Below are 57,252 nucleotides of genomic sequence, written 5' to 3' on the forward strand. Positions count from 1 at the left end.
GACACCGCCTGGATCAACCGACCCGCCCAAGACACCACCGAGGAGGCCGACACGACAGCCGCTTAACACCCGATGGACTCATCCACCTTGAAAAATTCCGTTCGCCTCTGCATCTGAGCTCTCGGTTCGTTCCTTCCTCACAAGACGTAGCCGCTCCTCGATCAGGACGCTTCCGGCCCAGTCAGCGGGCTCCGCGTCCCGTAACCACAGCACCCACCGAGGCTTCCCTTTCAGGAGTGTGGTGTTCGACAGCAGCGACCGAATGAACTTGGACGCGACGGGATCTGTCTCGAAGGCGTCCAGGTCATCCGGTTTGATGACAAGGTTGTTGAAGTCCCACAACTTGTTCCCCTCGGTAAGAGGCGGCAGGTGCGCGGGCACCGGCTTTCGCGACGCCCGTACAGCGATGTTCGGAGCGTTCAGCAGGTACGGGTTGATGTTCGCGACTTGGCGCGCCTCAGGCTTACCGAGGCCGTTAGCGGCGTAGTAGAACAGTGTTCGCTCGGTGCACTTGGAGCCCCGTGCTAACCCAACGATCACGACATGAACGCCAGCAGGGTTAGCCGACTCGGAGTCCCAGTCAAAAGGGCGGTGCGCGAAGACAATCGACCACCCTGATCGCAGGATCGGAATCCAGAGCGGTGCAACTGACTGTCCTTGACAGATCGAGCTCGTGGCGACGAACGCGAACCGCGAGTTGGGCGTGGTGAGGTATTCCGACGCCTTGCGGAACCAGGCCGAGACGAAGTCGAGATTGCCGTTGTAGTCGTCTCCCAAGGCGGACCGAAGGTTGGCGGTCTGTTCCGCCGTCCGCTCCTTTTGTCCGGCGTAGGGAGGATTTCCGAAGACGATCACATGCTCGCTGGAAGGAAGTACGGCGTTCCAGTCGATCTCTAGCGCGTTCCCCTGCCTGATTTTGGACGCGATCGTGATGGGCAGGCGGTCGGGGGCCACCCCGAACTCCAGTTCCATCTGCTGATTGGCGAGATGGTCGACGAGCAGCATCGCGGTCTCGGCGATACGCGCTGGCCATTCATCGATCTCGATTCCGAAGAAGTGGTCGAGCGTGACTTTTACGTTGGCGGTGACGTCCAGCGAAAGCTGGGCACGCTCAACCTTTTTGCCCGCGGCTATCGCTTCCATGTCGAGGTCTCGGCGGCGTTTGAGTATCTCGAGTTCGACAGCACGGAGCTCGCGGTAGGCAACGACGAGGAAGTTGCCGCAGCCGCAGGCCGGGTCGAGGAAGCGTAGCTCTGCAAGTTCGTTATGCAGCTTGGTGAGTTGACCCTTGTCGTTCGAGGCTCGTTCGAGCCGGTCGCGGTACTCGTCGAGGAACAAGGGTTGGATCGTCTTGAGGATGTTCGCTTCAGTGGTGTAGTGCTCACCGCCGTGACGCCGGGCTTCCTTGCTCTTGACCGTCTGGAACATGGAACCGAAGACCGCCGGGGAGATAACGGACCAGTTGAAGCTACATGCTTCGAGAAGTGCACCGCGGAACTCGACCGGCAGTGGGGGTAACCGCAGAGGGTCCTCGAACAGTCCACCGTTGATGTAACGGAAGAACGTGAGCGGATCACCTGCTTCGATGGTTCGGCGATCCGTCGGGGTGGCGAGCACATCGAAGAGCTCGATCAGGTCGGTGTGAAGAGTGTCGGCAGTGGTCTGGTTGCGAAGGTGATTCTCGAATAGCGCTGGGGGCCTCCACATGTCGGCGTCATCGCCGAATAACAGGAAAAGCAGCCGAGCGAGCAGCAGGGTAGCGTCGTGCTCACCGACACCTGCGGATTCGAGATGGTTGTACAGGGTCCCCATAAGCCTCGCCGCGGCGACGGAGGCGGTCTCGGCTTCACGGTCGAACGCATCCCGCATCCGATCCAGCAGGTTGACAAGGGGGAGGTCCTCGTCGAAGTCGAGTTCTATCGCTCGAAGCCGATCGGCCAGATGCGTGGTGCGATCACCGATATGATACTGGTGGACAACAAGTTTGGCGTTGGTGGAACCCAGTTGCGCGCGGCGTGGCCACCGCCATTCCTGCCTGTGCTCATCGGTGAAGACGACCAGCCGTTCCAGGTTGTCCTTCCCGACGAGAACATCGATCTGGCGTTGAACGGGCCGGGGCGGTAGCAGAGGGCAGTGCCAGACGCGAAGCCCCTTGTACCCGGCCACCTGGTTAAGGGTGTAGTCGCTGCCGTCTATTTCGAGAGTCAGTGGTGGGCGGTCGGGGTTGTCCCAGCCGAGCTCGTCGATGAACAGGGTCCGGAAGTTGCGGGCGTCGACGAGGTCGAGAAGACGGTTGTCGGTCATTCGGCGATTCCCATGCTGGAGACGATGCGGATCGGGTCCTTGCCGCCACGGGCGGTGATGGTGAGATCGCCGTCGCGGTGCAGTGCGGCGATGAGCGTGGCGAGTTCGTCATCACTTGCCCCGTTGCGGATGGAGCGCTTGAGCCGGTGCTCGGCGTCCTTGGCCAGCGGGTGCTGATACAGGTCGTCGAGAGCCACTGAGGTGTCGGCGTTATGACTGTGCAGGGTGGCGCCCAGGCGGTTCCACAGCGTGCGGCGGACACCCCGCAGCCGCCCTGCCGCGAGGGTCGGGGTGGCCAGCGGGCCTCGGACCAGTGTCTCGATCAGCTTGTCGTGGTGGTCGGCCGGTTCCAGCCCAGGCTCTTCGGGGGCAGCTTCAAAGGTCTTAAGCACCTCATGCCCAGTGAGGAGCGCGCTGGTGCCGTCGTCACTGGCGCGGCCGAAACCGTCGATGCCGGAGTCCGTACGGACGTAGCACACCACTCCAGTGTCGTTGTCGGTCATGCGCTTTCGTCGGGTAGCGGAGATCATGTCGGGTAGGCCCGCGATCTTCGCCGCGAGCTCGGCATCCTCACCGGCCGCCCGGGTCCAGTGCTGGTAGGCGAGGCTTGACGCGTCGACGTCTTCACCGGAGTCGTTGTCGTCGAGTGTCCCGTTGTACAGGTCGGCGATGGTCTGGGTCTCGCCGTCGGAACCGAAGAACAGCTCGTCGGAGCCGAAAGCCTCGGCGTTGGCGTGCAGTCGAGCGCTGATCCGGCGGCGCAGGTCGATCACGTTGTCCACCGACTCGTGGAAGAACGAGTACAGCAGAACGTTGTCCGCCTTCTGCCCAACGCGGTCGACGCGGCCAGCGCGTTGGATGAGGCGAATGATCGCCCACGGCAGGTCGTAGTTGACGACGATGTGCCCGTCCTGAAGGTTCTGTCCCTCGCTGAGAACATCGGTCGCGATGAGGACCCGCAGCTCGTCGCCGGGGGTGACGTCGGGTTCGTGGCCGGGCAAGGTGTTCGACAATGGGGAGAATCGCTGCGCGAGGCGGGTTGGGTTTTCGCTGTCACCGGTCGCGACACCGACCTTGTCGATGCCGGTCGCCCGCAGCGCGGCCCCGATGTACTCGGCGGTGTCCTTGTACTCGGTGAACACCAGAACCTTCTCGTCCGGATGGTCCGTTTGCAGCAAGTGGACTAAGGCGTCGAGCTTGGAGTCGGTTTCTGGCTTCCAGTCGCCATACAAGGTGAGTAGCGACCGCAGCGCCGTGGTGTCTTCGACCAGTGCCTCCCGGAGCGCCGGGGTGAATAATTCCGGGCGTAGCCACGTCAGGCCCGTGGGGTTGCTTTCCTGCAGCGTCGCGTGGCGGGCCTCCGCGCTGGCCGTCGTGTCCTCGTCGTTCTCGTCGTTAGGGTCATCGTCCTCGCCGAACTGGTTCTCAGTGATGGTCCCGGCGGGGATCGCCAGCCCGTTGTCGATGGCGTAGAGGAACAGTTCGTTGCGGGCGACATGCCGCTTCAACGACAGGGTGAACGAGTGCCCGCAAGACGAGAGCCTCTTGTAGAAGGTGGTGCGGACGAATCCGGCGACGTGGCCGCGACCGCGGGCTAGGTTGTCGATGAACTCCTGTTCCGCCTCGGTCGGTGCTGCGGTCGAGGAGCGGTAGTTGCCGAGTTCGTAGCGGGGCAGCCGCAGCGAGGTGATCGTGTCCAGGGTAATGTCCCCAGCCATCAATGCAGCGGGGTCGTTCTCGCCGAAGGAGTGATCGACCGGCTTTGGGATGCGTTGCGGGAAACGGAATCTGCTGCCGTTGGCGAACTCCAAGTACGGTCCGTTGGCGTCGGTCTGGGCGAAATTGTTCTTGATGAACGTGCGCGTTCGGCGCACCAGATGCTCACTCATCAGACGCTTCCAGTCGTCCGGGTCCTCGGACCTCCGGAACGCCGCCATCGTGGTGGTTTTCCCGTCCACCTTGTCGACGAGCTTCGGGTCGGCCAACATCGCGTTGACCGGTGCGATGCCAAGGTCGTCATCGTCGTCGATGTACAGGCCCAGCTGGTTGGCCACGTCCTGGAAACGGATGTTGTACGGGGTGGCTGTCAGCAGCAGGGCCTTGCTGTCGTTGGCGTGGATGTAGTCCTGGATCGCCTTGTAATCGCGGCGGGTGTCGTTGCGCAGCGTGTGGGACTCATCGACGATGACCAGCTGATAGCGCCGGAGCGTGGGCAGGACCGCGTGGGCCATCGAGTAGGGCACAACCCGGCCGTGCAGCTCGTACGCCTCAAAGTGCTCCTCCCACATCGACACCAAGTTTTTCGGGCACACCACCAGCGGCATGTAGCCGTGTTCATCGCGCAGCATCAACGCAACCGCGATCGCCGTCAGGGTCTTTCCGAGACCGACGACGTCGCCGAGCATCGTTCCGTTGCGGGTCATGATTCGCCGCGCCAGCGTCTGCACCGCTGTGGCCTGGTATTCGAGCAGTTGTTCACTGATCACGCCGGGAATCGAGTACTCGGCCAGCCCCTCGCGAACGTCGCGGGATAGGTCGTAGCAGACCTTGAGGAACACCTCGTACGGCCGGCGGGGTTCGCGGCGCGCCCATGACTCGTCGAGGAGGTCGAGCAGATCGGCGCTGATCAGTCGGCTGAACTTGTCGTCCCAGCGATCAACGAACCACTGCGCGAGGGTCGCCGCCGCCGTGGTGTCGAGGACGTCGACGTTGAGCTCGTAGTTCACTGTCATGCCGGGCCTTGTGAGGTTCGACGACCCGACGAAGCCCGTGATCGGGTTGTTGAGGTCCTCTCGGTGGCAGACGTACGCCTTGCCGTGTAGTGGGCGGCGAGTGTGCACCTTGATCTCCACGGCGCCGGTAGCCAGCAGGTCGCGCAGGGACTGCAGCACCGCCCGGTCCGCGACGGTGGGAAGCCCCCGCATCAGTTGCAGGCGGAGCTGCTCGATCAGGATCGCCTTACGTTCCCGCGCGGCGTTCGCGTCGGCATCGGACTCGCCGCCGCCTTCTAGATCCGCTTGCAGCGCGTCGAGCGTTTCCTGCTGTACGCCCGCTGTCATCATGCCGATCAGGATCCGCACGATCGGCAGATCGCCTGCGTTCCAGTTCTCAGCCTTTTCTCTGACCAGCTGGTCGAAAACGGCCCAGCCGCGCAGGTTGAAGTAGCCGACCGCCACGTCCATGGTGTTCGACACCTGCAATGTTTTCTCCAGGTGTGAGCCCAGATCCTGCTTGATGTTGTCAAAGATCCGTGTCAACGCTTGCGCCCGCTTCCCGGTGATGCTGAAGGTCCGAGCTGTTCATACAGCACGGCGCCGACGGTCCCGCCAGTAACGTCAGTTTTCAAGACTGTCGCAACGTGCCGACCACCGCGAAATTCCGAGGCTATGCCCCGCGGTCGCGTGGGTTGACTGGGTGACACAGCCCCCTCCAGAACGCGGAGGTCCGGTCGTGCTGATGCACCAGGTCCGGTAGCACGGGGTCAGCGGCTTTCCCACGGACGACGATGTCGTCGAGCGACGCGAGGACGTCGAGCACAGACCGTGGCTCGAACTGGCCCGCGAGTTTCTTAGCCTTGACGCGTACGTTGTTCGGCGTCGGGCCGGCGTCGATGACGGAGTGGTTCCACAACCGGCTGTGATGCGCGCAGCGGTTGCGGAGGTATACCAGCGCTCGCACGCGGTACGGGAAGCCGGCCTTGGCGACGCCGAGACTCGTCGCGACGGCATCTGCCAGCGTTCCCCGCCCGCCGCGCTCGATGCACTTGGACAGTGTTCCGAACGAGAACGCCTCGACGGCCGACCACACGGGTAGGACGGTGAAATCGGGTGTGCTGCCGCTGTCGGTCGTGTAGCGCAAGATGTGTCGTTCTCTGCTGCGCTCGATGTCCCTCAAGCACGACTCGACGGTCGGCTCCGAGTTGGTGGCATCGGTGTAGAAGTCCTCTTCGAGGTACCGGCCGCACGGCCCGTGATCGTTGGCGACGACGTGCGCGGTGTGGGTGCGGAGAAGGATTTCGGCTCGGCCGAGACGTTGGGACAGTACCGACCTCAACGCTTCGTCGGCGTCGTACGTCGCGCGGATGTCGTCGAACGCTGTGCCAGGTTCGAAGCTGTTGTCGCCGCGGTGCGGCGCTTTCTGGAAGTAGCGCATGTATCCGGAGAACCGGTAGTAGTTGTGCGCTGCGAGGAACGCCGCGCACGCGTCCCGATCATTGACAACGAGTCCCCGCTCGACCAGCAGATCGACTTGTGCGTACCACGACAGGCTCGGCTTCAATAGGCACCCCAGGACAAAAAAGGCCCCTCCCATTTGAGCATCGTGGAGAGGCTTGGGAGGGGGTCGATTGATTCCAATGTAGCCGAAGCCGCCGACAACGCGCAACCGTCGCCTCACGATGCGAGCTACCAGGTATGGGTCTCTGGCAACGCGTTCCTCGATGGTCGACTGTATCATCCAGCCCTCAGAGAGCCCGCAGTGTGACCGACCTCAATCGTTCACGTGGTGTCGTGGCCTGGCGGTAGCGTCTGGTGCGATCGAGAGGCCGGTCAATGGCCTCCACCAGTCGATGGCCTCCATTAATCGGAGAAGATATGGGCAACGAGATCGAACTGGTCGCCGATGGCGACGGCTTGGCTGTCATCGGTGGCTCTGCCGATGTTGAGCGATTCCTGCTCGACCAAGGCCTCGGCAAGACGCCATCGAAGGTTCTAGACGTACAGCGTCTTTCGTCATTCACCGGCACCAGCGGGGCAGCCCTGCGAGTCGGTTCGGAGGTCGCCGCCAACTCGGGACGTTGGGTCAAGCTGACCGCCGAGTCGGCGCAAGCTGTCAAGCAGTACGGGCTGATGGCGACCAAGACGCCTGGAGTCAGTCACGCGATGATCGGGAAGCCCGGAGAGGTGAAGCAGTGGCTTCAGATCGCGCAGGCCCCGACGGCGCTGCTTAGCGGCCCCTTCGCGCTCTCAGCGTTGTCGACGATGATGCAGCAACAGGCGATGCAGCAGCAGATGGACCAGATCGTTGAGTATTTCCAGGAGATCAACGAGAAGGTTGACGACATCCTCCGCGCACAGAAGGACGCGGTTCTCGCGCAGATGATCGGTGTCAACCTCGTCATCGAGGAAGCGCTCGCCGTGCGTGACGAGGTCGGGCGGGTCTCGGAGATCACCTGGTCGAAGATTCAGTCGGCATCCTTGATCCTTGGGCAGACCCAGGCCTACGCCATACGCCAACTTGAGGCCATCTCCGAGAACCTCGAGAAAAAGGCCGACCTCGGCAAGATCGCAAAGGCGACCAAGGATGCCGAGCCCAAGGTGCGCGAGTGGTTGGCAGTGGTTGCACTTTGCTTCCAGCTCCAGGACGGGGTGGCTGTGCTGGAGCTGGATCGCGTGCTCGATTCCGCCCCCGACGACCTCGACAATCACCGGCTGGGCCTAACTAACGCCCGCCAGAGGCGGCTGGACCTCATCTCTCGCAGTACCGCCCAACTGCTGACACAAATGAATGAGTCGGTCCGCAAAGCGAATTCGCGAGTACTGCTCAATCCGCGCGACGCGCCAACAGCTGTGCGGTCCAGCAATGAGATCGCGACGGGTGTGGTGGCTTTTCGCGACCGCCTCGGCATCGAGTCCAGCGACGCGCCCAGCGATGCGAAGCGATGGCGCCAGGCTGCCGGCGAGGCGGTGGGCAAAGCGCTGGCGACCGGATCAGAGGGGGCCACCGTAGCCAAAGATAAAGCCACAGATCTTGCCGATGCAGCCAAGGCCGGAGCAATTGGTTTGACCGATGTAGCTAAGGGAAAGACCGCCGACCTCAGAGAGTCCTTCCGAACACTGTCGCGGCGCAAGCAGAGGTGAGTTCCAGCGCCGCGTGCGCAGACTGCCTAAAGATTAAAATTAACCAAAACCGCAGAGGCCACGATTAGAGAGCTGTAACTCTCTTCTGTGAGTCCTGTGTCGCGCGGGCAAGCTGGGCGGCGAACGCTGGACCGTCATTCACCAGCGCATATCCGCCGGCCAATCCACCTTGATCGCAAAGCGTTCGTCGTCGCCGTACGCGCCGATACTTCACGACCCCTGTGGCGCGGTCAACGCGTGGGACCACGCGGATTGCTGTCCGCGGGACGACGGCTGTGGGGAAGCGGCTGGCCGGATCGCCGTATACCGCCTGACTGCGTGACCACCGCCGCACAACCCTGCGCGCAGCCAGGTACGCGTCCTGGGTGACCTCGACGACGGCGATGGCCTTCTTGAGCCCATAGACACCCCAGAATCGGCCAGGCCCGCGTCCCGGCTGTTGCCAGAGTTCAGGCACGATGTGCTGGTATTCCTTGTCGCCGTGCAGGTTTGGTGATGAGTGTTTGGTGAAGTAGATCGCCAGCCGTTTGGGGTCGCAGGCTTTCAATCCGTTGCGCACGTCGACGGCAGTTCCGGCGAGCCGGTGCCGTGCCCTCTGCTCGGGGTCGGGATGGTCCACAACCTGAGCCCACGTCTCGGACAACCACTGAGCGAAGCCGCAACCTGAGCGACCATGTGAGATTGGTGGCGCCATCCACAGGTGAATGTGCGGAGCGCCCCGACGTTGAAACTCCAGTTTCCAAATGTAGCTGGCTGGTTCGCCATATTCACGTTGAAAGCGTTTGCGCCATAACACCATGTGCCGTTTCACGCTGGCCCCGTCGGGGGCGACGATCTCCCAGTCTCCGGGATAGGTCAGGGTGACCATCGCCGGAACGCGACCGGATTCCACCAGCGGGCTGTAGTCGAGCTCGGCGAAGGTGCGGCACATCGCCGACCGTGATTTGCGGGACCACTCGGTGATGACACCGCCAGTACAGCACCGGTCGTTTTCCGTAGGACTCCGTCGTGTCAAAGACACGACGGCCTGATCACGGTGCCCAGCATCGAGTTCGAGGTCATTCCTGACATGGAACTTCGCGTCGTCAACGTCACGTTGGTGATGTGCGACGGCCCGTTCCGCTGTTTTCTCGGCCCGGACTGGATTGGTCCACCCGAGCCGTACGACACCAGGACCGATGGAGATGCGAAACCGTCCGGATTCCGGCTCGACCCCGCGACGGGCAGGACCAGATGCCCACGGCGCCGCCGGTTCGAACAGTGCCGCAGCGGCGGTGACCGTCTCGGGCGTCGGGAACCGCAGCCCCAGTGCGTCGATCGCCCGCAGCTCGCCGGTCGCGATGCTGTCGCCAACCGACTCGCGGACATTTTCGGCACATATAACAAGCCCGCCGGCCGCGGCCGGGTTGAGGCCTGGTGCCTCGGTCGACGTCCGGCCGACCGCTGGCGCTCTCCCGCCCTGCGGCCTGGCGGCCTCGGGCGCTCGCGACCTCCCGCCAACCGAGGCCCCCGGAGAACCGTGCCTGAATGGCGGTCCATCAGGCGCCGATGAGCCGCCCGCCGACGACGTCGACCCGGTGGCTGGTGATGCGATGCTGGGCATCGGGGTACCTGCTCCCCGGAGCCGCTGAGTCCGCCCACAACGCAAGCGTCGGCACGGCAGCTCCTGGTCAGGAGCGCAAGCACCATGTCCGGTTTATGTCCGTTCGTCGGACAGACCTGATGCGTCAGCGCAGCTCAATGCCGCGCATACGACGCACAGAATCAAATAAACCGCAGGTCAGTGGCTATCTCGTCCGCCTGAAAAGCGGAAGGTCGCCGGTTCGATCCCGGCCCTGGCCACTCAATCTCGTAGCAGGATGTCGCGCCAGGCCGCTACGAGGTGTCGGCGCTCAGCCGGGCACCCGGACGGCCAGGAAGCCCGGAGTGCGGGCGAGTCTGAACCCCAATGATCGGTAGAGGCGGATCGCTCTCTCGTTGGACGCCGTCGCGTGTAGGAACGGTGTCTCACCGCGCGCCCGGATCTGATGGGCGACAGCGTGTACCAGTCGGGTGGACAGGCCTTGGCCGCGGAAGTCCGCCGCGGTACACACCGCGCTGATCTCCGTGAAGCCGGGCGGGTGCAGGCGCTCTCCTGCCATCGCCACCAGGCGACCGCCGCGACGTACACCGAGGTAGGTGCCGAGCTCGACGGTGCGGGAGAAGAACGGCCCCGGTTGGGTATCGGCAACCAGTGCGAGCATGTCGGCCACATCCGCGGCGCCCAGCCGGATCGCCTCGTCATCGGGTGCCGCGGCCACGCCGTCGTCGACGAGCTGCACGCCGGGGATGCTATCTACCACGTCCCAATCTGGGGGCGGATCGCCGAATACGCCGGTGAGCAGGACAACCGCAGCCGGACCGGTGTTCTCGGCCAGATCGGCCCAGTCGCGGGAAGTCGGGGGGCCGGCGAAACCGGCGAACGCCGAAACCTCGGCCGGGTAGCGCACGCTACGTCCCACCTGGAGGGCGAAGTGCCGGTGCGGGCCGGTCAGCGACGCGTATACCGGGTTGTCGAGGTCAGACACGGGTTACGAAGATACCGCTCAGGGGCTGAGTGGAACCGTCGTCACCGGCGCCTCCACGGAACCGCCACCACTGTTTGAGCTTCCGCTGCCGGATCCTTCTCTGCCGGAGGACCGACTGCCACTTGACGACTCGCCGCCACCGCTCGACGGCTGTTGCGTCTGCACGGGGGCTTCCGTGACGGGCGCCCGCTCGACCGGAGGTTCCGTGGTCGGCGCCGATGCGGGTGCCGAGGGTGCCTCCGGGGTGACGGGTGTGGGCGGTTCCGTCACGGTCGTCACGGGCGCCTCCGTCGTGGTTGGGGGCGCGGTGGTGGTTGGGGGCGCGGTGGTTGTGGGCGGCGTCGTCGTGGTGCTGGGGGGAGTTGTCGTCGTCGGCGGCGCGGAAGTCGTTGTCGGGGTGGTTGTGGTCGTGGTGGGTGGTGATGTCGTGGTGGGTGGTGTGGTTGTCACCGTCGTCGTAACAGTCGTCGGCGGCCAGGTCGGCGGTGTCCACGGATTCAACGGCGGCAGCACGATGACCGGCGGCAGGGGGATCGGAATGGCTGGGACGTCGATCGGCGCGGGAGCCGGTGCCGGGATGTCGGCAGGCGGTAGCGCTGGCAATGCCGGTGGTGCGACGGGCGCTTCTACCACCGGCGCAGTGTTCGGCCGGACCACCGGCACAGCAGGCGCGGCCGGAACTGGCGTCAAGACCGCGACGGGCAACGCCACCGGATCGGGCTCGTGCGGCACCGGCGGCAGATAACGCCCGGGCACGGTGTCCGACTGCACTGCCGGGACCGGCTGGGCGGCGCTGACGTCGGCGGCCGGTCGCACGTGCACCGCAACCGTGACCGCCAGTGTCGCGAAGCTGATCAACAGGAACGTGGCCGCGCTGCCTATCAGGATCATCCGCGGGGGCGGCGGCGCTATCGCGGTGGTGTATTCGGCCGGATCTTCCCCGTCGAACTGCTCAGGAACGAACTCGCCGAGCGAATCCATCGGCATCTCGCCGTAGTCCACCGAGTCGTCGTCGGGCGCCTGCGAGTACGCCAATTCAGGACCTACCGCGGCGCCTGCCGCCGTCGAGATCTGCGTGGCCTCGGCGCTCACAGGTGCCATCTGGGTGGCGTCGACTGCGGGTGCCATCTGGGTGGCCGCTGCAGCGGGGGCGAAGCCGGCAGGGTCGGCCGTCTGCGCGGCGCCGCGGGCGATCGCATAGCCCGCGTCCGGGGGCACCTGCACCGGCGTGGTCGAACTGAGCTCGGCGGCAACGGAATCGAGGTCCAGACGCTGGCCGATCAGCATCACCCGCAGCGCCCCGGTTGCCGCCGGTACATGGTGCAGCACCGTCGCGCACGCCGCTGCGGCGCCGGTGGTGCCGATCGGTACCGATGCCAGCACGGATGTCGACTCCGGGTCCGCGCCGATCACCGTCAGTGACGCGGTGTCGTCGTCGGCGAGCAACAGGGCGGCGTCTGCTCCGGCACTGCGGGCTATCGCGGCGGCAGCCTCGGCCTCCGCCACCACCTCGACGTTCGGCACGCCGGCGCCGAGCACCTGTTGCCGCAGCATCGCGCCCTGGCCGGCGTCAAGGCAGAGCCGTGTCGCGGCCACCCGGGCGCCGGATTCGGCCACGGAACGGAAGGTGCCGACGATGGTGTCGGCCAGATCGGTCTCTGCCGCCAGATCCTCGGAAGGCAGGTCGAGCGCGTACTCGTCGAGCACCTGGAAACCACCGCCGGGAGCGCCGACCAACGCCAGCCGCGCCACTCGCCCGGTGACCGACACCCCCAGAACTACATCCATTCGTTGGCCATCCGTCCACTTCCTAGTCTTGGCCCCCCGACGTCCCGGCCTGCCATGATCGACGTCCCCAAGCTACTCCAGGGGGCCGACGCGCCCCGGTCGTCGAGGCCGCCTGCTTGTGCGCCACAGCAAAAGTGACCACGCTGAGTCCAGATATCTTGGCGATGTCACCCGCAGAGCGATGTCACCCACAGAAAGGAATCGGTACGTGAGCGACCAGCGTTACGACGCGTCGGCCACCGTCGGTGTGCCGACCACCGCCGCGCCTGTCGCCGCCAGGTCCGCGCGCGTCGGCTTCGTGCCTGTGCGCGCCAACACGGTGCGCGACGGTCTCGCTGTGGTGCTGCTCGTGGTGGCCATGCTGTTGCCCTGGAACCTCGTCTTCGGACTCGGTGTCCCGGGCAGCGACGCCGGGCTGTTCGCGGTACTGGCTGTCGTGACGCTGCTCGCCGTCGCCGCAGCGCTGGCCCCGCACCTCGGCCCGTTGCGGTTGAGCGCTCCCCAGGCCGACATCCGCCGCACCAGCCGCAGCCGGTTGCTGCTCACGCTCGCCTACCTCGTCGTCGTACTCGGCTTCCTCGGTTACCACTTGGTGCACACCATCGGAAACGGTGGTACCGGCGCCGTTCCGCCGGGCGCCGGTCCTGGCATGCTCCTCGGTGTGGCGGGTGCACTGCTCGCCGGGCAGCCGCCCATCACCTCGATCACCATCGAGGACAACGGTTTTCGCCGCTGGTATACCGCCGGGCGGATTGTCGGCGCAGTATCGATCGCGCTCGCGACGCTGTCGGTGGCGTTCAATCTCTACTGGCGGCTGCGGTATCTGTTCGTCACCCCGGCCGGCTTCGGCGGGCATGACATCGCCGTCATCGTCACCACACTGCTCTACGGCGCCGAGGCGATGATCGCGTTGGTCATCGGCTCCCGTTGGCTTATCGAGAAGACCGGCGCGGCCCGTCTGGCCACCACCGCACTGGGCGCATCGGGAGCCGTTGCGAGCGCACTGGTTTGGATCGCCGGAATTGGCAGGGATGTCGACGCATTCCACGGCATCGCCGAGAACACCTCGACCGCCGCCGTCGGCTACGAGGGTTACCTGGCCTGGGCGGCGGCCGCCGCGATCGTCGCTCCGACGACGCTCTATGCCGTCTTCCTGATCAAGCCGCCGACGATAGGTGCCTACCGCGGCGCTGCGCAGAAGTGCTTGACGCTCATCGCCTTCTGGGCTCTCGCCAGTGCCGGACTGCGCGTGGTCGACTACGTGATCGCGCTCTCGCTCGACCTGCCGCGCGCGCTCTACGACAGCGCCGCGATGACGGTGTTCAGCCTGATCACCGGCGTGATCGCACTCGGGTTGCATCGCCAGCTTGCCAAGGGAGTGTCCTCGGCAACGGTGGCCGCCGCGTTCAGCGCGGTGCTGTTCGTCTTCGCCGTCGCGGACGTGGCGATCGGCGTTGCGCTGGCTCCCCGCTACGCCACACCTGCGCCCGACGCGATCTACGGCAACAACCTGGCGCAGCAGATCACCAGCACGTTCGACGTCGTGGTCTGCGCACTGAGTCTCACGGTGCTCGCGGCGTTGCTGTTCACCGGCCCGCTGGCCGGGTATCTGAACCGCCGTGCCGCCAAGCCGGCGCCCGTCCCGCCGGCCCCGGCTCCAACCGCGTCCGCCGTGACTGCGCCGGTGCCGTCGTCCGATCCCGCCCCGCCGACCATCGTCCGCCAGCCTCGCCCCCCTTCGCCGCCGAGAATCGCTCGCCTCAAGGATGATTCGACGACGGTGCTGCCCGCACCGGCGACCACCGAACTCCAGGTACCCACCACCGCGCTGCGGATCCAGCGTCAGCCGCCCAAGACGTAAACCCAGGCGCGGTCAGCCTGCCGGCGGCGGGAGAGTCCGTCGGGTTCTCGTCCGAACGTGCTGAGCTGAACCCACTCGACCACCCGGAACTAGCATGGACACCGTGACCGGTACCGATGTGGACGAGAACACGCGCGTCAGCAGACTCCTCGATGCCCAGGACAAGGCTTCCCAACTCTTCGACGAGGTGGGCCGCCGCGGATTTGTGCGCGCCGGGATCACCGAACGCGCCCTCTCGGATGAGATCCGCGATCTGGCGCGCAGCATGCTCGGGGTGACCAGGCACTGGCACAAGCGCATCGTGCGCGCCGGCGAGAACACCCTGGCAACCTACGATGCGAATCCGCGTGACCGCGTCATCGCCGAGGACGACATCCTGTTCCTGGACTTCGGGCCGATCTTCGAAGACTGGGAAGCCGATTTCGGGCGAACCTTCGTGGTGGGCGACGATCCGCGGAAAGTCGCGCTGTGCCAAGCGCTTCCGGAGGTGTGGGCGGCGGGCCGGGAGTATTTCCTGACCCACCCCGACGTCACCGGCGAGGAGTTGTTCAACCACGTTGTGGCGCTGAGCAAGGACCGCGGGTGGGAGTTCGGCGGCGATATCGCCGGACACCTCGTGGGTGAGTTCCCACACGAGAAGATCGCCGGCGACGAAATCGATTCCTATGTCGCGCCGGGCTCTACGCTGCCGATGCGGCGAAAAGACCGCTCAGGCAGGCAGTGTCACTGGATCCTGGAGGTCCATCTGGTCGACCGGGAGCGCGGGTACGGCGGCTTCCACGAGGAACTGCTCGACCTGCCCTGAGGTCAGCGGTCCTCGAAGTCCGGATCAGACACGGTCAGGAGGGCGTCGACCACATAGGGATTGGTCTCCAGCTCGCGTTCCAGTGTGCGCAGCCGGCGCGCGATGGTGGACTCGGCGTCGTCGCCGACGAGATCGACGCTGGCGACCAGGAAGATCTGTTTGGGCCCGATGTACTCCAGGCGCAGGAATCGCACCGACGCCACGTCGTCCATCTGCTCGAGGCGTTCGACTGCGGCGTCGTGCAGCTTGGGGGAGCCGGGTTCACCGGTGAGGAATCGGCGGTTGCGGTCGATCAGGATCATCGCGACGACGGCCAGTAGCACGCCGACCAGGATCGAGCCGATGGCGTCCCACGCCGCGTTGCCGGTGAGTTGGTGCAACCCGACGCCGGCCAGGGCCAATGCCAGCCCGATCAGCGCCGCGCTGTCCTCGGCGAACACCGCCCGCGTTGTGGGATCGGAGGTGTCCAGTGCGTATTCGAGCAGGTCGCGGCCCTGCTCCTCGGCCTCGCCGCTGAGTTGGCGGGTCGCCTGGAGCAAGGAGCTGCCCTCGAGGACGAATGCGATGCCGAGCACCACATAGGCGACCGAATAGTTCTCGTGCCCGGTCGGCTCGTGCAGTAGATCGGAGATGCCGTGCCAGACCGATACCGCCGCGCCGACGACGAACAAGCCCACCGCCGCCAGCAGGGACCAGACGTAGGCCTCCCGCCCGTAACCCATGGGCCGGTTGGCGTCAGGGGCCCGCGAACTCCGGCGGTTGGCGATCAGCAGGAAGATCTGGTTACCGGTGTCGGCCCAGGAGTGCGACGCCTCGGCGACCATCGAGGCCGAACCCGAGATCATGGCGGCGACCGACTTGGCTATCGCGACGAACAGGTTGGCGGTGAACGCGATGACGACGGTGCGGGTGCTCTCACCGTTGGGCACGTCAGGAGTCGTCGGTGTCGCTCGCGGGTCCTTCGGCGGTGGCGCCGCCCTCGTCCGCCCAGTCGGTGCGGTCGTCGGCTCCTTTGGCGGGGTCACTGTCGACGTCGTCCGGCGCGCTGTCCTTTTTCACCGTGCAGGTCTACCCAGTTAGCGTGTGCACCATGCATCCTTTCCGCGCCGCCGTCGAAGCCGGTGATTTTGCCGCCATCCCTGCCATGTGTACCGAGGACGTCGTCTTCCGCAGCCCTATCGCCCACAAGCCCTACGTCGGCCGGGACATGCTGGGCGTGATCCTGGGCGCGGTGTCGCGGGTGTTCGAGGACCTGCACTACGTCCGGGAGATCGGTGGGGAGACCGACCCCGATCACGCCCTGGTGTTCGTCGCGAAGGTCGGCGACTTGGAGATCAACGGCTGCGACTTCCTGCACACCGGGCCCGACGGGCTCATCGACGAGTTCACCGTCATGCTGCGCCCGCTCAAAGCCGTCAACGCGTTCGCCGAGAAGATGGGCGCCGAGTTCACTCGCGCCATGCAGAATGCCGGAATAGAGGGGTAGCTACCAGCGCACGCTGGGCCGGGAAAGCGAATTATGTGGCGCAGCCGAGCATTTGCCGCGGGTGCGCAGGTGGGCCGCGCGCCGCATCTCGGCCCGGCAGCTTCAGCCCTGCTGCAACTGCTCGTACCAGTCGGCGGGCACGCGCCCCTTCGGGCCGGGCACGGTTTCGTCGACCGGTCGGCAGTCCGGCGGGGCCAGTTCGGGCCCGTCGGCGTAGTCGTTGGTCGCGTAGTTCCAGAACCAGTCTTCCCCCGGTTCGAAGGACTGGATGATCGGATGGCCGCTCGACTTCCAGTGCGCGGTGGCGTGCTTCATCAACGAGTCGTCGCAGCAGCCGATATGCCCGCAGGCGGCGCAGCGCCGTAGATGCACCCACCAGCCGCCGGACGCATCACATTCAACACATCCGGTGCCGCTGGGGACCGCGGTCGGGTCGATTTCTGCGCTCATGACAGCCGAGACTACTTGCGTATCCGAAAGCCGTCCCAGCCTCAGATCGCACTCGATAAGGTTCCGGCCATGGCAACCAGTGATTCGCGCGAAGTGGTCATCGAAGCAACCCCGGCAGAGATCCTCGATGTGATCGCCGATGTCGAGTCGACCCCGTCGTGGTCTCCGCAATATCAGAAGGCCGAGATCCTGGAGAGCTATCCCGACGGCCGGCCCAAACAGGTCAAGATGACGGTGAAGGCCGCTGGGCTGACCGATGAACAGGTCATCGAGTACACCTGGGCCGACGACGGCGTGACGTGGACGTTGGTGTCTTCGGGTCAGCTCAAGGCGCAGGACGCGGGTTACACGCTGATGCCGAACGGGGACAAGACCCGGGTCACATTCGACATGAAGATCGACCTTGCTGTGCCGCTGCCCGGTTTCCTGGTCAAGCGCACTCTCAAGGGCGGTATGGAGACCGCGACCGACGGCCTGCGCAAGCAGGTACTCAAGGTCAAGAAGAGCTGAGTGCTGTTCCGCCCGTGATGAATTCGGGTCCCTTGGCCGGTGTCAGGGTCGTCGAACTCGGTGGTATCGGCCCCGGTCCGCACGCTGCGATGGTGCTGGCCGACCTCGGCGCCGACGTCGTACGGGTGCGCAGGCCCGGTGGCTTGAAGATGCCGGCCGAGGACGTCGATCTCCTGCATCGCGGCAAGCGGATCGTCGACCTGGACGTGAAGAGTCAACCGCAGCGGCTACTGGAATTGGCCGCCAAGGCCGATGTGCTGCTGGACTGTTTCCGGCCCGGGACGTGCGAACGGCTCGGCATCGGGCCCGACGAGTGCGCGGCCGTCAACCCGCGGCTGATCTTCGCGCGGATCACCGGCTGGGGCCAGCACGGACCGCTGGCGGCGGCGGCCGGCCATGACATCAACTACCTGGCGCAGACCGGCGCGCTCAACGCCATCGGCTACCGGGACCGCCCACCGGTGGCCCCGCTGAACCTGGTCGCGGATTTCGGCGGCGGCTCGATGTTCGTGCTGCTCGGTATCGTCGCCGCGCTCTACGAGCGGGAACGCTCGGGCCAAGGCCAGGTCATCGATGCCGCGATGGTCGACGGCGTCAGCATCCTCACCCAGATGATATGGACGATGAAGGCGACCGGATCGCTGCGCGATGACCGCGAATCGTTCCTGCTCGACGGTGGCGCGCCGTTCTACCGGACCTATGCGACCTCCGACGGCGGATATATGGCCGTCGGCTCCATCGAGCCGCAGTTCTTTGCGAAATTACTTGGCGGACTCGGTCTTTCGCCCGACCAGGTGCCCGGACAATTCGAGCGGGACCGGTACGAGGAGATGTATGCGACGTTCGCCCAACGGTTCGGCAGCCAGACCAGGGACCACTGGACCGCGGTCTTCGCCGGTACGGACGCCTGCGTCACGCCGGTGCTGACGTGGTCCGAAGCGGCCGGCGATGATCATCTGCGCCAGCGCGGCACGCTGATCGACGCCGGTGGCGTCACCCAGGCCGCGCCGGCTCCGCGGTTCTCCCGCACCCCATCGGGGCCCGTCGGCGTGCCGCCGACCGGCACCACCTCGCTCGACGAAATCGGTTGGTGATCGATGGGATTCACCACACCTAACCTGCCCGCTGTCGACCCGGCGGTATTCCTGCAGCAGCCGCTGATGGACCGCCTCAAGGTGCTGGTGCTCAAGTGGGTCGACTACGGCTACGGCGTGCCCCGCATGGTGCATCTGATCTATCTGGTGAAACTGGTGGTTTTCTACGCCATCTGCGGAGTCACGATCGCCACCGCCACCTCGGATCTGCCCGCGTTCTGGCACGTGGCGCAGTGGTGGGATCAGCCGATCGTGTACCAGAAAGTGATCTTGTGGACGGTGCTGCTGGAACTTCTCGGCCTCGGCGGATCGTGGGGCCCGCTGGCAGGTAAGACCAAGCCGATGACCGGTGGCTTCCGGTTCTGGGCCAGGCCCAACACCATTCGATTACGACCCTGGCGCCGGATACCGCTGACCGGCGGCGATCGGCGGACGTGGTTCGACATCGCGTTGTATGTACTGCTCGCCGCGACGGTGATCGCGGCCATGGTGTCCCCGCCCGACGACTCCGGCCTGGTCAGCCCCGCGCTGCTGATCGCACCGATGGTGCTGCTGGTCCTGCTCGGGTTGCGGGACAAGACGATCTTCCTGGCCGCCCGCGGGGAGCAGTATCTGCCCGCGCTGTTCATCTTCGCCGTGCTGGCGATGCCCGACATGATCATCGCGTTGAAGATTCTGATCTTCACCGTTTGGTTCTGGGCGGGCATCTCCAAATTCGGTCCCCACTTCACCAGCGTCATCCCGCCGATGGTGAGCAACAGTCCCGCGATGCCACTGAAGTGGCTCAAGCGGGCGCACTACCGTAACTTCCCCGACGACGTCCGGCCTTCACACCTGGCGACGTTCATGGCACACGGGCCTGGCACCGTCGTGGAGATCATTTCCCCACTGGCGCTGCTATTGTCGCCATGGCCGTGGCTGACCTATGTCGCGGTGGCGATCATGGTCGGCTTCCACCTGTTCATCATCTCTACGTTTCCGCTGGCCGTGCCTTCGGAGTGGAATGCGTTGTTCGCCTACGCCGTGGTGTTCCTGTTCGTCGGCTTCCCGAACTGGCAGGGCTTCGCCGTCTGGGACATGTCGCCGCCGTGGCTGGCCGTCGTCTTCATTACGGCGCTGAGCTTCTTTCCGGTGCTGGGTAATCTGCGGCCGGATCTGGTGTCCTTCCTGCCCGCGATGCGCCAGTACGCAGGCAACTGGGCCTCGGCGCTGTGGGCGTTCGCGCCGGGGACGGAAGAGAAACTCAACCGGGTCACCCGCTCCGCGGGCAATGTGGTCGATCAGCTCGTCGACTACGGCTACACCCCCGACGACGCGGAATTGTTCGCCCAACAGATCCTGGGCTGGCGGTCCATGCACAGCCAGGGCCGCGGTCTGTTCTCGGTGCTGCTGAAGAACCTGCCCGATATCGACAGCAGGTCCGTCCGCGAGGGCGAGATCGTGTGTAACACGTTGGTGGGGTTTAACTTCGGCGACGGCCATCTACACAACGAGGAACTCATCAGCGCTGTGCAGGACGAGGCGCACTTCGAACCCGGTGAGCTGATCGTCGTCTGGGTGGAGTCGCAGCCGATCCACCGCAAAGTCCAGCACTACAAGGTGATCGACGCCGCGCTCGGCGTCATCGAGCGCGGCACCTGGCAGGTCGCCGATCTGGTGGCCGAACAGCCGTGGCTGCCCAACGGCCCGATTCCGCTGACCGTCACGTTCCGATCAGGGTGATTTTGACGGAATAGCTTGCCCTGGCGGCCCGGTTGCAGGCGGTATGTCTCATGGAGTTGTCCTCACCCCCGACCGCACCGCAGCCAACATCGTCGACGACGCCATCACGCAGGCCAAGGCGGCCTACGACGCCGGTGTCCGGCAGGTCTGGCTGGCACAACGCGTCGATTACGACGCGATCGCCCTGGCCGGGCTGATCGGTGCGGCCGTCCCCGGATTGGGGGTTGGCACTTCGGTGGTGCCGATCAACCCGCGCCATCCGCTGATCGTCGCATCGGCCGCCCAGACCGCGCAGGCCGCCTCGCACGGAAACTTCAGTCTCGGGCTTGGGCTCGGCGCCCCGTCGATCGAATCTGCTGCCTTCGGCATCTCGGTCGAGAAACCGGTACGCAGGCTGCGTGAATACCTGACGGTCCTGCGGTCGATATTCCACGACGGCACAGCGGACTTCCACGGCGACGAGGTCACCGCTAGCCCGGACTGGCCCGTCGACGTTCCCGGCGGAGCCCCGCTACCGGTCTATGTCGCCGCGATGGGGCCGCAGGCGCTGCGGGTCACCGGCGAACTCGCCGACGGGACGCTGCCCTATCTGGCTGGTCCCCGCACCCTCTCCGAGTTCATCGTGCCGACGATCTCGAAAGCGGCCGCCGAGGCCGGCCGCCCGGCGCCGCGGGTCTTCGCGATGGTGCCCGTCGTGATCGACGACGACGTCGAAGCTGCCCGCGAACACGCGGCGAGTGAGTTGGCGTTCTATGCGACCATCCCGTCCTACCAGGCGGTCATCGCCCGCGAAGGTGTCGACAGTGTCGCCGACCTGGCCGCCGTCGGGACCGCCGATGCGGTGTCGCGCACACTGCAGACCTACCTCGACGCGGGTGCCACCGACGTGGTGCCCACCGTGCTGCGCAGCAACCCGGCTGAACTACAACAACTTTGGCAGGTCGCGGCCGGTCTCTGACTCAGCCCTGCAAAACGGCGAGCCGCCGGATCGCCTCGTCCATGGTGTCGTCGCGTTTACAGAAGGCGAAGCGCACCAGGTGATTCCACGCACCGATATGCGGGGAGTCGGGATCGCAGAACGCCGACATCGGGATGGCTGCCACCCCGGCGCGTTCCGGCAGCTCGGCGCAGAACGCGGTGCTGTCGTCGTAGCCGAGAGGGCGCGGATCGGCACACAGGAAGTAGGTCCCGAACGTGTCGTGTACGGCGAAGCCCAGCCGGGTCAGTGCATCGCCGAGCTTGTCGCGTTTGGCCTGCAGCGAGTCGCGCAGTGCGCTGACCCAGAAATCCTCGGTGTCGAGTGCGTGGGCGACCGCAGGCTGAAACGGCGCACCGCCGACGTAGGTCAGGTACTGCTTGGCTGCGCGCACTCCGGCGATGAGTTCCGGTGCGCCGCAGGCCCAGCCGATCTTCCATCCGGTGCAGTTGAACATCTTGGCAGCGCTGGAAATGGTCACCGTCCGCCGTGCCATGCCAGGTAGGGCAGCCAACGGCAGATGAGTGCGGCCGTCGAAAACCAGGTGCTCGTACACCTCGTCGGTGATCACCAGCAGGTCGTGGCGGACCGCGAGATCGGCGATCGTCGCCAGCTCGGAGGCGGTCAGCACCATCCCGGTCGGATTGTGCGGTGAATTGACGATCAGCGCCTTGGTCCGCGGAGTCACCGCAGCGCGCAGTGCGTCGCCGTCGAGCGCGAAACCGCGTCCCGACGGCACCAGTGGTACCGCGACTCGGTGGCAGCCGGCCATCGCGATCACCGGTGAGTACGAGTCGTAGAACGGCTCGATGACCAGCACCTCCGAGCCGGGTTCGACGAGCCCGATGATCGTCGACGCAATGGCTTCGGTGGCGCCCGCGGTGACGAGCACCTCGGTGTCCGGGTCGTACTCGACGCCGTAGTGGCGCAGCCGTTGCGCGGCGATCGCCTCGCGTAGCGGCGCGATACCCAGCCCCGGCGGGTACTGGTTCACCCCGGACGCGATGGCCTCTTGGGCGACCTTGAGCATCCCCGCCGGACCGTCCTCGTCAGGGAAGCCCTGCCCGAGGTTGACCGCGCCGACTCTGGCGGCCAACGCTGACATCTCGGCGAACACAGTGACTGCATAAGGGCGCAGCCTCGACACTGTCATAGCGGTCGAGCCTAATCAGCCCAGGGAATGAATGGCGGCCGCCCGACGCTGTCAGCGGCGTGGCATTCACACTTGACGAAAAAGCTTCACTGTTGACGCCCGTCCAGGTTGGCGACACCGCGGCCTCGAACCGGCTCTTCATGGCACCGCTGACCCGATCGCGTGCGCAGGCCGATGGCACGCCGTCGGACCTGGCTGCGGAGTACTACTCGCAGCGCGCCGCGGCCGGGATCATCGTCACCGAGGCGACGTCGGTGTCGGCCACGGCGGGTGGCGCCTACCTCAACACCCCGGGCATCTACACCGACCTCCACGAACAGAAGTGGGCCGAGATCGCCGCCGCGGTCCACGCCCAAGGCGGCAAGATCTTCCTGCAGCTGTGGCACGTCGGACGGATGGCGCACCCCGATATCAGCGGTGGCGAATCCGTCGCGCCATCGGCCATCGCCGCCAACCTGACCACGCACACCCCCTCCGGTAAGCAGCCGCTGCCGGTGCCGCGCGCACTGGAGACTGCCGAGATCGCCGGGATCGTCGCCGACTTCCGGGCAGCCGCCCGGCGGGCCGTCGACGCCGGGATGGACGGGGTGGAGATCCACGGCGCCAACGGCTATCTGCTGCACCAGTTCGCCTCCGATGTGGTGAACCAGCGCACCGACACCTATGGCGGATCGCCCGCCAACCGGGCGCGGTTGACCGCCGAGGTGGTCGAGGCCGTGGTCGCCGAGATCGGCGCCGGCCGGGTGGGCCTGCGCATCTCGCCCGGGAACAGTGGCGGCGACGTGCACGAGGTGGACGCCGTCGGTGTGTATGAGGCGATCGTCAACCGGATCGAACCGCTGGACATCGCGTACCTGCACGTGCTGATGAACCCTGCCGACCAGGCGTTCGGCGAGATCCGCGGGCTGTGGTCGGGCACGTTCGTCCTCAATACCGGCCGGGAGATCGCCACCGATTTCTGCCAGCTGGAGAGCTTCGTCGACATGGGTGCGATCAGCGCCGCGGCCGTCGGTCGCGCCTACCTGGCCAATCCCGATCTGATCGATCGGCTGGTGTTGGGCGCCGAGCTCAACGAACCCGATGTCAGTACGTTCTACGCGCCGGGCCCCGCCGGGTATATCGACTACCCGACCCTGGCGGTGGCGGTAGCTCCCCAAACGGCCTGACCGTTCAGGCTGTGCGCCCTCCCAACCAACGAGTTGGGAGGGCGTCTTGCTAGGCTCTGTATTCAGAGGGCTACCGTCGTATGACGGACCCGTAACCCATCTGAACAGGACCTGGAGACCACAGACATGTCCGAAGAAGCCTTCATCTACGAGGCCATTCGCACGCCGCGCGGCAAGCAGCGCGGCGGTGCACTCAACGAGGTCAAGCCGATCAACCTCGTCGTCGGCTTGATCGACGAACTGCGCAGCCGGCATCCCGATCTGGACGAAACCTTGATCAGCGACGTCATCCTCGGCGTCGTCTCACCCGTCGGCGATCAGGGCGGCGATATCGCCCGCACTGCCGTGCTGGCCGCGGGCCTGCCCGATACCACCGGCGGCGTTCAGCTCAACCGGTTCTGCGCATCCGGCCTGGAAGCTGTGAACACCGCCGCGCAGAAGGTGCGCTCCGGCTGGGACGACCTGGTGTTGGCCGGCGGCGTCGAGTCGATGAGCCGCGTCCCGATGGGCTCCGACGGTGGCGCCATGTTCAGCGACGTCGTGGTGACCTATGACAACTACATCGCCCCCCAAGGCATCGGCGCCGACCTGATCGCCACCATCGAGGGCTTCTCACGTGAGGACGTCGACGCCTACGCGGCCCGCTCGCAGGAGCGCGCTGCCGCGGCATGGTCGGGCGGCTACTTTGCCAAATCCGTTGTGCCCGTTCGTGACCAGAACGGCCTGCTGATCCTCGACCATGACGAGCACATGCGGCCGGAGTCCACCGTGGAAAGCCTCGGCAAGCTGCGCACCGCGTTCGACGGCATCGGCTCGATGGGCGGCTTCGACGATGTGGCGCTGCAGAAATACCACTGGATCGAGAAGATCAACCACGTCCACACCGGTGGAAACAGCTCGGGCATCGTCGACGGCGCCGCCCTGGTGCTCGTCGGTAGCGAAAGTGCGGGCACGTCGCAGGGATTGACCCCGCGGGCGCGGATCGTGGCCACGGCCACCAGCGGCGCGGACGCGACGATCATGCTGACCGGCCCCACCCCGGCCACCCGCAAGGTGCTCGACCGCGCGGGGCTGACGATCGACGATATCGACCTGTTCGAATTGAACGAGGCTTTCGCCTCGGTGGTGCTGAAGTTCCAGAAGGACCTCAACATCCCCGACGAGAAGCTCAACGTCAACGGTGGCGCCATCGCGATGGGCCACCCGCTGGGCGCCACCGGCGCCATGATCACCGGAACCATGGTCGACGAGCTCGAGCGCCGCGGCGCCAAGCGTGCCCTGATCACGCTGTGCATCGGCGGCGGCATGGGCGTGGCCACCATCATTGAGAGGGTTTAAGAGCATGGCAGAGAACACTATTCAGTGGGACCAGGATGCCGACGGCATCGTCACGCTGACGCTCGACGATCCGACCGGGTCGGCGAACGTGATGAACGAGCACTACACCGAGTCGATGAACAAGGCCGTCGAACGTCTGGTTGCCGAGAAGGATTCGATCACCGGCGTCGTTATCACCAGCGCGAAGAAGACCTTCTTCGCCGGCGGTGACCTGAAGTCGATGATCCACCTCGGCCCGGAGAACGCGGGCGAAGCCTTCAGCACGGTGGAGACCGTCAAGAAGGCACTGCGGACCCTGGAGACGTTCGGCAAGCCGGTCGTCGCGGCCATCAACGGAGCCGCCCTCGGTGGCGGCCTGGAGATCGCGCTGGCCACCCATCACCGCATCGCGGCCGATGTCAAAGGCAGTGTCCTCGGTCTGCCCGAGGTGTCGCTGGGCCTGCTGCCCGGCGGTGGCGGCGTCACCCGCACCGTGCGCATGCTCGGCATCCAGAACGCGTTCATGACCGTGCTGAGCCAGGGCACCCGGTTCAAGCCCGCCAAGGCCAAGGAGATCGGCCTGGTCGACGAACTCGTCGGCTCGATCGACGAGCTGGTTCCTGCCGCGAAGGCGTGGATCAAGGCCAACCCCGACGCGCATGAGCAGCCCTGGGACAAGAAGGGTTACAAGATGCCGGGCGGCACCCCGTCCACCCCGGCGCTGGCAGCCATCCTGCCGTCCTTCCCGGCGCTGCTGCGCAAGCAGCTCAAGGGCGCGAATATGCCTGCGCCCAAGGCGATCCTGGCCGCAGCGATCGAGGGTGCGCAGGTCGACTTCGACACCGCCAGCCGCATCGAGAGCCGTTACTTCACCGAGCTGGTCACCGGCCAGGTCGCGAAGAACATGATCCAGGCGTTCTTCTTTGACATGCAGTTCATCAGCTCGGGCGGCTCGCGGCCCGAGGGCATCGGCAAGACCCCGATCACCAAGATCGGTGTGCTGGGTGCCGGCATGATGGGCGCCGGCATCGCCTACGTCTCGGCCAAGGCCGGGTTCGACGTCGTGCTCAAGGACGTCACCATCGAGGCCGCCGAGAAGGGCAAGAACTACTCGGAGAAGATCGAGGCCAAGGCGCTCGAGCGCGGCAAGACCACCCAAGAACGCAGCGACGCTCTGCTGGCCCGGATCACCCCGAGTGCCGACCCGGCTGATTTCAAGGGCGTCGACTTCGTCATCGAGGCCGTCTTCGAGAGCCAGGAACTCAAGCACCAGGTGTTCCAGGAGATCGAGGACATCGTCGAGCCGAACGCGCTGCTCGGGTCCAACACCTCCACGCTGCCGATCACCGGGCTGGCCTCGGGCGTCAAGCGCCAGGAAGACTTCATCGGGATCCACTTCTTCTCGCCGGTCGACAAGATGCCATTGGTCGAAATCATCAAGGGCGAGAAGACTTCTGACGAGGCGCTAGCCCGGGTGTTCGACTACACCCTGGCCATCGGCAAGACCCCGATCGTCGTCAACGACAGCCGCGGCTTCTTCACCAGCCGCGTCATCGGCACCTTCGTCAACGAGGCGCTGGCCATGCTCGGCGAGGGTGTCGCGCCGGCCAGCATCGAGCACGCGGGCGGTAAGGCCGGTTACCCGGCGGCGCCGCTGCAGCTCTCCGATGAGCTCAACCTGGAGCTGATGCACAAGATCGCGGTCGCCTCACGCAAGGGCATTGAAGATGCGGGTGGCACCTACGAGGCGCACCCAGCCGAAGCGGTCGTCGAGAAGATGATCGAGATCGGACGGCCTTCGCGGCTCAAAGGCGCCGGGTTCTATGAGTACGTTGATGGCAAGCGCACCCAGCTGTGGCCCGGGCTCAAGGAGACTTTCAACTCAGGAACCTCCGAGATCCCGATCCAGGACATGGTCGACCGCATGCTGTTCGCCGAGGCGCTGGAGACTCAGAAGTGCCTCGACGAGGGTGTGCTGACCACGACGGCGGACGCCAACATCGGCTCGATCCTCGGCATCGGTTTCCCGCCGTGGACCGGTGGCTCGGCGCAGTTCATCGTCGGTTACGAGGGCCCGGCCGGGATCGGCAAGGAAGCTTTCGTGACCCGCGCCAAGGAACTGGCCGCCAAGTACGGCGACCGCTTCCTGCCGCCTGCGTCACTGAACAACTAGTTCTTCGCTTCCCAGCAGGGCTGACCGGCTTCGGCCGGTCAGCCCTGCTGGCGTTTGCGCGGGTGTGCCGCGGTCCAGCCGCCGGCGACTGAGATTCGACCCATCTGTCTCAGCTTTTTCTCAGCTCACCAGGGGCGGAATTCTTCACAGCTAACTCGTAAATCTCGACGGGTTAACCACTCAGCTACCTGTGGGTGGTTTCGCCTCTTCGGGGCGGGCCTAGGTCGACGGGCTTTGCGGCAAGCCCGGCGGCGTTCTCGTTGGAAACATCTCGCAGTGTGGGTGACGCTGGCGATGATTCCCGGTCGCACCAGCGGCTAAACCTCATTTGAGGAGATTTTTTTCGGCACCCCTCGTCGATTCATCCCGCCGTGGCGCACCGCGGTCCTCCGGTCCACGGGGAGCGGCGGGCGTGGGCAAAACCGGCCACATTGCGCCGAGTGTGACTCGTTTCACACTAAAAAAGTTAGCGAATGCGCAGATGGGTCCACCCAAAACGCGGGGTTGGTTGCTAATTGTGGGACACATCGCCGGCAGTGGGGCGTCTGGCGCCCCCGTTGTCGTACCGGGACCCGTGAGCCGATCGGTCCGTGAAACTTATTTTCAAACGCAAAGGACTGTTGACGGGCGACGATGGCCGGGCGCGGGGGCGGTAGCTACTTGTCTACGGTAAGTAACGCTCTGCTGGCCCTGTTGTCGAAACTCGTGGCAATGATTTGCCGACACCGCCGCACGTTGGCCGCCGTCTGGGTAGTGGCTACCTACCTGTGAACGCCGAGAGCAACGATCTGACGGGTCCGCAAAATAAGTTCCAGGAAATTTGTTTCAAGGCCTGGTTTCTTAGGTATCTCTCAGCTGCCTTCGCTCATCTAGCCGTGCACAAACTTTTCAGGAGACGTCGTGGAAGTTGCCATCAAGTCCTATCTGACAGCCGGTGTGGCCCTGGTCGGCGCCTCTGCCATCGCGCTCGCGCCCATTCAGGTCACCCCGCCCGATTTCGCCATTCGGGGCGAGCGGGTCGTCGCAGTCCTCGGTGATGTCTCCCTCTCGACCGCCTCGGACATCATTGCGGCCCTCCACGGCGCATTCGCGGCGTCCCAGACGGGCGCGGCCGCGGTCACCGGGGCCGGCGATGCCGCACTCGCAGAACTCGGCAGCGCGCTACAGACGACGCTGGCGCAGGGAGTCGCCGCCGGCGATACCGCGTTCCAGTCCTTTGTCGACGGTCTGGAGGCCGGGGGTGGCGCGCTGGCCACGGCGGTGAACAAGACCATCGCAAGTTTCGCCACTCCGGCCGAATTCGTGAACGCGCTGGTCACTGCGATCGCTCAGCTCAACCAGAACCTGGCGGTGGCGTTGCAGGTCGCCCTGGCGCCTCTGCTCACCCTGGATGTCGACATCAACATCCACCTGGATGCGTCGGCCATCGCGCAGGCCCTGGCCAACGCCGGTGCACAGCTGGCAGCCGCGTTCAACGCCGCTGTCGCAGCGTTCCCCACCCCGGCTGAGTTCGTCACCGCCGTTACCACCGCGCTCGGTGCGGTCATCCCCGGCCTGGCGGCCGCCGCCACCGCGGCGCAGGCTGTGGTCACCAACCTCTCGGCAGCGCTGGCCAGCACCATCAACGCGGGTATCGCGGCGGGCAGCACGGCGTTCCAAGCGGTCATCAACGGACTGCTCGACGGCACCGGACAGCTCGCCCTGGCGTTCCAGGCTGCGCTCGCGGCCTTCCCGTCGCCGGCCGCGTTCGTCAACGCTCTGGTTGGCGCATTCGCGCAGATCAGCCCCAACCTGGCGCTCGCTTTGCAGGTTGCCCTGCAGGGCATCAGTGTGGGGATCAACGTCAGCGCGACAGTCATCGCGAACGCACTGGCCACCGCCGGCACCGCACTGGCCACCGCGTTCAACACCGTCGTCGCGTCCTTCCCTAACATCGCCGCGTTCGCGGCAGTCCTCAGTGGGGCACTGGCCGGGTTCGTTCCCGGACTGGCCACCGCACTGCAGACCACGCAGGCCCTGATCGGAAACCTGTCGACGGCCTTGGCGAGCACCATCGCCGCAGGCCTCGCCTCGGGCGCCACCGCATTCCAGGCGTTCGTCACCGGACTGCAGACGGCGGGCAGCCAGCTGTCCGCCGCCTTCGCGGCGGCACTCGCCGCGTTCCCGTCGCCTGCTGCCTTCGTCAACGCCTTGGTCACGGCGCTCTCGCAGATCAGCCCGGCACTGTCGGCCTCGTTGCAAGTCGCATTGCAGGCGGCCATCGATCTGGGGGTGAACCTCAACGTTCCCGCCATCGCCGACGCCCTGATCAACGCAGGCGCCAACGTGGCCGCCGCGTTCAACGCGGCCATCGCCGCGTTCCCGACGCCGGCCGCATTCGCTGCCGCCATCACCGGGGCGCTGGGCGCATTGGTCCCGGGACTCACGGCCGCTGCACAGGCGGCCCAGACCGTGATCACCAATCTCACGTCGACGTTGGGCGCCACGATCGCCGCCGGTGTCGTTGCCGGCAGCACTGCGTTCCAGGCGGTGATTAACGGGCTCCTCGACGTCGGAACACCGCTGTACGCCGCGTTCCAAGCCGCTCTCGCCGCCTTCCCGACACCCGCGGCCTTCGTCAACGCCCTGGTCACGGCCGCCGCACAGTTGAGCCCGGCGCTGTCCGCCGCCCTGCAGGTCGCCCTGCAGGCAGTGGTTCAGCTGGGGGTCGACCTGAACGTCACGGCCATCGCCAACGCCCTGGTCAATGCAGGTGCCGACCTGGCCGCCACATTCAACGCGGTGGTCGCGGCCTTCCCGTCGCCGGCCGCCTTCGCCGCAGCCCTCGGCGGTGCCGTGGCCGGCTTCATTCCGGTGGTGGTCGGGACGGTGTCGGCGACCGAAGGCATCCTCGCCAACCTGGCGGCAGCGTTGGCCAGTGCCATCAATGCCGGAATCAGCTTGGGCCGCACGGCATTCCAGGCCTTCACCGACGCGTTGGTGGCTGGCAGCAGCCAGCTCATCGGGGCGCTGCAGGCCGTTCTCGGGGTGCTTCCTTCGCCGGTCGCATTCGTCAATGCCCTGATCGGCGCGGTCACCAATATCAACGCCAGCCTGGGCGCCGCCTTGCAGGTCGCGCTGCAGGGTGCCATCGATCTCGGGGCCGCGCTGAACCTGCCGGCCATCGTCTCGGCGTTGGCCAATGCCGGTTCGACCTTGGCCGCCGCGTTCAACGCGGTGGTCGCGAACTTCCCGACACCTGCCGAATTCGCCGCCGCACTGACCGGGGCCCTGGCCGGGGTGCTGCCGGGAGTCACCGCGATTGTCACCGCGGGCGGGACGGCTATCGCCACCCTGTCCGCTGCCTTGGCCAGCGCCATCGCGGCCGGGGTGGCCACGGGCGCCACGGCGTTCCAGGCGGTCGTCGGCGGCCTGCTCAACGGCACCGGGCAGCTCGTCGACGCGCTCAAGGCGGCCCTGTCGGCGTTCCCGACGCCGGCAGCATTCGTCAATGCACTGGTCTCGGCGGCCGCTCAGATCAGCCCGAGTGTGGCGCTCGCACTGCAGGTTGCCTTGCAGGCGACTGTCAACCTGGGCGCTGCGCTGAACATCCCCGCCATCGCGACCGCACTGGCGAACGCCGGGGGTGCGTTGGCCACCGCCTTCAATGCGGCGGTCGCAGCGTTCCCGACACCCGCGGAGTTCGCCACGGCCCTCACTGGTGCCCTGGCAGGTTTCGTTCCTGGCATCAACGCGGCGGCGCAGGCGGCCGCGACCGTGATCACCAACCTGTCCGCTGCGGTGGCCGGTGGCATCACCGCCGGCAGCGCCGCCGTGCAAGCCGTCATCACCGGATTGCTGAAGGACGGCGGTGCACTGGCAGTGGCTCTGCAGTCGTCGCTGGCCGGCATCCAACCCGCCATCGCTGAGCTGGGCACCGTGCTGGTGCAGGCGGCGGCCAATGCCGGAGTCCAGATCAGTGCGGCTGTGCACGCCACGCTGGCCGGCATTCCCAGCCCTGCCGATGTCGTTGCTGCAGTGCAGATTGCGGTCAATGCACTGGCTACGGCCGGCCACGACCTGGCCGATATCGGCGTCACGGCCGCGACCGAATTCGGTACCGCGTTCCACAACACGGTCGTCACCGCGCTCAAAGACGGCAATGACGCCATCGCGGCGATCACCGCCGGTCTGACGGCCGCTGCCGCGCGCCTGACCGTCGGTGGTTCGGTCACGGTGGGTGGCGGCGTCGCAGTCGACGGTGGTGTCAGCGCCAAGACCGACGGTGGGCTCAAACTCGCCTCGGCCACGGCGCCCACCGCTGCCGGCAAGGCCGCTGCGACCACTGGTAGCTTCACCCCGGCTGCCGTCACGAGCACCAAGCTCCCCGCGGACAGTTCGACGGTGACGGTGGCTACCGACGGCAGCGCTTCGGCTCCGGTTCCTCAGGCCAAGCCGCGGCTCAACGTGGTCAAGGATCTGCCCACTAAGCCGGAAACCACTGCGGCAGCGACCGATTCGGCGACCACGGGCGGCGGTCTCAGTGGAGTCCGCAAGCAGGTCGACGCGGCCACCTCAGGTGTGGCGAGCTCCGTGGACAAGGCCGTGAAGTCGCTGACGCCCAAGCAGTCGGCGGACAAGCCCGCCAAGAAGACGGCCGGCTCGGCACACGCGGCCGGCTAGCCCTCTTCGCGAGCAGACGCAAAAGACCCCCGAAACCTGGTGTTTCGGGGGTCTTTTGCGTCTGCTCGTCAGGTGACAGGGGCTAGAGGGCGCCGAGGTCCGCCGACACCCAGTGCTGCGGCTGCATATAGATGGCGATGTTTTCACCCAATTCCTTCCGGGCGAATTCGAGGTACCTGTCGGCAGCCTCACCGTCGAGGTAGCGCCGCGTCATCTCCTCCAACTGGGCGTCGGTTCCGGGTTCGATGCGGCTGACCGCGCCGTCGACGGCGACGTAGCGCACGGTCGGCTCCACACGCTCGACCATCAGTGAGAAATAGCCCGTCGCCTCGATCAGGCGGGCCTTGCGCGAGCCGGGTCCGGTCAGGATCCACGGTTCGCCGCCGGGTGTGTACTGGTACCAGATCGGCACGGTCAGCGGGCCGCGAGCATCACCGGCGTACACCGACAGGGCGGCGTTCCGGGACTCGGCCAGAAATTGTTCGCGTTCATCTTGGGAAAGGGCCATGTCTCCAAAGTAGCCAGAACAGCCGGGGACGGCATCGCCGCCTGCGCGAGTGGTGGTCACGCATGCCGACATCCAGCCTGAGCCGATCGGCACTGCCCTAGAGTCGTAAACATGCGCTTCGGACTGTTCATCCCGCAAGGCTGGCGACTCGATCTGGTCGGTATCGACCCCGCGGAGCAGTGGGCGGTGATGCGCGATCTCGCGGCCTATGTCGACGACGGCGGCATCTGGGACTCGCTTTGGGTGTACGACCACTTCCATACCGTGCCGATGCCTACCGACGAGGCCACCCATGAGGCGTGGTCGTTGATGTCGGCCTACGCGGCGACGACGTCACGGATCAAGCTCGGCCAGATGTGCACGGCGATGAGCTACCGCAATCCGGTCTACCTGGCCAAGGTGGCTGCCACCGCGGACATCATCTCGGGCGGCCGGGTTCAGATGGGGATCGGTGGCGGCTGGTACGAACACGAATGGCGCGCCTACGGTTACGGATTCCCGTCGGCCGGGGTCCGGCTCGCCCGCCTCGACGAGGGCGTCCAGATCATGCGCGACGCGTGGCGCGACGGCAGGGTCAGCTTCGAGGGCAAGCACTATCAGGTTGACGGCGCCATCGTGCAGCCAAAGCCACTGCAGGACAGCGGTATTCCGCTGTGGATTGCCGGCGGCGGGGAGAAGGTCACACTCAGGATCGCCGCCGAATACGCGCAGTACACCAACTTCACCTCCGAACCCGAGGGCTTCGCCCATAAGTCGCAGATTCTGGCCGAGCATTGCCGCGAGGTGGGCACCGACTTCGACGCGATCGTCCGGTCGGCCAACATCAACCCGGTCCTGGGCGCCTCCGATGCCGACGTCCAGAACCGGCTGGCGGGGATTCGCGGTCGGCTCGTGCCGGTGGTCGGCGACGGAGCAGCCGACGCCATGATCGGTTCGATGAGCGGACCGGACTCGGTCGCGGGCACCCCCGGGCAGGTCATCGCGTCGCTGCGGCGCCTGCGTGATCTCGGCTGCGAGTACGTCATCTGCTATTTCGCCGAGGCGGCGTACGACCGGTCCGGGATCGAACTGTTCGAGAAGGAAGTGATCCCCGCGCTGTCGTGACCTCGTCGGCGGTGAAATGAGAATGTCATTTCCGCTGACGATAACTGTATTGTACGATTCCGGAAGCGCATTATTGGATCGGCTTGCGGAGGTTGTTCGATGCAGAAGGCACTTGCTCCGGAGATCTCAACCTGGCCCGAGGAGAACCCTCAGCTGATCGGAAGTCGGTGTGGCGCTTGCCATGCCACCGTCTTCCCGGTGCAGACGCACTGCCCGAAATGTAGTAAGGCAGAGATGGCCGATCTGGCGCTGCCCCGGCGCGGCACCCTGGTGGCCTGGACCACGCAGGGCTTCCCGCCCGGGGCGCCGTACATCGGCCCGACCGGCAAAGACTTCGTCCCGTTCGGTGTCGGCCTGGTCCAGCTCGGTCTGGGAGAAGAGGCCGTCGTGCGCGTCGAGGGCAGGCTCACCGAGAACGACCCGGCCAAGTTGCAGTTCGGCATGGACGTCGAACTCGCCATGATCCCGTTCGCCACCGACGCCTCGGACCCCGACAACCCGGTCGAGATCATCACATTCGCGTTCACGCCGGTCTAGGAAGGCATTGCCATGAGTAACGACGTTGCGATCATCGGCGTGGGGCTGCACCCGTTCGGCCGTTTCGACAAGACCGCCATGGAGATGGGCGCCGAGGCGATTCACCTGGCGTTGACCGACGCCGGCCTGGAGTGGAAAGACATCCAGTTCGGTTTCGGCGGCAGCTACGAGGTGTCCAACCCCGACGCCGTCACCCGCTTGGTCGGACTGACCGGCATCACGTTCACCAACGTGTTCAACGCCTGCGCCACCGCGGCCAGCGCCATCCAGCAGACGGCCGACACCATCCGGCTCGGCAAGTACGACATCGGTATCGCCATCGGCTTGGACAAGCATCCGCGCGGTGCGTTCACCGACGATCCGGCCAAGTTGGCGCTGCCGCAGTGGTACGCCAACAACGGCCAGTTCGTCACCACCAAGTTCTTCGGGATGAAGGCCAACCACTACCTCCACAAGCACGGCATCTCCGAGGAGACGCTGGCGCGGGTGGCCAACAAGAACTTCCGCAACGGTGTGCTTAACCCGAAGGCGTTCCGGCGTAAGGAAATATCGGTCGACGAGATCATGGCGTCGCCGGTGCTGAACTACCCGCTGCGGCAGTTCATGTTCTGTGCCCCCGACGAGGGGGCGGCCGCGGTGATCATGTGCCGCGCCGATATCGCCCACAAGTACACCGGCAAGCCGGTCTATGTGACGGCCTCCGAGATTCGCACCAGGACCTACGGCGCCTATGAAGTGCACGCCACCTCGGCGCCGCTCGACGAGGATCCGTCGCCGACGGTGTTCGCCGCCAAGGCCGCTTACGAAGCGGCGGGTATCGGCCCCGAGGACGTCGATATCGCGCAGCTGCAGGACACCGACGCCGGCGCCGAGGTCATCCACATGGCCGAGACCGGATTGTGTGCCGACGGTGAGCAGGAGAAGCTGCTCGCCGACGGCGCCACCGAGATCCACGGCTCGATCCCGGTCAACACCGACGGCGGCCTGATCGCCAACGGCGAGCCGATCGGCGCCTCGGGCCTGCGCCAGATGCACGAGCTGGTTCGTCAGCTCCGCGGTGAGGCCGGCGATCGTCAGGTCCCCGGCGACCCGCGGGTCGGCCTGGCTCAGGTCTACGGCGCGCCCGGAACCGCTTCGGCGACAATCCTGTCGCGGTAGTCGGTACCGGGATGGCGACAACCATCACGCCTGGATGACGCCCTCGACCGCCTGCCCGAGAACCAGCAGTTCGATCAATCCCGCTGTGGTGATCAAGCCGACGTCGGCGGCAAGGGGGAGACCGACCGCGTTGACGAGCCCGCCGCCGATATCGCCGGCGAGAACCTGCTCGATCCCGCCGAGGAACAGCGTCAGGTTGTACGCAGGTAACACTGTCACCAGGGAATTGATGATGTCGGCGGTCGGAAGGAGCGCCGCGTAGGCCGCGGACGCCGCATTCGAGATGGTGTACGCGATCGTCATCGGCAATGCCTGCAGGTCCGCGACCACCTGGTCGGGGGTGGGCAGGGAGATTGCCGACAGCTCATGGGCTATCGACCCGCCGGGCCGCAAGTCGCCGAGGAAATCAGTGACGCCCTGCTGGGCCCCCGCGGCGAGAAGACCAGCAACCTCACCCCAGTCGACATCCGGCAGAACCCCGAACGGCGTCACCTCGTTGGCGTACCCCGCAGTGGACCAGCCGTATTTCGGGTCGCCGTAGCCGAGGTTGACGATCACCGTCAATGCGGGCTGCAGAAGGTCTGCGAGCGGTGTGCCGATCAGCGGTACGAGGCGCAGCGGTTCCAGCAGCGGCAGGTTCTCCGTCGGGATGACGTAGTAGTGCTGCGTCGGCGACGACGTCGGCAACTCGATGGCCTGACCACCCTGCGCAACCGGTGTCACCTGGTCCGGCGTGAGGTCCGCGTATTTGGTGTGGACGAACACGATGCCCAGCCCGGCGTTGAGATCCGCCAGAAAGTTGAGTGGGTAGCGCGGGAAGTCCGCGAAACCGTCGTATTCGAGCGTGTAGTTCGTCGTCGGGAAGGCATCCGCCGGGGTCGGCCCATAGAACGGAATGCCGAGGGCCGGCAGGCTCATGCCCGGGAACCGCGACAGCAGACCACCATTGGGGTTCATCTCGTTGCCGACCAGGATGAACGACAGCGGCAGCGATGGATCGAGATCCTGCATCGCCAGCGACGAGATGACGGCGCTCTGGGAGTAGCCGAACACCGTGACGGCATTTCCCGCGTTGAGCTGTTTTTGGATCTCGGTGCCGAGGATCTGCAACCCCTGGTCCACGGACGTGTTGAGCGGCAAGCTCTTCACCCCGGTGATCGGGTACAGGCCTTCCGGAGTGTCGAGGCCCTCCGGGGTGGTGCCCACCGGACTGTTCGGTGCGACGTAGAGAGCGAAAACCCGGGCCAGGTAGTCCGGCGACACGATCGGCACGCCGCTGGGGCTCATGATCACCGCGGTGGTCTGGCTCATCGCTGCCGGCGCAGCGGCCGACGAGAGGGATTCGCGACGGGTGAAGGCGGCCAAGGCCAGTGCCACCGGGGCCTCGGCCGGTGAAACCGGATTGTCCCCGGCGGCGGGTCCTGCCCCGGCGGCGGTCACCTTGGCGGCGGATGCGGGCCGGGCGACGGTCGCCGTGCGGGCCTGCGCCGTGACCGGGCGCAGCCCGGCCGACCGCGCGGTGGCCGACCCCGAGCTTCTCGTGACGGCCGTTTTGCTCGCGGACGGCGCATGCGACGACGCGCTCGACCCCGCCGAGGTGCCCACGGAGCTGTCCGCCCACGCCACACCCGATCCACCGGCGATGGCGGCACCGACCCCCAACGCGATCGCCAATCCGCCTACCCGACCGATGATGGGCGCTGCATTCACGAGCGGAAGATTAGCGCGGTCGGTGGACCCTGACGCGACTTTGCTCAGATAGCGGGGCCCAGGAGGTCGTCGGCGTCTTTGATGATGTAGCCGTAGCCTTGCTCGGCGAGAAAACGCTGCCGGTGTGCGGCGTATTCGGCATCGAGGCTGTCCCGCGACACCACGCTGTAGAACACCGCGCCGCCACCGTCGGCCTTCGGCCGCAACAGCCGGCCCAGCCGTTGTGCCTCTTCCTGGCGTGATCCGAAGGTACCCGAAACCTGTACTGCGACAGAGGCTTCCGGCAGATCGATGGAGAAGTTCGCCACCTTCGACACGACAAGTGTGCGGATCTCCCCGCGACGGAACTGCTCGAACAGCGTCTCGCGTTCCGCGGTCTTGGTCGAGCCCTGGATGATCGGGGCGTTCAGTTCCGCGCCGAGTTCGTCGAGCTGGTCGAGGTAGGCGCCGATCACCAGCGTCGGCTCGTCGGGATGGCGCTCCAGGATGGATTTGACCACCGCGATCTTCGAATGCGCAGTGGAGCACAACTTGTAGCGCTCCTCGGGCTCGGCCGTCGCGTAGATCATCCGCTCGTTCTCGGTGAGCGTGACGCGGACCTCGATGCATTCCGCCGGCGCGATCCAGCCCTGGGCCTCGATGTCCTTCCACGGTGCGTCGTAACGCTTGGGCCCGATCAGGGAGAAGACGTCGCCTTCGCGGCCGTCCTCGCGGATCAGTGTGGCGGTGAGTCCGAGACGCCGCCGCGACTGCAGATCGGCGGTCATTCGAAACACCGGCGCGGGCAGCAGATGGACCTCGTCATAGATGATGAGTCCCCAGTCGCGGCTGTCGAACAGCTCCAGATGCTTGTACTCGCCCTTGGTGCGACGGGTGATCACCTGATAGGTCGCGATGGTGACCGGCCGGATCTCTTTGCGCTCGCCGGAGTACTCGCCGATCTCCTCTTCGGTCAGCGACGTCCTGGCGATCAGCTCGCGCTTCCACTGCCGGCCCGCCACCGTGTTGGTGACCAGGATCAGCGTCGTCGCGCCCGCCTTGGCCATCGCGGCCGCGCCGACCATCGTCTTGCCCGCCCCGCAGGGCAGGACCACGACGCCGGAACCGCCGGCCCAGAACGAATCGGCCGCCATCTCCTGGTAGTCGCGCAGCTGCCAGCCGTCCTGCTCGAGGCTGATCGGGTGGGCCTCGCCGTCGACGTAGCCGGCCAGATCTTCCGCCGGCCAGCCGATCTTGAGCAGCAGCTGCTTGATGTGGCCGCGTTCGCTGGGATGGACGATCACGGTGTCGTCGTCGATGCGCGCGCCCAGCATGGGGGAGATCTTCTTGTGCCGCATCACCTCAGCCAGCACGGCGCGGTCCAGGCTGACCAGGACCAGACCGTGTACCGGGCTCTTGACCAGCTGCAGTCGGCCGTAGCGGGCCATGGTGTCGACGATGTCGACCAGCAGCGGCTGCGGAACGGCGTAGCGGGAGAAGCTGACCAGCGCGTCGACCACCTGTTCGGCGTCGTGACCGGCGGCGCGGGCGTTCCATAGTGCCAGCGGGGTGATGCGGTAGGTGTGGATGTGTTCGGGGGCGCGTTCGAGCTCGGCGAACGGGGCGATGGCGGCTCGTGCCTCTCCGGCCTGTTCGTGGTCGACCTCGAGCAGCACGGTTTTGTCGGACTGGACGATCAGGGGTCCGTCGGTCATCAGTTCATTATCCTTCGTCGGCCGACAGCTTTGGCGCCACTCCATGCTCGTCGTTCGTGCTGGTCGCTCTGCCTCACACTGCATCGTCGTCGGCGCGTACGACCGACGTCACGCGGTGAATGGCGAAATCTCGCACGCGCCCGGACGCCGGGTCGAAGGCCAGTAGTTGACCGCCCCGGACATTCACCGGCGAGACCACCCGCTGGGTGGCTACTCCAGCGGCGTCGATATAACCGATTACCACCGAGGTCTGTTCCAATGCGGCCTGCTGCAACAGGGTGACGGCGCGCGCCGGGTCGACGCGGCCCGCCCCGTTCGCGTTCAGCGGCATGGCCACCACCTTGCGCAACACCGCCACCACAGCGGCCAGGGTGTCCCGGTTGGGTGTGCTGGGCAACGGCCGATACGACCGTCGATGCAGTGGGGTCGGCACTCGGGCGCCGCGAGAGCGGATATCGACGATCGTGCCAGCCGAGTCCTCCGCGGCAGGGGCGAACCCCGAGCTACGCAACGCGGTCAGCACGTCGGCGATCGGCGCCTGCGACACCGCCACCGTCGGCGCCAGCAACCGTAGGTCGAGGCGCTGCGCGGCGGGGGCCGCGATCGCCTGGGTCAGCAGGGCGGGGTCCTCGCACCGGACGAACGAGGTCGCCATCCCGACGCGGAGTTGACCGTGCCTGCGGGCGACGTCGTCGATCAGATACGTCAAGCCTTGCGGTACCGGGGTTCTGGAGTGCTTGGTGAAGAACGCATGCAGGGCCGACGCGGTGCGGCCACTGTCGAGGGCGCGCCGGATGGATGGCTCGCTGACTCGGTAAACCATTGCCGCGCCGGCAGATTCGATTTCGGCGACGTGGCCGAGTTCGTCGGCCAGGTCCCGCTCCAGTGGCCCGGGTACCACTACCGTCAAGTCGGCCTGGACCAGGAAATGGTCGATCGGTGCGGGGAGTGCCTTGGCCATCGCGTTGACCGCGGCGTCGGCGTCCTCGGTCAGTAGTGCGCGGGCCGGATTGCTGATCGCGCCGCGGCCGACCATGCCCAGGGCATGAGCCTCTTCGAGTAGATGGGAAACGGGTTCGGGCTGAAGTCGTACCGACCAGCGCGGGCGGCGCCAGACCATCGCGCGCGACGCCTCCGTCGCGTCTAGGCCGGTGCCACGTGGGAGGTCGGCCAAGATGGTGAGCAGTAGCTGCCGGTCTAGGGGAGCGGCGGTGGAATACAGTGAATCGGACAGTGCCGCATAAGGTTTACCGTCGGGCCCGCGATGCCCGATCAGGCTGGGTCTGGCAGGTAGCTCGAGCCAGGTGCTCGCGAGCAACTGCCAGCGGTCGGCGGCCGAGTTCTCGGCGAACCGGTCAGCGGCGATCGTCGGCGCCCAGTACGGCCCTGGGCCGTCGTCGGGTTGGGGGTCGGGCACGCCACTGGTGATGAGTCCTGCGGCCGAAGCGATTTCGAGTACCAGGCCGAGGCGCTGCTCGTTGATGCCGGTGAGCTTGGTCAGCCGCTTCACTTCGCGGACGCCCATTCCGCCATTGCGAAGCTCCGGAATCGGTGTGACACCGAGTGTTTCGATGACCACGTCGAACTCGCGCAGCAGATCGATGACGGCGCCTGCGGCGGTGGCGTCGACGTCGGCGGCCTTGGTGGATTTCCCGGCCTTGCCCGTCGCGCCGGCCGGCTTGGGGGCGACCAGCTGCCCTGGGCCCGGGTCTTCGCCGCGCAGCACCTGCCCTACCTGCCGCGGCAGGATGACGGTGTCCTCGTCCACCTGACGCAGCAGCCCGGCGGCGAGTAGCCGCTGCACTGGTCGGTCTGCCGGCGTACCGGGTGCGGCGTCGCGGGTGCGACCGACCGGCGAGCCCTGCAGCAGTCGGTCCAGCAGATCGCGCTGCGGCTCGTCGAGGCGCTCTACTTGTGCGGCGATCTCCGCCGGGGTGCGGGTCGGATCTTCCAGGACCACCTGACCGGGGTACCAGGGCAACCCGCCGCTGGCCTCGGCGGCCACCCGGACTGCGACGTCACCCCAGGCCAGCGCCCGCTCGCGCAGATCGTCCAGCGCGGCCAGGGTGGCGTCCTCGGGAGCTCGCGCGCCGATCAGCTCGAGCACTTTGGTGACGGGCACTTCCGAGGTGTCGGCATGCAGCACCAGAAGCGCGTCCAGTACCGCCAGCCGAAGAAAGTCGAGCTCATCGGTGGCAGCTCTGACCGATTGCCGGGCCTGCGCCCGGGCGGCCAGGGCCGCGACGCTGCCCGGTGGTGGCTGTGCCAGGTCCGGTCGCAGCTCGAGAAGGCGGATCAGCCGTTCGTCGGGCAGATCGGCCAGCCAGGCGCCCAGGGGCACGCCTGAGGTGTGTTCGGTCATTGCTGACCAGCGTAAAGCAGGTTCTCCTACGCGCCACCGGGTCATAACCTGTCAGAATGTCTCCCGTGGCTGACAACGCTGACTCCAAACCGCACAAGACCAGGTATGTCGACAACGGCTGGCCCGTCGCCGACGACCCCGACGACCATCCGGTGAGCGAGCTCGCCGCGGATCGCACGGGCGCCCTCTCGCCGTTCGGCGACGTCACCTTCCCGGTGCCCGCCGAGGAACTGCCCTACGTACATCCCGTCACGGTCGTCAACAGGTAGCGATGGTGCCCAACCCGCTGTCGCACCTCGATGAGCGGGGGGCGGCGCACATGGTCGACGTCAGCGACAAGGACGTCACCAAACGCACGGCGGTCGCCGCAGGAACGGTGCACACCAGTGCCGAGGTGGTCGGTCTGATCTCGTCGGGCGGTCTGCCCAAGGGTGACGCGCTGGCGACTGCGCGGGTGGCCGGCATCCTGGCAGCCAAACGCACCAGCGATCTGATCCCGCTGTGCCATCACCTCGCGCTGACCGGGGTCGATATCGACTTCGAGATCGGTCCGGCGCAGATCGGTATCACCGCCACCGCGCGCACCACCGATCGGACCGGGGTGGAGATGGAGGCGCTGACCGCAGTCAGTATCGCGGGACTGACGATCTACGACATGATCAAAGCTGTCGACGCCGGCGCCCGAATCGATGACGTCAGACTGGTGACCAAGTCCGGCGGACGCCGCGGCGCCTGGTCGCGATGACCCGATCGGCTCGGGTTGTGATCGCCTCCACCCGCGCCGCGGGTGGCGTGTATGACGACAGATGTGGGCCGATTGTATCCGATTGGCTTGTGCAGCAGGGCTTTTCGGAGCCGGAGCTGATAGTCGTCCCGGACGGCGATCCGGTAGGACAGGCGCTGCGGACGGCGGTGGCCGACGCGGTCGACCTTGTGATCACCTCCGGCGGTACCGGCATTTCGCCGACGGACGCCACCCCCGAGCAGACCGTCGCGGTGCTCGATTACCAGATACCGGGCCTGGCTGACGCCATCCGCCGATCGGGCCTGCCGAAGGTGCCGACGTCGATTCTGTCGCGCGGGGTCTGCGGGGTGACCGACCGGACGCTGATCGTGAACCTGCCCGGTTCCCCCGGGGGAGTGCGCGACGGACTCGGCGTGCTCGCCGAGGTCGTGCACCATGCGCTGGACCAACTCGCCGGAAAGGATCACCCGCGATGACGGTCGTGTTGCGCAGCGCGCTGACCGAGCTCCCGATTCTGCTGACCGAACACGAAGCGCTGGTGGCGCACGAGGCCGCGGGCGCGGTGGTGGGGTTCGCCGGGGTCGTCCGTGATCACGACGGCGGTCGCTCGGTGCTCCGGTTGGAGTATTCCGCCCATCCGCTCGCCGAACAGACACTCGCCGAGGTACTGGCCGAGGTCGCGGCCGGTGCGCACGGGGTGCGGGCGATCGCCGCGAGCCACCGCATCGGACATCTGCGGATCGGCGATGCGGCCCTGGTCGCCGCTGTGGCGGCCGATCACCGCGGCGCCGCGTTCGAGACGTGCGCGCGCCTCGTTGACGCCGTGAAGGCGCGGCTACCGGTCTGGAAGCATCAGTTCTTCGCAGACGGGACCGATGAGTGGGTTAACTCGGCCTAGTAAGTCCAGGAAGCCCAGAAACGCCGAAATCGACGTCACGGTTGCGTTTGTGTAGCTCTCACAACCATGACGCCGATCTCGGCGTGACGATGGATCAGGGAATCGGTGCGGGTGCCGGTGGCAGCAGCGGGTCCGCCGGCGGCGGGGGAATCAGCGGCGCGTTCGGATCGAGCGGCGTGTTCGGATTCGGCGGACCGGCCTGGCCCGGGTCCGGCGCGTTGAGCGGGCGCTGCGCGAGGGCGAGCAGCGCATCGTTACCGCTGACGTCCTGCGTCTGGACCGCGTGCCACAGTTCCTTGAGGTACGTCAGGTTCGGCCGGTCGATCGGATCGGCCGGTGCCTCGGTGGTTCCCGGCGGGAGGTTGTCCGGGCTGGGCAGATGCGGGACCGCGGCGGGGATGGCAGGCACGCCACCGGTCATCGCCTGGTTTGCGGCGTCCATGACCGGGCCGGGCAGCGGAGCGGCGTTCAGCGGAGCCAGCGGATCCGCGGCGGGCGCAGGTGCCGGAGCGGGTGTCGGGATCAGGGGTTCGTCGCTCGGTGCCGGCAGGGGTGCCTGCGGCAATTTGTGCAGCGCCCACTCTTGGGGCTGCGGCGCGGCGTTGGGATCCACTGTCCAGTCGGCGGCGTCGACCGCCACCGGGCCGTCGGCCGGCGGTGCTTCGACAGGAAGCGGTGGGTCCAGCGGGGCCGGTGCCGGCGCGTCGGCGGGGGCCGGCGCCTCCAGTGAGGCGTCCACGGCGACCGGTGCATCCGGTGCCGCGGGCGGCAGATCTACCGGCGCTGGAGCGTCGATCGGGGCCGGGGCATCGAACGCGGCATCGACGACCGGGGGGGCCTCAGGAGCCGGGATAGGAGCGGGGACGTCAGCCGGAAGGGGTAGCTGTTCCGGGGCCGGCGGCAGGGCGTCGGCGGGCGGGAGCGGCAGATCTTCGGGAGCGGGCGGCAGCGGCGCTTCCGGGGCCGGCGGCGGCGCATCTTCGGGAGCGGGTGGTGGCGGCGCATCGGGGGCCGGCGTATTGAACCCGACGGTCTGGACGTTGATGCCCTGATCGTCGATCGGTGCGTCCAGCGGGGCGGAGTCGACGACGTTGCGGGGAGTGGCGCCGGAGAGTCCGCGACCGCAGACGGGCCAGGCGCCGCGACCCTGGCTCGCCAGGACGCGCTCGGCAACTGCGATCTGCTCTTCCTTGGTGGCCATCTGAGCGGACGGCGCGTACTCGCCGCCGCCGTGTGCCGACCAGGTGCCCTGCGAGAACTGCAGACCACCGTGATAACCGTTTCCGGTGTTGATGGCCCAGTTGCCGCCCGATTCGCAGCTGGCGACCTGGTCCCATTCACCGTCAGTGGCGGCGCCGGCCTGGCCGGCGAGCGCAAGACCGCTCCCACCGAGGACCGCGCCGGTAAAGGCGATTTTGGCTACTTGCTTGGCCGAGGAAGTGGGCTTGCGATGCCGTCCACTACTCATAGGTTCGGTGATGTCCTCTCTGTATGCGCCTACGAGGTCAGCTGTCGGGTTCGGGCTGGAGAGGTTGCCCGGCCTTGGTCAGATCCAGCCGTACTCGGCTGAAAATCACGTCGGCTTCACCCCAAGGAACCGTGAGGTTCCAGGTCGATCTCGGTGGACCGGTTGGGTCCCCCGCCTCCATCCACGGTTTTTGACGGTCCCCTACTCAATGGATGGAGCTAGGCGCTAAGAGTGAGAGGAGGGCCTGCCGCTGGGAAGTGCTCGGCTGGCTTGGGAGATGACGGTAACGCCTGAGGAGAGTGGCGTCACCTTTTGCTTTCGGCGGCGAGTCCGGCGCTGGCAAATCTTAATAGGACTCTAAAACGCCTACTCGGGCCCGGGTTTGCCAGCCGTTCATGGCGCTCCACTTACCGATGGCCGGGCCGTTACTATTCCGTTATGTGACGCAAATCACGATCATCCTCCGGCGAACGGGGGTAAGACGTCGAGCGTGTGGTGTGCAGTCAGCACCAGGTGAGGGTCTCGGACCGCCACTTCGTCACACAGATATGAGCATCGCGCCAACACGCGTCTCAATTCGGTGTCACGGGCGCCGATCTCGGCGATGAGTGCAGCAACGCTGGTCGGAGCCGCCAGGGTCAGCACCTCGCCGTCGATTCCCGCGGCCGCCCGGGCTGCTGCGAAGTACCGGATGGTGACCACAACTTCGGTCCGGCGGCCGGTCTGCACGCCCGTCACCTAGCCGCCGATCGCGCTCATCGGGCGGTCGGGCTGGATGAAATCGGGGTTGTTGATGCCGTGGCCTGCGGCCTTGGCCCACATCGCCTTCCGCCAAGCCCCCTCGATCGCGTCATCGTCGGCTCCGGTTCGCAGCAGCTCGCGCAGGTCGGTCTCGGTGGTAGCGAACAGGCAATTGCGCACCTGACCGTCGGCGGTCAGCCGAGTTCGGTCGCAGGCTCCGCAGAATGCGTGCGAGACCGAGGCGATCACGCCCACGGTGCCTGTACCGCCGTCGACCTGCCACAGCTGTGCAGGGGCCGAACCGCGCGGTCGCGGATCGGGGCTGAGCGTGAAGTGGCCGTGCAGCGAGTCCAGCACGTCGTCGGCCGTGAGCGCTTCACCGCGGCGCCAGCTGTGCCCGGCATCCAAAGGCATCTGTTCGATGACGCGGAGGTGATAGCCCTCGTCGAGGCAGAACCGTAGCAGCGCGACCACATCGGTACGGCCCGTCTTCGGGTCCAGCACCGCGTTGACCTTGACCGGCCCCAGCCCGGCCCGCTTGGCGGCGGCGAGCCCGGCCAGCACGTCGCCGAGGCGATCACGGCGGGTGATGGCGGCGAAATGGGCGGCATCGACACTGTCCAACGAGACGTTCACCCGGGTCAGGCCTGCCGCGGCCAGGGCTTCCGCGCGCCGCGCCAGTCCGATGCCGTTCGTCGTCATCGCGATCTCCGGCTGTGGCTGCAGTGCCGAAGCGTCCGCCACTATCTCTTCCAGCCTTCGCACCAGCAGCGGTTCGCCGCCGGTGAACCGGATATTGGTGATGCCCAGCCTGGTCACTGCGATGCGCAGTAATCGACTCAGTTCGGGGGGCTGCAGGACCTGGTCTTTGGGTAGCCAGTCCAGCCCCTCGGCGGGCATGCAATAGGTGCAGCGCAGATTGCAGCGATCCGTCAGCGACACCCGAAGGTCAGTGGCGATCCGGCCGAACGTATCGATCAGTGGGCCGCTCGTCGGGGCCGGCTGAGCAGCCAGCGGGCGGTGCACGGACGGCAGACCGAGCGCGGTCAATGTCATACCGGCACGATCTCTTTCCCCAAGGGCATCAGTGAGACCGGGATCAACTTCAGGTTGGCGATCGCCAGCGGGATCCCGATGATCGTGACGGCCATCGCCACCGCGGTCACCACGTGGCCGATCGCCAGCCAGATGCCGAACAGAATGACCCAGATGACGTTCCCGACCAGTGCTGCCGGGCGGGTCCCCGGCTTGTCCACGACCGTCCGGCCGAAGGGCCACAAGGCGTAAGCGGCGATCCGCAGGGCGGCGAAGCCGAACGGAATGGTGATGATGAGGACGAAACAGATCAGTGCCGCCACCAGGTAACCCAGCGCCAGCCAGAGTCCACCGAAGATCAACCAGATGATGTTCAGGACCAGCCGCATGCTTCCTCCAGTAGTGCGACCCAGCTTAGGCGAGAAACACCGGTGCTGGCCCCGGCCTCCGCCGAGTAGGATCAGCGTCCAACGCGTCCTGCTTCAGGCGGGACGCGCCTTGATGTTGTCATGCATCAAACCCAGAGAATCCCAGTTATCCGTGAGACAAGCAGGTGAGACCAGTGCCGACCGGCAAGGTGAAGTGGTACGACGTCGAGAAGGGCTTTGGCTTCCTGTCCCAAGAAGAGGGCGAGGACGTCTACGTCCGCTCGTCGGCGTTACCCGCAGGCGTGGAAGGTCTCAAGGCCGGCCAGAAGGTCGAGTTCGGTGTGGCCGCAGGCCGCCGCGGTCCGCAGGCGCTGAGCCTCAAACTCATCGACCCGCCGCCGACGCTGGCTCGTGCTCCGCGCCGGGAGGCCCCCGGCCCCGCCGAGCACAAGCACACTCCGGATGAGCTGCACGGCATGGTCGAGGACATGATCACCCTGCTCGAGGGCACGGTCCAGCCCGACCTGCGTAAGGGGAAGTATCCGGACCGCAAGGTCGCTCGTCGGGTGTCCGAGGTCGTCAAGGCGGTCGCCCGCGAACTCGACGCCTGAGTCAGGTCTTCTCGGCGTTCTGGTGCGCGACCACCTGGTCGAACATCACTGTGAGTCGGGCCACCGGTGTGGGCCGATATCCTGCCTGACATGGGTGCGTATGTAGCCGGTGGTAGCGAGTTCAACCGCGATACCAACTACATCGCCACGCGGATCACCGCCGACGGCCGCGACGGCTACCCCGTGGAACCGGGCCGTTACCGGTTGATCGTGGCGCGGGCGTGCCCCTGGGCCAACCGGATGATCATCGTGCGACGGCTTCTCGGGCTGGAAGACGTTCTCTCCATTGGCTTTTGCGGGCCTACTCACGACCAGCGGAGCTGGACGTTCGACCTCGATCCCGGTGGTGTCGACCCGGTGCTGAAGATCCCGCGGCTACAGGACGCCTACTTCGCCCGCTTTCCCGATTACCCGAAGGGCATCACGGTGCCTGCCATCGTCGACGTGCCGACCGGGCAGGTGGTCACCAACGACTTCATGCAGATGACTCTCGACCTCTCCTCGGAATGGGCGGCGTATCACCGCGACGGCGCCCCGGCGCTCTATCCCGAACCTCTGCGGGCCGAAATCGACGAGGTCGCCCGGCGGGTATACACCGAGATCAACAACGGCGTGTATCGCTGCGGGTTCGCCGGATCCCAGGGCGCCTACGAGAGCGCCTACGACCGGTTGTTCTCGGCATTGGACTGGGTCAGTGACCGGCTGGCCACTCAGCGCTATCTGGTGGGCGACACCATCACCGAGGCCGATGTCCGGCTGTTCACCACCCTGGCCCGATTCGACCCGGTGTATCACGGACACTTCAAGTGCAACCGGTCTAAGCTCAGCGAGATGCCGGTGCTGTGGGCCTATGCCCGCGACCTGTTCCAGACTCCCGGGTTCGGGGACACCACCGACTTCGTGCAGATCAAACAGCACTACTACATGGTGCACACCGATGTGAACCCGACCGGGATCGTGCCAAAGGGCCCGGACCTGGCCAACTGGCTGACTCCGCATGGCCGGGAAGCATTGGGCGGCAGGCCATTTGGCGACGGCACTCCGCCTGGGCCGACGCCGCCGGGTGAACAGGTGCCGGTCGGTCACGGGGCCGGTTAGGGTTGAACCATGGCTCTACTAGGTGCGCACGTCGACTCCGAAGATCCGCTGGCGGCCGCCGAGGCCAACGGCGCGGAAGCTGTGCAGTTCTTCCTGGGCGATCCTCAGAGCTGGAAGAAACCGCCCCCGCACCCCAAAGCCGATGAGCTGCGCGCCACCGACCTGACCATCTATATCCACGCGCCGTATCTGGTCAATCTCGCCAGCACCAACAACAAGATCCGCATCCCCAGCCGCAAAATCCTGCAGCAGCATGCCGATGCGGCCGCCGATATCGGCGCCAAGGGGTTGATCGTGCACGGCGGGCACGTCACCGCTAAGGATGACCCGGCAGTCGGCGTCGAGAACTGGCGTAAGGCCTTCGAGCGTCAGGAAGAGGCGGGCGGATTCCCGTTGCCGATCCTGATCGAGAACACCGCGGGCGGCGAGAATGCGATGGCTCGCAAGTTCGACCGTCTGGCCATGCTCTGGGATGCGGTCGGCCAGTATGAGCCCGGTTTCGTGCTCGACACCTGCCACGCCTGGGCCGGCGGTGAAGAACTCGCCGACATCGTCGACCGGGTCACGGCCATCACCGGTCGAATCGATCTGGTGCACGCCAACAACTCCCGCGATGGCTTCGACTCGGGCGCGGACCGGCACGCCAACTTCGACTCGGGCACCTTCGACTCCGACCTGATCGCCAGCGTCTGCCGCGACGCCGGCTCCGACGTGATCATCGAGACGCCGGGTGAAGGGCATCTGGCGGACCTGGAGTTCCTGCGCAAGCAGCTGCGCTAGTCAGTGCTCGATTGCGCCACTCCTCCTCATCGCTCGTGCCTCGCTCTGCATCGGTCGTGACGCTAGGCTCGATTGCGCCACTCCTCCTCATCGCTCTAGGACGCCCAGTCCGTCCGCACCGACCACTCGGCATGCGGGGCCTCGTGCAACTCGCCGTTCTGGTCGACCACCAGCGTCAGGAGCTGCACCGTGAATCCCGTCATTCGGCCGCGATGCGGGTCGACGGTCGGGATCGTCACCGCCAGGCGCGAATTCGGGCGGAACGAGGTGATCGTTGTATTCGCGGGATCCTGGTACACCTGCATCAGCCGCCACGGCGCGGCGCCGATCTGCTCGGGCACCGACAGCTGCACCGGGTTGCGCTCGTCGACGACGAGTTGGCCCTGAGCCTGCGGGGTCTGACAGTCATCGAGGTTCAACACATTGCAGTACAGGAAGGGGCCGACGCGGGTCAGCTGTCCGCGGGTGTAGGCACTGATCTGAAGTTGATCGGGGGCGGCGTCGCGGGCCAGCAGCCATGCGCCGATGCCCAGGCCGGCCGACGCCAGCACCACGACGACGGCCAGTACTGCGGCGACGGCGCGGTTCATTCCTGCTCCGCCATCACAGGCCGGTTTCCGCCGAGGCCCGGGATCAGGGAGTCCCCGCGGAAGCTGACGATGGTCTGCGCCAGCCCGGGGATCAGCAGTGCGGTGATCGCGGTGAACCCGACCCACAGCTCGGTGTAGACCAGCACGCCGAGCGCCCCACCCATCACCCAGGCCAGCTGCAGGAACGACTCCGAGCGGCCGAACGCCGAGGCCCTGGACTCTTCCGGCAGATCGTCCTGCAGCGAGGCGTCGAGCGACGCCTTGGCGATGGCGGATGAGCCAGATGTGACGAGTGCCGCGAAGGCCGCCACGAACAGGTTGCCGGTCAGCGCGGTCAGCAGTGCCACCACCGCTACCGCAGTCGTAGCGCGGACCACCAGCACCGAGGGTCGGCCCAGCTTGAGTCGGGCGGCGGTGAAGTTACCCGCGAAGTTGCCGACCCCGGCCGCCGCCCCGATCAGGCCGAGGATGCCCAGCTGTACCCAGCCGCTGGCGTCGTGCGCCTTGGCGACGAATGCCGGGTAGAGGAATAAGAAGCCGACCATCGCCTTGATGGTGCAGTTGCCCCACAGCGAGGTGATGATGTTGCGGCCCAACGGTTGTCGCAGTGAACTGCGCGTCGGGGCGGTGTGGTCGTGATAGCTCAACGTGGTCGGCACCTCACCGGCGGTGACCTCGACCCAGGCCGGGATCTGCATCGCCAGCCACGCACCGACCAACGTCACGCCGATCACCACGAACAAGGCGCCGGGCAGATGCGCGGTTTTGGTGAACGCGTACTCGAAACCGGCGGCGATCCCGCCGCCGACGATGGTGCCGCCCAACAATCCGAAGACTGTCAGCCGTGAATTGACCCGCACCAAGTCGATCGTCGGGGGCATCACGCGCGGTGTCACCGCGCTGCGCAGCACTGAGAACGACTTCGACAGCACCATCATCCCCAGGGCGCACGGATAGAGCACCCAGGACGGGAAGCTGCCCGTCGTGCTGTCGTAATTGGTGATCAGGATCAGCGCCAGCACGGTGCGCAGGCCGAAGGACAGCGCCAACGCCACCCGCCGCCCGTGCTGCAGCTTGTCCAGTGCGGGACCGATCAGTGGGGCGATCACCGCGAACGGCGCGATGGTGATGAGCAGATACAAGGCGACCTTGCTCTTGCTCTCACCCGAGGCCGCGGCGAAGAACAAGGTGTTCGCCAAGGCGACCGCCATCGCCGCGTCCACGGCGAAGTTGGCGATCACCGGCCAGGTGAGCGCGGTCAGGCCGGACTTGTCGGCGCCGTCGGCGGTCGCGGCGCGGTGCACGAGCCCGTACATCCGCGAGCCCATTTCCCGGCTGCGCAGCGCGGCGGCGCGGGTGACGGTGACCTTGTGGGCCGCTGCCGCTCGGGCGTCGGCGTCGTCAGTGTGCTGGGTCCGGCGGTCGTGGTCATCGTGCAGAGGCGGCAGATAACGGTTGGAGCTGGGCGTGGGTGTCGATCGATGCTGGCTGCGGTAGGGCGGCTCGTCGCTCGGGTAATTCGCCATCCCGGGGTGCTCACCACCCGGGCGCTCACTCCGCCGTCCTGACACCCCGCCAATTGTTCCCTATCGGCCGCTGGCTCGGCGGGCAGGCGACCGGTGTGGCTGGCGCGGGTTGTCTCAGGCAAGATGGGGGGCGATGGAAAGCATGACCGAATCCGCCGATCAGACCGCCGCAGCGGTCCTCACCGATGCCGTCGGCGCTGCCCGAGCAGCGGTGACGGAGTTCAGCGGCGACACTGTAGGCGAGTACCTCGGGATGACCTACGAGGACCCGACGGCGGCTACGCATCGGTTTCTCGCGAATCTCCCCGGCTATCAGGGCTGGCAGTGGGCGGTCGTCGTGGCCGCGTATCCCGGTGCCGACCACGCCACCATCAGTGAGGTCGTCCTGGTTCCCGGGCCGACTGCGCTGTTGGCGCCGCAGTGGGTGCCGTGGGAGGAACGAGTCAAACCCGGTGACCTCGGTCCGGGCGATCTGCTTTCACCGCCCACCGACGACCCGCGCCTGGTTCCCGGCTACACCCTCTCCGGTGACCCCGAGGTCGACGACGTCGTCGTGGAGCTCGGGCTGGGCCGGCGTCAGGTGATGAGCAGCTGGGGCCGCGACGATGCCGCGCAGCGCTGGCATGACGGCGACTACGGTCCCGAGTCGGCGATGGCGCGATCCACGAAACGGATCTGCCGCGACTGCGGTTTCTTTCTGCCGCTGGCCGGTTCGCTCGGATCGATGTTCGGCGTCTGCGGGAACGCCATGGCCGCCGACGGCCACGTCGTCGACTGCACCTTTGGGTGCGGCGCACATTCTGATACTCCGGCTCCGGCGGGCACCGGCTCACCGTTGTACGAGCCGTTCGACGACGGCGTCCTCGAGGTGACCGACTAGGGCGCTTTCCGGGTTAGCCCGGTTTGCGCCCCGCGTGCTCCGCGGTTCGCCGCGCTGCGTTGCCACAGGAATATCGAGGTTCCCAGTATTCCGACGCCCAGACCGGCGATGGTGACGGGGCGCCACGTCTCCAACGCCGGTACGGCGAACGCCGCGATCGTGGCGATCAACCAGGCGACGGCGCCTGTGGCGATGACCGGCCACTGCTCCTGGAGACGGGCAGGCAGCGGTGGTGGTTCGACGGGCAAGGAGCCACCAGGCTGGGCGGACGACGGCTTGAAAGGCATTGCCATCCAAAGTAACCGATCGGCGAGCCGGTGTCGCCTCCCTTGTCGTATTGTTTGCGGTGTGAAAGATGTGGACACCCGGCTTGCCGGCGATCTATCTTTGGCGGTTGTCCGACTTGCCCGGCAATTGCGCTTTCGCCGACCCGAATCTCCGGTGTCGCTGTCACAATTATCGGCCCTGTCGACTTTGCATAAAGAAGGCGCGATGACACCGGGAGCGTTAGCGGTGCGGGAGCGGGTTCGCCCCCCGTCGATGACCCGGGTGGTCGCTGCGCTGGCCGATCTCGGTCTCGTCGCGCGCACTGCCCACCCGGTGGACGGTCGGCAGGTGCTGGTGTCGGTGTCGGATGCCGGAGTCGACCTCGTGGAGTCCGAACGCCGCGCCAGCCAGGAGTGGCTCCGGCGCCGGCTGGCGGCACTGAATCACGACGAGCGCGCGACCCTGCTGCGGGCCGCCGATCTGATGTCCGCCATCGTTGATGAAAGCGCTTGACTATCAACGTAATCGACGTTGACGACCCCGCCGATCACCGGCTGGACGACTTCCGTGACCTCAACAGTGTCGATCGCCGCCCCGATCTGCCGTCGGGCAAGGGCCTGGTGATCGCCGAGGGTGTGCTTGTCGTGGCGCGCATGGTGGCCTCGCGCTTCACCCCGCACGCCATGCTCGGCACCGACCGTCGGCTGACCGAACTGGCACCGGATCTCGCCGGCGTGCCGGCGCCCTACTACCGGGCCAGTGTCGAGGTGATGGCCGAAGTGGTCGGCTTTCACCTGAACCGCGGCGTGCTGGCTGCCGCCCGGCGACCGGCCGAACTGTCGCTCGCCGAGGTGTGCGAGGGGGCGCGGACGCTCGCCGTCCTCGAGGGCGTGAACGACCACGAGAATCTCGGCTCGATCTTCCGCAATGCCGCGGGCCTCGATGTCGATGCGGTGGTCTTCGGGCAGGGCTGCGCCGATCCGCTGTACCGCCGCGCGGTCCGGGTGTCGATGGGGCATGTCCTGCTGGTGCCCTTCGCCAGAGCGCAGAACTGGCCGAGTGATCTTTATCGATTGCGGGACAACGGCTTTCGGCTGCTGGCGATGACGCCTCAGTCCGGGGCCAAGCCGTTGTCGACGGTGATGGGAGAGCTCGTCGACGAGCGGGTGGCGATCCTGATGGGAGCCGAGGGACCCGGATTGACCGAGCAGTCGCTGCGGGCCAGCGACGCCAAGGTGCGGATCCAGATGGCCCGGGGTACCGATTCGCTCAACGTCGCGACGGCCGCCGCGCTGGCTTTCTATGAGCGAACTCGGTCCTGATTGCAGTGCTTCTCCGCATCGCTCGTGCCTCGCTCTGCATCGGTCGCCCGGCTAAGCTCACGCCGTGACCGACGATTCGACTCCCTGGGGTACCGGTCTGACCGTCGCGGCGTTCGCCGCCCTGGTCACCGGCGCGGCCATCATCGTGCTCAGCATGGGACTGAGTCGGGTGCACCTGTTGCTGGTGGTCGGCCTGAATCTGGTTGCCGTCGGCGGGTTGGCGCCCACAGTATGGGGGTGGCGGCACCGCCCGGTCTGGCGCTGGTTCGTCCTCGGCTCCGGGGTCGGGGTGGCCGTGGCGTGGCTGGCGCTGATCGGGCTTGCCGCGTCGGGTTTGCTCTAGACGCTAACGATCGCCGCTGGAGCGCACACCCAGCAGCACATCTTCCCAAGCCGGCACAACGGGCTTGCTCTTGCGGGCACGTGCCGCCGGCCGCGGGCTTTCGGTAGCGGGCTCGGGGGCCGGCTCGGTGACGATCGGATGCTCGACGGCGTCGAAGTCGAGTTGGGCCACCCGCGCGACGGGGCGAAGGACCCGTTCGAAGCTGGGGTCGATCAGCTCGGTGGCGGCCTCGTCGGCGGCGGTGACAGTGCCGCCGTGCGCGCCGGGGGTGAAGCGGAAGTGAGCCAAATTGTCGGACTTACCGGCCTTCCAGGCCAGCTGAACCGTCCAGCGGCTGTCCTCGTTGCGCCAGGCATCCCAGTTGAGTACGTCGGGGTTGAGGCCGCGCGAGATCAGTGCGCTGGTGACCGCCTCCAGCAGCGTCAGCACTGCGGGTCCGTCGGCCAGCACCGGATGGGCCGCGGTGGCCAGCTCCGCGGCGCGCGAGCGTTCCAGCAGGACGGGGTGGGCGAATCGTTCGATCCGCGAGATGTCGGCATCGGCCTGCTGTGCCAGTTGCTCGACGGACGCGCCGGCACGGATCCGGGCCTGGATCTCCTTGGGAGTCAGCACACTCTTGACCTCGATGTCGATTTGAGTCTGGTTCAGCCGGACCAGGTCACCACGCACCGCGGCGCGCAGTCGGTCATCCACCCGGAGCCGGTATTTCTGGGTCGGATCATCCCCTTCGCAGAGGATATGTCGGCCATCGACGTCGAGCCCTACCACCTTGAGATCCGGCATATGGCGGACCTTACTGCAGGACAGGGCATGTTTCGGGCTGACACGCTGCAAAGATCACAGGCAGATTACGGCCCGGCCGATGGTCTCGCTCCTCAGCGGCTCGTTCCTCGCCGCATCGGTCGACTCGACGGTCCGATGGTCTCGCTCTTCAGCGGCTCGTTCCTCGCCGCATCGGTCGACTCGACGGTCCGATGGTCTCGCTCCTCAGCGGCTCTGGCGGGATCTACAGCCGCTCGACCACCCAGTCGACACACGCCGTCAGCGCGCTGATGTCATCGGGCTCGATGGCCGGGAACATGGCGACCCGCAGCTGGTTGCGGCCCAGCTTTCGGTACGGCTCGGTGTCGACGATGCCGTTGGCCCGCAATGTCTTGGCGACCGCGGCGGCGTCGACGGACTCAGCGAAGTCGATGGTCCCGACCACCTGTGAGCGCAGCGCCGGATCGGAGACGAACGGCGTCGTGTACGACGTCGCTTCGGCCCACGAGTACAGCCGTTGAGACGAATCGGCGGTCCGCTTCACCGCCCAATCCAGCCCGCCTTTGCCCAGCAGCCAGTCGAGCTGTTCGGCCATCAGCACCAGGGTCGCGATCGCCGGGGTGTTGTACGTCTGGTTCTTGAGGCTGTTCTCCACCGCGATCGGCAGCGACAGGAAATCGGGCACCCAGCGGCCGCTCGCGGCGACGGCGTCGACCCGGGCCAGTGCGGCCGCGCTCATGATCGCGAACCACAGGCCGCCGTCACTGGCGAAGTTCTTCTGCGGGGCGAAGTAGTAGGCGTCGGCCTCGGTGATGTCGACCGGCAGCCCGCCCGCGCCGGAGGTGGCATCGATGACGATCAACTTGCCGTCGGAGTCCGCGGGTCGGTGTATCGGCACCGAGACGCCGGTCGACGTCTCGTTGTGCGCCCAGGCGATGAGGTCGACGGACGGATCGGATTGCGGTTTCGGCGCGCTGCCGGCATCGGCCTTGACGATGATCGGATCGCCGACGAACGGGTTCTTGGCGACACACGACGCGAACTTGGCGCTGAACTCACCGAACGTCAGATGCAGCGAGCGCGAGTCGACCAGGCCGAACGCGGCGGCGTCCCAGAATGCGGTGGACCCGCCGTTGCCGAGGATGACCTCGTACCCGTCCGGGACCGAGAAGAGCTCCCGCAGCCCGGTGCGGACCCGGCCGACCAGGTCTTTGACCGGCGCCTGCCGATGCGAGGTGCCGAACAGGGCGGCCGCCGTCGTGGACAGTGCGGTCAACTGCTCGGGGCGGACCTTGGACGGGCCGCAGCCGAACCGGCCGTCGGCGGGTTTGATCGAATCGGGGATGGTCAGCTGCTCAGCCATGGCCACCAGCGTAGTGAGTGCCTACTGAGTCAGAATGCGGTGCCCGTCGGCGGTTACCGCGACGGTGTGCTCACTGTGTGCAGCGCGGGCGCCCGTGGCCGTGCGCAGGGTCCAGCCGTCGGAGTCGTGCACGTAGTCGTCGGTGCCATCGCCGATCAGCATCGGCTCGATCGCAATCACCAGACCCGGCCGCAGCCGCATCCCCTTCCCGCGGCGGCCCTCGTTGGGGACGTGCGGGTCTTCGTGCATGGTGTGCCCGATGCCGTGGCCACCGTGATCGGCCAGCATTCCGTACCCGGCTCGGCGTGCCGAACTGCTGATCGCGTAGCCGATATCGCCGAGGGTGTTGCCCGGTCGCACTGCCGCGATCCCTGCGGCCAGGGCGGCGTCGGTGGCTGCGATCAGTTCTGCGTCCCCGTCGCGGGGAGTGCCGACGATGAAACTGCGGGCGGCATCACCGCACCAGCCGCCCAGCTTGGCGCCGAAATCGACCGACACCAGGTCGCCGTCGACGAGCTCCTGGTCGGTGGGGACGCCGTGGACGACGGCGTCGTTGACCGAGACGCACAACACGGCCGGAAACGGCGTCGGCGCCCAGTTCGGGTGATAGTTCAGGAACGGCGAGCCGGCCTGGTGGCGCATCAACACCCCGGCGGCCACCCGGTCCAGGTCGGCGGTCGTGCAGCCTGGGGCGGCGAAATCGACGACGGCCTGGAGGGCTTCGGCAACCACTGCCCCTGCTCTGGCCATGGCGTTGACCTCGGTCTCGGTCTTCAACTGGACCATGGGGATCTTCTTTCGGATTGGGCCTGGTTTTTATCCAGTACCTGCGGTACCGTTTGGACAAGAGGCGGCTAAATGTAAACCTCACTTAGGAGGCTTCACATGGCGAGAACAAAGATGGTCCGGCGCTGGCGTCGCAATATGGATGTTGCCGATGACCAGCAGTATGTCGACATGCTCAACACATTGTCCGAGGGCTCTGTGCGGCGCAACTTCAACCCGTACACCGACATCGACTGGAAGTCGCCGGAGTTCGCGGTGATCGACAACGACCCCCGCTGGATCCTGCCCGCGTCCGATCCGATCGGCAAGCACCCCTGGTATCAGGCCCAGTCGCAGGAACGGCAGATCAAGATCGGCATGTGGCGTCAGGCCAATGTCGCCAAGGTCGGATTGCATTTCGAGTCGATTCTCATCCGCGGACTGATGGAGTACGCGTTTTGGGTGCCCAACGGCTCACCGGAGTACCGGTACTGCCTGCACGAGGCCACCGAAGAGTGCAACCACACCATGATGTTCCAGGAGATGGTCAACCACATCGGTGCCGACGTGCCCGGGATGCCGCGGCTGCTCAAGTGGGTCCAGCCGGCGATCCCGTTGGTCGCCGGGCCGCTGCCGATCCCGTTCTGGTTCGGCATCCTCGCGGGTGAGGAGCCCATCGACCACACCCAGAAGAACGTGCTGCGCGAGGGCAAGTCGCTGCATCC

The 57,252-nt window shown here is 66.5% G+C and carries 52 protein-coding genes, 1 tRNA gene and 1 riboswitch (1 of these 54 only partly in view); of the genes, 29 read left to right on the plus strand and 24 right to left on the minus strand.

The genetic code is table 11. The features are described from left to right. Positions 1–78: 78 nt before the first annotated feature. Positions 79–1,869 carry a DNA methyltransferase gene (locus H7J73_RS16405; protein ID WP_308207426.1) on the minus strand — a complete coding sequence of 597 codons (1,791 nt, stop codon included), beginning with the start codon at positions 1,867–1,869 and terminating at the stop codon, positions 79–81. Here H7J73_RS16405 and H7J73_RS16410 point away from each other — a divergent pair. Continuing rightward, positions 1,765–2,124 carry a hypothetical protein gene (locus tag H7J73_RS16410; protein ID WP_264068562.1) on the plus strand — a complete coding sequence of 120 codons (360 nt, stop codon included), beginning with the start codon at positions 1,765–1,767 and terminating at the stop codon, positions 2,122–2,124. The genes H7J73_RS16405 and H7J73_RS16410 overlap by 105 nt on opposite strands. A gap of 176 nt (positions 2,125–2,300) precedes the next feature. On the opposite strand, the gene H7J73_RS16415 is transcribed toward H7J73_RS16410, so the two are convergent. Together H7J73_RS16415 and H7J73_RS16420 are read right to left on the minus strand one after the other, a co-directional pair. After that, positions 2,301–5,561: a DEAD/DEAH box helicase family protein gene (locus H7J73_RS16415; protein WP_264068563.1), complete on the minus strand. Its 3,261-nt coding sequence runs from the start codon at positions 5,559–5,561 to the stop codon at positions 2,301–2,303. A 127-nt stretch (positions 5,562–5,688) separates the two neighbouring features. After that, a complete protein-coding gene (locus tag H7J73_RS16420; protein WP_264068564.1) occupies positions 5,689–6,615 on the minus strand; it encodes an Abi family protein in 927 nt (308 codons plus the stop codon). Positions 6,616–6,896: 281 nt separating this feature from the next. Between H7J73_RS16420 and H7J73_RS16425 the strand changes: the two genes are divergently transcribed. Next, the gene (locus H7J73_RS16425; RefSeq protein ID WP_264068565.1) at positions 6,897–8,162 is read left to right on the plus strand and encodes a hypothetical protein; all 1,266 of its coding nucleotides are present in this window, start codon (positions 6,897–6,899) and stop codon (positions 8,160–8,162) included. A gap of 64 nt (positions 8,163–8,226) precedes the next feature. On the opposite strand, the gene H7J73_RS16430 is transcribed toward H7J73_RS16425, so the two are convergent. After that, positions 8,227–9,765, minus strand: coding sequence for a rolling circle replication-associated protein (locus H7J73_RS16430; protein WP_264068566.1), 1,539 nt, complete (start codon positions 9,763–9,765; stop codon positions 8,227–8,229). Between the two features lie 174 nt (positions 9,766–9,939). Between H7J73_RS16430 and H7J73_RS16435 the strand changes: the two genes are divergently transcribed. Next, positions 9,940–10,004, plus strand: a tRNA-Phe gene (locus tag H7J73_RS16435). A 50-nt stretch (positions 10,005–10,054) separates the two neighbouring features. Here the strand turns inward: H7J73_RS16435 and H7J73_RS16440 are convergent. Beyond that, on the minus strand, positions 10,055–10,729 hold the full coding sequence (locus tag H7J73_RS16440) for a GNAT family N-acetyltransferase (RefSeq protein ID WP_264068567.1): 675 nt from the start codon (positions 10,727–10,729) through the stop codon (positions 10,055–10,057). Between the two features lie 18 nt (positions 10,730–10,747). Beyond that, positions 10,748–12,517, minus strand: coding sequence for a DUF7159 family protein (locus H7J73_RS16445; RefSeq protein WP_264068568.1), 1,770 nt, complete (start codon positions 12,515–12,517; stop codon positions 10,748–10,750). Between the two features lie 208 nt (positions 12,518–12,725). On the opposite strand from H7J73_RS16445, the gene H7J73_RS16450 reads away from it, so the two are divergent. Then, on the plus strand, positions 12,726–14,378 hold the full coding sequence (locus H7J73_RS16450) for a DUF7937 domain-containing protein (protein WP_264068569.1): 1,653 nt from the start codon (positions 12,726–12,728) through the stop codon (positions 14,376–14,378). A gap of 94 nt (positions 14,379–14,472) precedes the next feature. Then, positions 14,473–15,183 (plus strand): M24 family metallopeptidase, encoded by a 711-nt coding sequence (locus H7J73_RS16455; RefSeq protein ID WP_435405511.1) that lies wholly within the window; start codon positions 14,473–14,475, stop codon positions 15,181–15,183. A gap of 2 nt (positions 15,184–15,185) precedes the next feature. On the opposite strand, the gene H7J73_RS16460 is transcribed toward H7J73_RS16455, so the two are convergent. Continuing rightward, on the minus strand, positions 15,186–16,112 hold the full coding sequence (locus tag H7J73_RS16460) for a cation diffusion facilitator family transporter (protein ID WP_264068571.1): 927 nt from the start codon (positions 16,110–16,112) through the stop codon (positions 15,186–15,188). 1 nt (position 16,113) lies between these two features. Continuing rightward, the gene (locus tag H7J73_RS16465) at positions 16,114–16,242 is read right to left on the minus strand and encodes a hypothetical protein (RefSeq protein WP_264068572.1); all 129 of its coding nucleotides are present in this window, start codon (positions 16,240–16,242) and stop codon (positions 16,114–16,116) included. A 31-nt stretch (positions 16,243–16,273) separates the two neighbouring features. Here H7J73_RS16465 and H7J73_RS16470 point away from each other — a divergent pair, with 31 nt between their 5' ends. Then, positions 16,274–16,669: a nuclear transport factor 2 family protein gene (locus H7J73_RS16470; RefSeq protein ID WP_264068573.1), complete on the plus strand. Its 396-nt coding sequence runs from the start codon at positions 16,274–16,276 to the stop codon at positions 16,667–16,669. Between the two features lie 102 nt (positions 16,670–16,771). On the opposite strand, the gene H7J73_RS16475 is transcribed toward H7J73_RS16470, so the two are convergent. Continuing rightward, a complete protein-coding gene (locus H7J73_RS16475; protein ID WP_264068576.1) occupies positions 16,772–17,119 on the minus strand; it encodes a UBP-type zinc finger domain-containing protein in 348 nt (115 codons plus the stop codon). A gap of 69 nt (positions 17,120–17,188) precedes the next feature. On the opposite strand from H7J73_RS16475, the gene H7J73_RS16480 reads away from it, so the two are divergent. The 4 genes from H7J73_RS16480 to H7J73_RS16495 are packed head-to-tail and all read left to right on the plus strand — an operon-like array spanning position 17,189 to position 21,403. After that, positions 17,189–17,629, plus strand: a complete 441-nt coding sequence (locus tag H7J73_RS16480; protein WP_264068577.1) for an SRPBCC family protein — start codon at positions 17,189–17,191, stop codon at positions 17,627–17,629. 14 nt (positions 17,630–17,643) lie between these two features. After that, on the plus strand, positions 17,644–18,723 hold the full coding sequence (locus H7J73_RS16485; RefSeq protein WP_264068579.1) for a CaiB/BaiF CoA transferase family protein: 1,080 nt from the start codon (positions 17,644–17,646) through the stop codon (positions 18,721–18,723). 3 nt (positions 18,724–18,726) lie between these two features. Continuing rightward, entirely contained in the window at positions 18,727–20,445 is a 1,719-nt protein-coding gene (locus H7J73_RS16490; RefSeq protein WP_264068580.1) for a DUF3556 domain-containing protein, read from the plus strand. 43 nt (positions 20,446–20,488) lie between these two features. Next, positions 20,489–21,403, plus strand: a complete 915-nt coding sequence (locus H7J73_RS16495) for an LLM class F420-dependent oxidoreductase (protein ID WP_264068581.1) — start codon at positions 20,489–20,491, stop codon at positions 21,401–21,403. Between the two features lies 1 nt (position 21,404). Here H7J73_RS16495 and H7J73_RS16500 read toward each other — a convergent pair whose 3' ends face one another. Continuing rightward, positions 21,405–22,574: a pyridoxal phosphate-dependent aminotransferase gene (locus H7J73_RS16500; RefSeq protein ID WP_264068582.1), complete on the minus strand. Its 1,170-nt coding sequence runs from the start codon at positions 22,572–22,574 to the stop codon at positions 21,405–21,407. Between the two features lie 59 nt (positions 22,575–22,633). On the opposite strand from H7J73_RS16500, the gene H7J73_RS16505 reads away from it, so the two are divergent. From H7J73_RS16505 to H7J73_RS16520, 4 genes are all read left to right on the plus strand, one after another. Further along, positions 22,634–23,740, plus strand: coding sequence for an alkene reductase (locus H7J73_RS16505; protein ID WP_264068583.1), 1,107 nt, complete (start codon positions 22,634–22,636; stop codon positions 23,738–23,740). Between the two features lie 126 nt (positions 23,741–23,866). Continuing rightward, positions 23,867–25,078 carry an acetyl-CoA C-acetyltransferase gene (locus H7J73_RS16510; RefSeq protein WP_264068584.1) on the plus strand — a complete coding sequence of 404 codons (1,212 nt, stop codon included), beginning with the start codon at positions 23,867–23,869 and terminating at the stop codon, positions 25,076–25,078. Between the two features lie 4 nt (positions 25,079–25,082). Next, complete coding sequence (locus H7J73_RS16515) at positions 25,083–27,230, plus strand: 3-hydroxyacyl-CoA dehydrogenase NAD-binding domain-containing protein (RefSeq protein WP_264068585.1); 2,148 nt, start codon at positions 25,083–25,085, stop codon at positions 27,228–27,230. Positions 27,231–28,130: 900 nt separating this feature from the next. Continuing rightward, positions 28,131–31,892: a beta strand repeat-containing protein gene (locus tag H7J73_RS16520; protein ID WP_264068586.1), complete on the plus strand. Its 3,762-nt coding sequence runs from the start codon at positions 28,131–28,133 to the stop codon at positions 31,890–31,892. Between the two features lie 82 nt (positions 31,893–31,974). Here H7J73_RS16520 and H7J73_RS16525 read toward each other — a convergent pair whose 3' ends face one another. Next, positions 31,975–32,400 (minus strand): pyridoxamine 5'-phosphate oxidase family protein, encoded by a 426-nt coding sequence (locus tag H7J73_RS16525; RefSeq protein ID WP_264068587.1) that lies wholly within the window; start codon positions 32,398–32,400, stop codon positions 31,975–31,977. A gap of 111 nt (positions 32,401–32,511) precedes the next feature. On the opposite strand from H7J73_RS16525, the gene H7J73_RS16530 reads away from it, so the two are divergent. From H7J73_RS16530 to H7J73_RS16540, 3 genes are all read left to right on the plus strand, one after another. Continuing rightward, a complete protein-coding gene (locus H7J73_RS16530) occupies positions 32,512–33,504 on the plus strand; it encodes an LLM class F420-dependent oxidoreductase (RefSeq protein ID WP_264068588.1) in 993 nt (330 codons plus the stop codon). Positions 33,505–33,603: 99 nt separating this feature from the next. Beyond that, on the plus strand, positions 33,604–34,041 hold the full coding sequence (locus tag H7J73_RS16535) for a Zn-ribbon domain-containing OB-fold protein (protein ID WP_264068589.1): 438 nt from the start codon (positions 33,604–33,606) through the stop codon (positions 34,039–34,041). 12 nt (positions 34,042–34,053) lie between these two features. After that, complete coding sequence (locus H7J73_RS16540) at positions 34,054–35,199, plus strand: thiolase family protein (RefSeq protein WP_264068590.1); 1,146 nt, start codon at positions 34,054–34,056, stop codon at positions 35,197–35,199. Between the two features lie 24 nt (positions 35,200–35,223). Here the strand turns inward: H7J73_RS16540 and H7J73_RS16545 are convergent, their stop codons facing one another. The 3 genes from H7J73_RS16545 to H7J73_RS16555 form a co-directional block, all read right to left on the minus strand. Beyond that, positions 35,224–36,909, minus strand: coding sequence for a PE-PPE domain-containing protein (locus H7J73_RS16545; protein WP_264068591.1), 1,686 nt, complete (start codon positions 36,907–36,909; stop codon positions 35,224–35,226). Between the two features lie 44 nt (positions 36,910–36,953). Further along, complete coding sequence (locus H7J73_RS16550; RefSeq protein ID WP_264068592.1) at positions 36,954–38,603, minus strand: DNA repair helicase XPB; 1,650 nt, start codon at positions 38,601–38,603, stop codon at positions 36,954–36,956. Between the two features lie 73 nt (positions 38,604–38,676). After that, a complete protein-coding gene (locus H7J73_RS16555) occupies positions 38,677–40,965 on the minus strand; it encodes a helicase-associated domain-containing protein (protein WP_264068593.1) in 2,289 nt (762 codons plus the stop codon). Between the two features lie 65 nt (positions 40,966–41,030). Here H7J73_RS16555 and H7J73_RS16560 point away from each other — a divergent pair, with 65 nt between their 5' ends. From H7J73_RS16560 to H7J73_RS16575, 4 genes are read left to right on the plus strand one after another with little or no spacing between them, the layout of a single operon-like run. Further along, positions 41,031–41,234, plus strand: a complete 204-nt coding sequence (locus H7J73_RS16560; protein WP_435405512.1) for a hypothetical protein — start codon at positions 41,031–41,033, stop codon at positions 41,232–41,234. A 2-nt stretch (positions 41,235–41,236) separates the two neighbouring features. Then, positions 41,237–41,710, plus strand: coding sequence for a cyclic pyranopterin monophosphate synthase MoaC (moaC, locus tag H7J73_RS16565; protein WP_435405513.1), 474 nt, complete (start codon positions 41,237–41,239; stop codon positions 41,708–41,710). Next, positions 41,707–42,186 (plus strand): MogA/MoaB family molybdenum cofactor biosynthesis protein, encoded by a 480-nt coding sequence (locus H7J73_RS16570; RefSeq protein WP_264068595.1) that lies wholly within the window; start codon positions 41,707–41,709, stop codon positions 42,184–42,186. Before moaC ends, H7J73_RS16570 begins: the two co-directional genes overlap by 4 nt. Continuing rightward, complete coding sequence (locus H7J73_RS16575; RefSeq protein WP_264068596.1) at positions 42,183–42,608, plus strand: molybdenum cofactor biosynthesis protein MoaE; 426 nt, start codon at positions 42,183–42,185, stop codon at positions 42,606–42,608. The genes H7J73_RS16570 and H7J73_RS16575 overlap by 4 nt, the downstream gene beginning before the upstream one ends. 94 nt (positions 42,609–42,702) lie before the next feature. On the opposite strand, the gene H7J73_RS16580 is transcribed toward H7J73_RS16575, so the two are convergent. The 4 genes from H7J73_RS16580 to H7J73_RS16595 all read right to left on the minus strand — a co-directional run bounded on the left by H7J73_RS16580 (position 42,703) and on the right by H7J73_RS16595 (position 46,241). Beyond that, positions 42,703–44,076 (minus strand): transglycosylase family protein, encoded by a 1,374-nt coding sequence (locus tag H7J73_RS16580; protein WP_264068597.1) that lies wholly within the window; start codon positions 44,074–44,076, stop codon positions 42,703–42,705. A gap of 10 nt (positions 44,077–44,086) precedes the next feature. After that, positions 44,087–44,282, minus strand: a riboswitch (cyclic di-AMP (ydaO/yuaA leader). Positions 44,283–44,532: 250 nt separating this feature from the next. Beyond that, positions 44,533–44,805 (minus strand): MoaD/ThiS family protein, encoded by a 273-nt coding sequence (locus H7J73_RS16585; protein ID WP_264068598.1) that lies wholly within the window; start codon positions 44,803–44,805, stop codon positions 44,533–44,535. A gap of 9 nt (positions 44,806–44,814) precedes the next feature. Next, positions 44,815–45,873 carry a GTP 3',8-cyclase MoaA gene (gene moaA / locus H7J73_RS16590; RefSeq protein ID WP_264068599.1) on the minus strand — a complete coding sequence of 353 codons (1,059 nt, stop codon included), beginning with the start codon at positions 45,871–45,873 and terminating at the stop codon, positions 44,815–44,817. After that, positions 45,870–46,241: a YccF domain-containing protein gene (locus H7J73_RS16595; RefSeq protein ID WP_264068600.1), complete on the minus strand. Its 372-nt coding sequence runs from the start codon at positions 46,239–46,241 to the stop codon at positions 45,870–45,872. The genes moaA and H7J73_RS16595 overlap by 4 nt, the downstream gene beginning before the upstream one ends. A gap of 173 nt (positions 46,242–46,414) precedes the next feature. Here H7J73_RS16595 and H7J73_RS16600 point away from each other — a divergent pair, with 173 nt between their 5' ends. The 3 genes from H7J73_RS16600 to H7J73_RS16610 all read left to right on the plus strand — a co-directional run bounded on the left by H7J73_RS16600 (position 46,415) and on the right by H7J73_RS16610 (position 48,709). Further along, positions 46,415–46,831 carry a cold-shock protein gene (locus H7J73_RS16600; protein WP_264068602.1) on the plus strand — a complete coding sequence of 139 codons (417 nt, stop codon included), beginning with the start codon at positions 46,415–46,417 and terminating at the stop codon, positions 46,829–46,831. Positions 46,832–46,921: 90 nt separating this feature from the next. Beyond that, the gene (locus tag H7J73_RS16605) at positions 46,922–47,929 is read left to right on the plus strand and encodes a glutathione S-transferase family protein (protein ID WP_264068603.1); all 1,008 of its coding nucleotides are present in this window, start codon (positions 46,922–46,924) and stop codon (positions 47,927–47,929) included. A gap of 9 nt (positions 47,930–47,938) precedes the next feature. Beyond that, positions 47,939–48,709, plus strand: coding sequence for a deoxyribonuclease IV (locus H7J73_RS16610; protein WP_264068604.1), 771 nt, complete (start codon positions 47,939–47,941; stop codon positions 48,707–48,709). Positions 48,710–48,804: 95 nt separating this feature from the next. On the opposite strand, the gene H7J73_RS16615 is transcribed toward H7J73_RS16610, so the two are convergent. After that, complete coding sequence (locus H7J73_RS16615; protein WP_264068606.1) at positions 48,805–49,299, minus strand: DUF2771 domain-containing protein; 495 nt, start codon at positions 49,297–49,299, stop codon at positions 48,805–48,807. Further along, on the minus strand, positions 49,296–50,879 hold the full coding sequence (locus H7J73_RS16620) for an MFS transporter (protein WP_435405521.1): 1,584 nt from the start codon (positions 50,877–50,879) through the stop codon (positions 49,296–49,298). The genes H7J73_RS16615 and H7J73_RS16620 overlap by 4 nt, the downstream gene beginning before the upstream one ends. Before the next feature lie 79 nt (positions 50,880–50,958). On the opposite strand from H7J73_RS16620, the gene H7J73_RS16625 reads away from it, so the two are divergent. After that, entirely contained in the window at positions 50,959–51,705 is a 747-nt protein-coding gene (locus H7J73_RS16625; RefSeq protein ID WP_264068608.1) for a DUF3027 domain-containing protein, read from the plus strand. On the opposite strand, the gene H7J73_RS16630 is transcribed toward H7J73_RS16625, so the two are convergent. Beyond that, positions 51,702–51,992: a DUF2530 domain-containing protein gene (locus H7J73_RS16630; protein ID WP_264068609.1), complete on the minus strand. Its 291-nt coding sequence runs from the start codon at positions 51,990–51,992 to the stop codon at positions 51,702–51,704. The genes H7J73_RS16625 and H7J73_RS16630 overlap by 4 nt on opposite strands. Positions 51,993–52,053: 61 nt before the next feature. On the opposite strand from H7J73_RS16630, the gene H7J73_RS16635 reads away from it, so the two are divergent. The 3 genes from H7J73_RS16635 (at position 52,054) to H7J73_RS16645 (ending at position 53,637) form a co-directional block, all read left to right on the plus strand. After that, positions 52,054–52,485 (plus strand): Rv0880 family HTH-type transcriptional regulator, encoded by a 432-nt coding sequence (locus H7J73_RS16635; protein ID WP_264068611.1) that lies wholly within the window; start codon positions 52,054–52,056, stop codon positions 52,483–52,485. Further along, complete coding sequence (locus H7J73_RS16640) at positions 52,482–53,294, plus strand: TrmH family RNA methyltransferase (protein WP_264068612.1); 813 nt, start codon at positions 52,482–52,484, stop codon at positions 53,292–53,294. Before H7J73_RS16635 ends, H7J73_RS16640 begins: the two co-directional genes overlap by 4 nt. A gap of 64 nt (positions 53,295–53,358) precedes the next feature. Continuing rightward, a complete protein-coding gene (locus H7J73_RS16645) occupies positions 53,359–53,637 on the plus strand; it encodes a DUF2537 domain-containing protein (protein ID WP_264068613.1) in 279 nt (92 codons plus the stop codon). A 3-nt stretch (positions 53,638–53,640) separates the two neighbouring features. On the opposite strand, the gene sepH is transcribed toward H7J73_RS16645, so the two are convergent. The 3 genes from sepH to map form a co-directional block, all read right to left on the minus strand. Beyond that, the gene (gene sepH, locus H7J73_RS16650) at positions 53,641–54,420 is read right to left on the minus strand and encodes a septation protein SepH (RefSeq protein ID WP_264068615.1); all 780 of its coding nucleotides are present in this window, start codon (positions 54,418–54,420) and stop codon (positions 53,641–53,643) included. 223 nt (positions 54,421–54,643) lie between these two features. Continuing rightward, complete coding sequence (gene serC / locus H7J73_RS16655; protein WP_264068617.1) at positions 54,644–55,762, minus strand: phosphoserine transaminase; 1,119 nt, start codon at positions 55,760–55,762, stop codon at positions 54,644–54,646. A 21-nt stretch (positions 55,763–55,783) separates the two neighbouring features. Then, positions 55,784–56,548, minus strand: coding sequence for a type I methionyl aminopeptidase (gene map, locus H7J73_RS16660; protein ID WP_264068618.1), 765 nt, complete (start codon positions 56,546–56,548; stop codon positions 55,784–55,786). Between the two features lie 99 nt (positions 56,549–56,647). Between map and H7J73_RS16665 the strand changes: the two genes are divergently transcribed. Then, positions 56,648–57,252, plus strand: partial view of an AurF N-oxygenase family protein gene (locus tag H7J73_RS16665; RefSeq protein WP_264068619.1) — the 5' portion only. The gene runs 412 nt beyond the window's last position; 605 of the gene's 1,017 nt are visible here — the first part of the coding sequence; it begins with the start codon at positions 56,648–56,650; its stop codon lies off the right edge, out of view.

Origin of the sequence: Mycolicibacterium komossense, from assembly GCF_025822605.1 — a bacterium.
Taxonomy (GTDB): Bacteria; Actinomycetota; Actinomycetes; order Mycobacteriales; family Mycobacteriaceae; genus Mycobacterium; species Mycobacterium komossense.

Coding starts and splice junctions, on each gene's coding strand:
- H7J73_RS16405 (WP_308207426.1), bottom strand. CDS start 1,869: ATGCGGGATGCGTTCGACCGTGAAGCCGAGACCGCCTCCGTCGCCGCG.
- H7J73_RS16420 (WP_264068564.1), bottom strand. CDS start 6,615: ATGGGAGGGGCCTTTTTTGTCCTGGGGTGCCTATTGAAGCCGAGCCTG.
- H7J73_RS16425 (WP_264068565.1), top strand. CDS start 6,897: ATGGGCAACGAGATCGAACTGGTCGCCGATGGCGACGGCTTGGCTGTC.
- H7J73_RS16430 (WP_264068566.1), bottom strand. CDS start 9,765: ATGCCCAGCATCGCATCACCAGCCACCGGGTCGACGTCGTCGGCGGGC.
- H7J73_RS16445 (WP_264068568.1), bottom strand. CDS start 12,517: ATGGATGTAGTTCTGGGGGTGTCGGTCACCGGGCGAGTGGCGCGGCTG.
- H7J73_RS16455 (WP_435405511.1), top strand. CDS start 14,473: ATGGACACCGTGACCGGTACCGATGTGGACGAGAACACGCGCGTCAGC.
- H7J73_RS16470 (WP_264068573.1), top strand. CDS start 16,274: ATGCATCCTTTCCGCGCCGCCGTCGAAGCCGGTGATTTTGCCGCCATC.
- H7J73_RS16475 (WP_264068576.1), bottom strand. CDS start 17,119: ATGAGCGCAGAAATCGACCCGACCGCGGTCCCCAGCGGCACCGGATGT.
- H7J73_RS16480 (WP_264068577.1), top strand. CDS start 17,189: ATGGCAACCAGTGATTCGCGCGAAGTGGTCATCGAAGCAACCCCGGCA.
- H7J73_RS16490 (WP_264068580.1), top strand. CDS start 18,727: ATGGGATTCACCACACCTAACCTGCCCGCTGTCGACCCGGCGGTATTC.
- H7J73_RS16495 (WP_264068581.1), top strand. CDS start 20,489: ATGTCTCATGGAGTTGTCCTCACCCCCGACCGCACCGCAGCCAACATC.
- H7J73_RS16500 (WP_264068582.1), bottom strand. CDS start 22,574: ATGACAGTGTCGAGGCTGCGCCCTTATGCAGTCACTGTGTTCGCCGAG.
- H7J73_RS16510 (WP_264068584.1), top strand. CDS start 23,867: ATGTCCGAAGAAGCCTTCATCTACGAGGCCATTCGCACGCCGCGCGGC.
- H7J73_RS16515 (WP_264068585.1), top strand. CDS start 25,083: ATGGCAGAGAACACTATTCAGTGGGACCAGGATGCCGACGGCATCGTC.
- H7J73_RS16525 (WP_264068587.1), bottom strand. CDS start 32,400: ATGGCCCTTTCCCAAGATGAACGCGAACAATTTCTGGCCGAGTCCCGG.
- H7J73_RS16530 (WP_264068588.1), top strand. CDS start 32,512: ATGCGCTTCGGACTGTTCATCCCGCAAGGCTGGCGACTCGATCTGGTC.
- H7J73_RS16535 (WP_264068589.1), top strand. CDS start 33,604: ATGCAGAAGGCACTTGCTCCGGAGATCTCAACCTGGCCCGAGGAGAAC.
- H7J73_RS16540 (WP_264068590.1), top strand. CDS start 34,054: ATGAGTAACGACGTTGCGATCATCGGCGTGGGGCTGCACCCGTTCGGC.
- H7J73_RS16550 (WP_264068592.1), bottom strand. CDS start 38,603: ATGACCGACGGACCCCTGATCGTCCAGTCCGACAAAACCGTGCTGCTC.
- H7J73_RS16555 (WP_264068593.1), bottom strand. CDS start 40,965: ATGACCGAACACACCTCAGGCGTGCCCCTGGGCGCCTGGCTGGCCGAT.
- moaC (WP_435405513.1), top strand. CDS start 41,237: ATGGTGCCCAACCCGCTGTCGCACCTCGATGAGCGGGGGGCGGCGCAC.
- H7J73_RS16570 (WP_264068595.1), top strand. CDS start 41,707: ATGACCCGATCGGCTCGGGTTGTGATCGCCTCCACCCGCGCCGCGGGT.
- H7J73_RS16575 (WP_264068596.1), top strand. CDS start 42,183: ATGACGGTCGTGTTGCGCAGCGCGCTGACCGAGCTCCCGATTCTGCTG.
- H7J73_RS16580 (WP_264068597.1), bottom strand. CDS start 44,076: ATGAGTAGTGGACGGCATCGCAAGCCCACTTCCTCGGCCAAGCAAGTA.
- moaA (WP_264068599.1), bottom strand. CDS start 45,873: ATGACATTGACCGCGCTCGGTCTGCCGTCCGTGCACCGCCCGCTGGCT.
- H7J73_RS16595 (WP_264068600.1), bottom strand. CDS start 46,241: ATGCGGCTGGTCCTGAACATCATCTGGTTGATCTTCGGTGGACTCTGG.
- H7J73_RS16605 (WP_264068603.1), top strand. CDS start 46,922: ATGGGTGCGTATGTAGCCGGTGGTAGCGAGTTCAACCGCGATACCAAC.
- H7J73_RS16610 (WP_264068604.1), top strand. CDS start 47,939: ATGGCTCTACTAGGTGCGCACGTCGACTCCGAAGATCCGCTGGCGGCC.
- H7J73_RS16615 (WP_264068606.1), bottom strand. CDS start 49,299: ATGAACCGCGCCGTCGCCGCAGTACTGGCCGTCGTCGTGGTGCTGGCG.
- H7J73_RS16625 (WP_264068608.1), top strand. CDS start 50,959: ATGGAAAGCATGACCGAATCCGCCGATCAGACCGCCGCAGCGGTCCTC.
- H7J73_RS16630 (WP_264068609.1), bottom strand. CDS start 51,992: ATGCCTTTCAAGCCGTCGTCCGCCCAGCCTGGTGGCTCCTTGCCCGTC.
- sepH (WP_264068615.1), bottom strand. CDS start 54,420: ATGCCGGATCTCAAGGTGGTAGGGCTCGACGTCGATGGCCGACATATC.
- serC (WP_264068617.1), bottom strand. CDS start 55,762: ATGGCTGAGCAGCTGACCATCCCCGATTCGATCAAACCCGCCGACGGC.
- map (WP_264068618.1), bottom strand. CDS start 56,548: ATGGTCCAGTTGAAGACCGAGACCGAGGTCAACGCCATGGCCAGAGCA.